At 41.2% G+C, this 57,671-nt stretch carries 51 protein-coding genes (2 of these 51 only partly in view); 36 read left to right on the plus strand and 15 right to left on the minus strand.

Going from position 1 to position 57,671, the window contains the following annotated elements; all coding sequences use genetic code 11:
- The 3 genes from fadI to sixA all read left to right on the plus strand — a co-directional run.
- Nucleotides 1-372, plus strand: the end of a protein-coding gene (gene fadI / locus P3L44_RS07835) for an acetyl-CoA C-acyltransferase FadI (RefSeq protein ID WP_272662599.1). It extends 948 nt beyond the left edge of the window; the window shows 372 of its 1,320 coding nt (coding positions 949-1,320); its start codon lies beyond the left edge, outside the window; the stop codon is at nucleotides 370-372.
- Nucleotides 372-2,594, plus strand: a complete 2,223-nt coding sequence (fadJ, locus tag P3L44_RS07840; protein ID WP_272662597.1) for a fatty acid oxidation complex subunit alpha FadJ — start codon at nucleotides 372-374, stop codon at nucleotides 2,592-2,594. Before fadI ends, fadJ begins: the two co-directional genes overlap by 1 nt.
- Before the next feature lie 344 nt (nucleotides 2,595-2,938).
- Complete coding sequence (sixA, locus tag P3L44_RS07845; RefSeq protein ID WP_004257190.1) at nucleotides 2,939-3,421, plus strand: phosphohistidine phosphatase SixA; 483 nt, start codon at nucleotides 2,939-2,941, stop codon at nucleotides 3,419-3,421.
- 19 nt (nucleotides 3,422-3,440) lie between these two features.
- Here the strand turns inward: sixA and smrB are convergent, their stop codons facing one another.
- Nucleotides 3,441-3,983, minus strand: coding sequence for an endonuclease SmrB (gene smrB / locus P3L44_RS07850; RefSeq protein WP_004257192.1), 543 nt, complete (start codon nucleotides 3,981-3,983; stop codon nucleotides 3,441-3,443).
- A gap of 224 nt (nucleotides 3,984-4,207) precedes the next feature.
- On the opposite strand from smrB, the gene hutI reads away from it, so the two are divergent.
- The 11 genes from hutI (at nucleotide 4,208) to P3L44_RS07905 (ending at nucleotide 16,267) form a co-directional block, all read left to right on the plus strand.
- Nucleotides 4,208-5,446, plus strand: coding sequence for an imidazolonepropionase (gene hutI / locus P3L44_RS07855; RefSeq protein ID WP_272662596.1), 1,239 nt, complete (start codon nucleotides 4,208-4,210; stop codon nucleotides 5,444-5,446).
- 270 nt (nucleotides 5,447-5,716) lie between these two features.
- Nucleotides 5,717-6,454, plus strand: coding sequence for a histidine utilization repressor (gene hutC, locus P3L44_RS07860; RefSeq protein WP_036957971.1), 738 nt, complete (start codon nucleotides 5,717-5,719; stop codon nucleotides 6,452-6,454).
- Nucleotides 6,455-6,776: 322 nt separating this feature from the next.
- The gene (gene hutU, locus P3L44_RS07865; protein WP_272662595.1) at nucleotides 6,777-8,456 is read left to right on the plus strand and encodes a urocanate hydratase; all 1,680 of its coding nucleotides are present in this window, start codon (nucleotides 6,777-6,779) and stop codon (nucleotides 8,454-8,456) included.
- Between the two features lie 12 nt (nucleotides 8,457-8,468).
- Nucleotides 8,469-10,001 (plus strand): histidine ammonia-lyase, encoded by a 1,533-nt coding sequence (hutH, locus tag P3L44_RS07870; RefSeq protein WP_140172344.1) that lies wholly within the window; start codon nucleotides 8,469-8,471, stop codon nucleotides 9,999-10,001.
- A gap of 89 nt (nucleotides 10,002-10,090) precedes the next feature.
- Entirely contained in the window at nucleotides 10,091-11,482 is a 1,392-nt protein-coding gene (locus P3L44_RS07875) for an amino acid permease (RefSeq protein WP_036957973.1), read from the plus strand.
- A 212-nt stretch (nucleotides 11,483-11,694) separates the two neighbouring features.
- Complete coding sequence (gene prmB / locus P3L44_RS07880; RefSeq protein ID WP_004257202.1) at nucleotides 11,695-12,627, plus strand: 50S ribosomal protein L3 N(5)-glutamine methyltransferase; 933 nt, start codon at nucleotides 11,695-11,697, stop codon at nucleotides 12,625-12,627.
- A gap of 115 nt (nucleotides 12,628-12,742) precedes the next feature.
- Entirely contained in the window at nucleotides 12,743-13,831 is a 1,089-nt protein-coding gene (gene aroC / locus P3L44_RS07885) for a chorismate synthase (RefSeq protein ID WP_272662594.1), read from the plus strand.
- A gap of 177 nt (nucleotides 13,832-14,008) precedes the next feature.
- The gene (locus P3L44_RS07890) at nucleotides 14,009-14,812 is read left to right on the plus strand and encodes a TSUP family transporter (protein ID WP_004257209.1); all 804 of its coding nucleotides are present in this window, start codon (nucleotides 14,009-14,011) and stop codon (nucleotides 14,810-14,812) included.
- Nucleotides 14,813-14,829: 17 nt separating this feature from the next.
- Complete coding sequence (locus tag P3L44_RS07895; protein WP_004257212.1) at nucleotides 14,830-15,378, plus strand: elongation factor P hydroxylase; 549 nt, start codon at nucleotides 14,830-14,832, stop codon at nucleotides 15,376-15,378.
- Between the two features lie 28 nt (nucleotides 15,379-15,406).
- Nucleotides 15,407-15,679: a YfcL family protein gene (locus P3L44_RS07900; protein WP_004257217.1), complete on the plus strand. Its 273-nt coding sequence runs from the start codon at nucleotides 15,407-15,409 to the stop codon at nucleotides 15,677-15,679.
- A 69-nt stretch (nucleotides 15,680-15,748) separates the two neighbouring features.
- A complete protein-coding gene (locus P3L44_RS07905) occupies nucleotides 15,749-16,267 on the plus strand; it encodes a GNAT family N-acetyltransferase (RefSeq protein WP_272662593.1) in 519 nt (172 codons plus the stop codon).
- A gap of 4 nt (nucleotides 16,268-16,271) precedes the next feature.
- Here the strand turns inward: P3L44_RS07905 and mnmC are convergent, their stop codons facing one another.
- Nucleotides 16,272-18,311: a bifunctional tRNA (5-methylaminomethyl-2-thiouridine)(34)-methyltransferase MnmD/FAD-dependent 5-carboxymethylaminomethyl-2-thiouridine(34) oxidoreductase MnmC gene (mnmC, locus tag P3L44_RS07910; RefSeq protein ID WP_272662591.1), complete on the minus strand. Its 2,040-nt coding sequence runs from the start codon at nucleotides 18,309-18,311 to the stop codon at nucleotides 16,272-16,274.
- 201 nt (nucleotides 18,312-18,512) lie between these two features.
- On the opposite strand from mnmC, the gene fabB reads away from it, so the two are divergent.
- On the plus strand, nucleotides 18,513-19,727 hold the full coding sequence (gene fabB / locus P3L44_RS07915; RefSeq protein ID WP_140172347.1) for a beta-ketoacyl-ACP synthase I: 1,215 nt from the start codon (nucleotides 18,513-18,515) through the stop codon (nucleotides 19,725-19,727).
- 52 nt (nucleotides 19,728-19,779) lie between these two features.
- Here the strand turns inward: fabB and P3L44_RS07920 are convergent, their stop codons facing one another.
- Nucleotides 19,780-20,229, minus strand: coding sequence for a hypothetical protein (locus tag P3L44_RS07920; RefSeq protein WP_140172348.1), 450 nt, complete (start codon nucleotides 20,227-20,229; stop codon nucleotides 19,780-19,782).
- Nucleotides 20,230-20,412: 183 nt separating this feature from the next.
- Here P3L44_RS07920 and P3L44_RS07925 point away from each other — a divergent pair, with 183 nt between their 5' ends.
- Nucleotides 20,413-20,676 (plus strand): hypothetical protein, encoded by a 264-nt coding sequence (locus P3L44_RS07925; RefSeq protein ID WP_140172349.1) that lies wholly within the window; start codon nucleotides 20,413-20,415, stop codon nucleotides 20,674-20,676.
- Nucleotides 20,677-20,737: 61 nt separating this feature from the next.
- On the opposite strand, the gene P3L44_RS07930 is transcribed toward P3L44_RS07925, so the two are convergent.
- From P3L44_RS07930 to P3L44_RS07940, 3 genes are read right to left on the minus strand one after another with little or no spacing between them, the layout of a single operon-like run.
- Complete coding sequence (locus P3L44_RS07930; protein ID WP_272662590.1) at nucleotides 20,738-22,246, minus strand: tripartite tricarboxylate transporter permease; 1,509 nt, start codon at nucleotides 22,244-22,246, stop codon at nucleotides 20,738-20,740.
- Between the two features lie 11 nt (nucleotides 22,247-22,257).
- A complete protein-coding gene (locus tag P3L44_RS07935) occupies nucleotides 22,258-22,689 on the minus strand; it encodes a tripartite tricarboxylate transporter TctB family protein (protein ID WP_094962691.1) in 432 nt (143 codons plus the stop codon).
- An 11-nt stretch (nucleotides 22,690-22,700) separates the two neighbouring features.
- Complete coding sequence (locus P3L44_RS07940; RefSeq protein WP_004257243.1) at nucleotides 22,701-23,675, minus strand: Bug family tripartite tricarboxylate transporter substrate binding protein; 975 nt, start codon at nucleotides 23,673-23,675, stop codon at nucleotides 22,701-22,703.
- Nucleotides 23,676-23,984: 309 nt separating this feature from the next.
- Between P3L44_RS07940 and tctD the strand changes: the two genes are divergently transcribed.
- Complete coding sequence (tctD, locus tag P3L44_RS07945; protein WP_004257247.1) at nucleotides 23,985-24,653, plus strand: transcriptional regulator TctD; 669 nt, start codon at nucleotides 23,985-23,987, stop codon at nucleotides 24,651-24,653.
- Nucleotides 24,650-26,077: a sensor histidine kinase gene (locus P3L44_RS07950; protein ID WP_272662589.1), complete on the plus strand. Its 1,428-nt coding sequence runs from the start codon at nucleotides 24,650-24,652 to the stop codon at nucleotides 26,075-26,077. The genes tctD and P3L44_RS07950 overlap by 4 nt, the downstream gene beginning before the upstream one ends.
- A 72-nt stretch (nucleotides 26,078-26,149) precedes the next feature.
- On the opposite strand, the gene P3L44_RS07955 is transcribed toward P3L44_RS07950, so the two are convergent.
- The 5 genes from P3L44_RS07955 to P3L44_RS07975 form a co-directional block, all read right to left on the minus strand.
- Entirely contained in the window at nucleotides 26,150-26,776 is a 627-nt protein-coding gene (locus P3L44_RS07955) for a hypothetical protein (RefSeq protein WP_272662588.1), read from the minus strand.
- 303 nt (nucleotides 26,777-27,079) lie between these two features.
- The gene (locus tag P3L44_RS07960; protein ID WP_272662587.1) at nucleotides 27,080-28,099 is read right to left on the minus strand and encodes a hypothetical protein; all 1,020 of its coding nucleotides are present in this window, start codon (nucleotides 28,097-28,099) and stop codon (nucleotides 27,080-27,082) included.
- 20 nt (nucleotides 28,100-28,119) lie between these two features.
- Nucleotides 28,120-29,115, minus strand: a complete 996-nt coding sequence (locus P3L44_RS07965) for a hypothetical protein (RefSeq protein WP_272662585.1) — start codon at nucleotides 29,113-29,115, stop codon at nucleotides 28,120-28,122.
- A gap of 250 nt (nucleotides 29,116-29,365) precedes the next feature.
- A complete protein-coding gene (locus tag P3L44_RS07970; protein ID WP_272662584.1) occupies nucleotides 29,366-34,030 on the minus strand; it encodes a tetratricopeptide repeat protein in 4,665 nt (1,554 codons plus the stop codon).
- A gap of 356 nt (nucleotides 34,031-34,386) precedes the next feature.
- A complete protein-coding gene (locus tag P3L44_RS07975; RefSeq protein WP_036957974.1) occupies nucleotides 34,387-35,307 on the minus strand; it encodes a DMT family transporter in 921 nt (306 codons plus the stop codon).
- A 101-nt stretch (nucleotides 35,308-35,408) separates the two neighbouring features.
- On the opposite strand from P3L44_RS07975, the gene P3L44_RS07980 reads away from it, so the two are divergent.
- The 12 genes from P3L44_RS07980 to P3L44_RS08035 all read left to right on the plus strand — a co-directional run bounded on the left by P3L44_RS07980 (nucleotide 35,409) and on the right by P3L44_RS08035 (nucleotide 47,115).
- Complete coding sequence (locus tag P3L44_RS07980) at nucleotides 35,409-36,221, plus strand: helix-turn-helix transcriptional regulator (RefSeq protein ID WP_004257268.1); 813 nt, start codon at nucleotides 35,409-35,411, stop codon at nucleotides 36,219-36,221.
- 86 nt (nucleotides 36,222-36,307) lie between these two features.
- Entirely contained in the window at nucleotides 36,308-37,441 is a 1,134-nt protein-coding gene (gene pdxB / locus P3L44_RS07985) for a 4-phosphoerythronate dehydrogenase PdxB (RefSeq protein ID WP_272662583.1), read from the plus strand.
- Nucleotides 37,442-37,526: 85 nt separating this feature from the next.
- Nucleotides 37,527-38,537: an aspartate-semialdehyde dehydrogenase gene (locus P3L44_RS07990; protein ID WP_272662581.1), complete on the plus strand. Its 1,011-nt coding sequence runs from the start codon at nucleotides 37,527-37,529 to the stop codon at nucleotides 38,535-38,537.
- A complete protein-coding gene (gene truA / locus P3L44_RS07995) occupies nucleotides 38,537-39,352 on the plus strand; it encodes a tRNA pseudouridine(38-40) synthase TruA (protein ID WP_272662580.1) in 816 nt (271 codons plus the stop codon). The genes P3L44_RS07990 and truA overlap by 1 nt, the downstream gene beginning before the upstream one ends.
- A 65-nt stretch (nucleotides 39,353-39,417) precedes the next feature.
- Complete coding sequence (locus P3L44_RS08000; RefSeq protein ID WP_140172358.1) at nucleotides 39,418-40,104, plus strand: DedA family protein; 687 nt, start codon at nucleotides 39,418-39,420, stop codon at nucleotides 40,102-40,104.
- Nucleotides 40,105-40,208: 104 nt separating this feature from the next.
- Entirely contained in the window at nucleotides 40,209-41,180 is a 972-nt protein-coding gene (gene accD / locus P3L44_RS08005) for an acetyl-CoA carboxylase, carboxyltransferase subunit beta (RefSeq protein WP_004257287.1), read from the plus strand.
- Entirely contained in the window at nucleotides 41,170-42,459 is a 1,290-nt protein-coding gene (gene folC / locus P3L44_RS08010; RefSeq protein WP_110591922.1) for a bifunctional tetrahydrofolate synthase/dihydrofolate synthase, read from the plus strand. The genes accD and folC overlap by 11 nt, the downstream gene beginning before the upstream one ends.
- Before the next feature lie 5 nt (nucleotides 42,460-42,464).
- Nucleotides 42,465-43,106, plus strand: coding sequence for a cell division protein DedD (gene dedD, locus P3L44_RS08015; protein WP_272662579.1), 642 nt, complete (start codon nucleotides 42,465-42,467; stop codon nucleotides 43,104-43,106).
- A 179-nt stretch (nucleotides 43,107-43,285) separates the two neighbouring features.
- Nucleotides 43,286-43,789, plus strand: a complete 504-nt coding sequence (cvpA, locus tag P3L44_RS08020) for a colicin V production protein (protein ID WP_004257304.1) — start codon at nucleotides 43,286-43,288, stop codon at nucleotides 43,787-43,789.
- Between the two features lie 14 nt (nucleotides 43,790-43,803).
- Nucleotides 43,804-45,321 (plus strand): amidophosphoribosyltransferase, encoded by a 1,518-nt coding sequence (gene purF, locus P3L44_RS08025; RefSeq protein ID WP_004257307.1) that lies wholly within the window; start codon nucleotides 43,804-43,806, stop codon nucleotides 45,319-45,321.
- Nucleotides 45,322-45,613: 292 nt separating this feature from the next.
- On the plus strand, nucleotides 45,614-46,438 hold the full coding sequence (locus P3L44_RS08030; protein WP_272662578.1) for a YwqG family protein: 825 nt from the start codon (nucleotides 45,614-45,616) through the stop codon (nucleotides 46,436-46,438).
- 104 nt (nucleotides 46,439-46,542) lie between these two features.
- Nucleotides 46,543-47,115, plus strand: a complete 573-nt coding sequence (locus tag P3L44_RS08035; RefSeq protein ID WP_272662577.1) for a UbiX family flavin prenyltransferase — start codon at nucleotides 46,543-46,545, stop codon at nucleotides 47,113-47,115.
- Between the two features lie 3 nt (nucleotides 47,116-47,118).
- Here the strand turns inward: P3L44_RS08035 and P3L44_RS08040 are convergent, their stop codons facing one another.
- Nucleotides 47,119-48,030 (minus strand): TIGR01777 family oxidoreductase, encoded by a 912-nt coding sequence (locus P3L44_RS08040; RefSeq protein ID WP_094962708.1) that lies wholly within the window; start codon nucleotides 48,028-48,030, stop codon nucleotides 47,119-47,121.
- 398 nt (nucleotides 48,031-48,428) lie between these two features.
- Here P3L44_RS08040 and yfcD point away from each other — a divergent pair, with 398 nt between their 5' ends.
- The 4 genes from yfcD to P3L44_RS08060 all read left to right on the plus strand — a co-directional run bounded on the left by yfcD (nucleotide 48,429) and on the right by P3L44_RS08060 (nucleotide 52,101).
- Nucleotides 48,429-48,971: an NUDIX hydrolase YfcD gene (gene yfcD / locus P3L44_RS08045; RefSeq protein ID WP_004257328.1), complete on the plus strand. Its 543-nt coding sequence runs from the start codon at nucleotides 48,429-48,431 to the stop codon at nucleotides 48,969-48,971.
- A 238-nt stretch (nucleotides 48,972-49,209) separates the two neighbouring features.
- Nucleotides 49,210-50,454, plus strand: a complete 1,245-nt coding sequence (locus P3L44_RS08050; protein ID WP_117162388.1) for a M24 family metallopeptidase — start codon at nucleotides 49,210-49,212, stop codon at nucleotides 50,452-50,454.
- A gap of 10 nt (nucleotides 50,455-50,464) precedes the next feature.
- Entirely contained in the window at nucleotides 50,465-50,662 is a 198-nt protein-coding gene (locus P3L44_RS08055; protein WP_004912288.1) for a DUF3311 domain-containing protein, read from the plus strand.
- Nucleotides 50,659-52,101, plus strand: a complete 1,443-nt coding sequence (locus tag P3L44_RS08060) for a sodium:solute symporter (protein ID WP_272662575.1) — start codon at nucleotides 50,659-50,661, stop codon at nucleotides 52,099-52,101. Before P3L44_RS08055 ends, P3L44_RS08060 begins: the two co-directional genes overlap by 4 nt.
- A gap of 62 nt (nucleotides 52,102-52,163) precedes the next feature.
- On the opposite strand, the gene pta is transcribed toward P3L44_RS08060, so the two are convergent.
- Together pta and ackA are read right to left on the minus strand one after the other, a co-directional pair.
- Nucleotides 52,164-54,293, minus strand: a complete 2,130-nt coding sequence (gene pta, locus P3L44_RS08065; protein ID WP_153673987.1) for a phosphate acetyltransferase — start codon at nucleotides 54,291-54,293, stop codon at nucleotides 52,164-52,166.
- Nucleotides 54,294-54,380: 87 nt separating this feature from the next.
- A complete protein-coding gene (gene ackA, locus P3L44_RS08070) occupies nucleotides 54,381-55,583 on the minus strand; it encodes an acetate kinase (RefSeq protein ID WP_004257349.1) in 1,203 nt (400 codons plus the stop codon).
- 592 nt (nucleotides 55,584-56,175) lie between these two features.
- On the opposite strand from ackA, the gene yfbV reads away from it, so the two are divergent.
- The gene (gene yfbV, locus P3L44_RS08075; protein WP_004257353.1) at nucleotides 56,176-56,631 is read left to right on the plus strand and encodes a terminus macrodomain insulation protein YfbV; all 456 of its coding nucleotides are present in this window, start codon (nucleotides 56,176-56,178) and stop codon (nucleotides 56,629-56,631) included.
- 139 nt (nucleotides 56,632-56,770) lie between these two features.
- Entirely contained in the window at nucleotides 56,771-57,265 is a 495-nt protein-coding gene (locus P3L44_RS08080; RefSeq protein WP_004257356.1) for a YfbU family protein, read from the plus strand.
- A gap of 198 nt (nucleotides 57,266-57,463) precedes the next feature.
- On the opposite strand, the gene P3L44_RS08085 is transcribed toward P3L44_RS08080, so the two are convergent.
- On the minus strand, nucleotides 57,464-57,671 hold the final stretch of the coding sequence (locus tag P3L44_RS08085; RefSeq protein ID WP_036957978.1) for a hypothetical protein. Its footprint extends 275 nt past the window's final position; the window shows 208 of its 483 coding nt (coding positions 276-483); the start codon falls outside the window, past its right edge — the gene reads right to left on this strand; the stop codon is at nucleotides 57,464-57,466.

Consider the following 57,671-nt stretch of genomic DNA (forward strand, 5'->3'; position numbering starts at 1 on the left):
GATATGCTATTAGGGCCTTCTTATGCCACACCACTCGCATTAAAACGTGCAGGGTTATCGTTGCAAGATTTATCCTTGATTGATATGCATGAGGCCTTTGCTGCGCAAACGCTCGCTAATTTACACATGTTTGGTAGCCGTAAATTCGCTCAGGAGAAACTGGGAATGGATAACGCAATTGGCGAAGTGGATATGGCTAAATTTAACGTCTTAGGTGGTTCTATCGCGTATGGGCACCCATTTGCAGCCACAGGCGCACGAATGGTGACTCAAACCCTAAATGAATTGCGCAGACGGGGTGGTGGTTTTGGTTTAACAACAGCTTGTGCTGCGGGTGGTTTAGGTGCAGCAATGATTTTAGAGGTGGAATAATGGCTCAAAATTCTGCTACAGAAGTTGCGAGAGAAACAATACAACAAGCTTTTAGCTTAGATATTTATGGCGAAAACGTGGGGGTGATCTTCATTGATGTTCCCAATGAAAAAGTCAATACATTAAAAGCTGAGTTTGCGGAGCAATTCCTTGCGATTTTACAACAAGCGCAGTCTACCTCTGGCCTGAAAGGGTTAGTTATTACCTCAGGAAAAAAAGATAATTTTATTGCTGGTGCGGACATTAGCATGATAGCAGGCTGTGAAAATAAGTCCCAAGCCAGTGAATTGTCAAAAGCAGGTCATGTACTGTTTGATAAAATCGATAACTACCCATTGCCTATTATTGCTGCGATACATGGTGCGTGTTTAGGGGGTGGGCTAGAGCTTGCTTTGGCATGTCATGCGCGGGTTTGCTCCAATGATGATAAAACGAAATTAGGCTTGCCTGAAGTACAATTGGGGCTATTACCTGGCTCCGGGGGAACTCAGCGTTTACCTCGGTTGATTGGTATTCCGCATGCATTGGATTTAATGCTGACAGGCCGCCAGCTAAAAGCTAAACAGGCGCTGAAATTAGGGTTGGTTGATGATGTGGTTCCTGAGTCTATTTTACTCGACGTTGCAGTTAAAATGGTGAAAAAAGGGGGCGTTCAGCGTCCTGCTATTCATTGGCAACAGCGCTTATTAAGCAGCAAATTACTTCGCAATAAAGTGTTCGATAGCGCCAAACAAAAAGCACTCAGCAAAACCAAAGGCCATTACCCAGCCCCTGAAAAAATTATTCATGTTGTGAAAACAGGAATGAATAAAGGGTTGCAAGCCGGTTATGCAGAAGAAGCGAAAGCCTTTGGTGAGCTTGTGATGACACCAGAGTCTGCTGCATTACGTAATTTATTTTTTGCGGTTACTGCGTTAAAAAATGAAACGGGGGCACAAGCAACACCCTTGAAGATTAATCAAGTTGGTGTGCTTGGTGGCGGGTTGATGGGGGGCGGAATTGCTTATGTCACCGCTTTTCAAGGTAAATTGCCGGTTCGTATTAAAGATATTTCAGATAAAGGTGTCACCCAAGCTTTGCGTTATAGCTGGGATCTACTGACTCAGCGAGTTATCAAGCGGCGGTTATTAGCCCGAGAACGTGCCGCTATTATGGCTAAGGTATCAGGCATATTGAGTTATCAAGGGCTTGAAAACGCAGATATTGTTATTGAAGCCGTGTTTGAAGATTTGGCTCTAAAACAAAAAATGGTTGCTGAAGTTGAACAGATGTCGAAACAACAAGCCATTTTTGCTTCTAATACATCATCTTTACCTATTCACCAAATTGCACAGAAAGCGATTCATCCCGAAAAAGTGATTGGCTTACACTATTTTAGTCCCGTCGATAAAATGCCGTTGGTTGAAGTCATCCCTCACCAACAAACAGACGAAACAACGATTGCAACCGTTGTTGCTTTAGCAAAACGTCAAGGTAAAACAGCCATTGTCGTAGGGGATGATGCCGGTTTTTATGTAAATCGCATTTTAGCGCCTTTCTTGTGTGAAGCTGCTCAATGCCTTGTTGAAGGTGAATCAATAGAACACATTGATCGCGCTTTAATTGAATTTGGCTTCCCTGTTGGGCCATTTAATTTGTTGGATGAAGTGGGCATTGATGTAGGAACAAAAATTTTACCGATTTTAGTTGAACGTTTTGGTGAGCGTTTCAAAGCCCCTGATATCCTCGACAAAGTCGTTAAAGATGGCCGTAAAGGTAAGAAAAACGGCAAAGGTTTTTATAAATATGGTCATCACACCAATAAGTTGTGGTTTTGGAAAAAAGCCAGTAAACGTCAAGTCGATAAAACCATTTATTCACTGATTGGCGTAGTTCCCAACAATACATTGACTAAAGCGGATATTGCACAGCGCTGTGTCATGATGATGCTTAACGAAGCTGCCCGCTGCCTTGATGAAAACATCATTAAAAGTGCGCGTGATGGGGATGTGGGAGCGGTATTTGGTATCGGTTTCCCGCCCTTCTTTGGTGGTCCGTTTAGGTATATGGATAGCCTAGGGATTGCAAAAACGGTGGAAACTCTGAATAACCTCGCCGTGAAATATGGTGATAAATTCCAGCCTTGTGAATTGCTATGTAACATGGCAGAGAATAATCGAACCTTTTTTTCTACCAATGTAGAAGGTGGGGTTGATGTAATAAAACCAAGTAATGAACAATAATGGCGCGGTAAGCTAGCCTATTAGCTGTTTGTTGCTTTTTTAATAAAACCAATCAATGCCTGATACCAAACATATTTTTGGTTATCAGGCTTTTTTAAGTAAAGTTCGCATGATTAGAATAAATAATTATATTATCTTTAACTGATTGATAATAAATAGCAAATTTTAGCCCACAACATAGCCAGCTAAAGAAACATACATAAAAATCTACCCAAATCATTTTCTTTGTTGGTCATTTCATGCAGAATCACATTTCACCCCAACTGATGGTTACTTTTACAACAATTATCTTAACAACAAAAGAATAACCACCTTAATAAGGTAGGTTACTCAGATGGTGGATTATGCAAGTTTACATTATGCGTCACGGTGATGCAGCGATACAAGCGCCTAGCGATGCTGAGCGCCCATTGACTCAAAAGGGAAAAGACGACTCAGTATTAATGGCTCAATGGTTACAGAACCAAGGTATTAAGATTGATTCGGTGTTAGTAAGCCCTTATTTAAGAGCCGAACAAACTAGGCAGGTTGTGAGTCAATACCTTGATTTGCCAGCAAAGTCGGAAATTTTAGGGCAATTAACACCTGGAGGGAATGCTGAATTTGTGGCTGATCATATTCGAGACCTTGCTGTGCTAGGTGCAAATGCGATATTAGTTGTATCTCATTTACCGCTGGTTGGTTATTTAGTATCGGAGCTGTGCCCACATAAAGAACCACCTATGTTCACCACATCAACAGTTGCATGCGTAGATATTGATGTGGCTCATCAGAAAAGTCATTTCGAATGGATGTTGAGCCCATCACAATTGCTGTTTGCTAAATAATACAGAACAGTATGAGCGCTTAACGGCGAGCGCTCTCTGCAGTTTCAATAAGTAGTAATAAGGCAGCATTACCACCCCATTCTTTAGGTGCTTGGTGAAAAGCAATAATATCAGGATGTTGGGCAAGCCATAGTGGTGTTTGCTGCTTTAAAACATGCTTGCCATGGCCGTGCATAATGCAGGCACAATAGACATTTTCACGCTTACAGGCCGCAATAAGCGCGCCAATTTCTTGTTTTGCTTCCATTTGTGTTAAGCCATGTAAATCTAAAAATAGCTCGGGAACGTAGTCACCCCGACGAAGTTTCTTTAATTCATAAGGGTTGGCTTCTGGCCTTAAATAACGTGTAGGCCCTTCATTTTCAAGTTGAGGCTGGAATTCATCTGAAAAATAAAAAGAGGCGTCAACCTGTTCTTGCATGACTTTTTTATTTGATGCTTGTGTCACTTTGGCACGTACAGGTGCGTGCAGGACTTGGTCCTGACGGATTTTTTTTGCTCCATTAATGGCTTCTTTGAAAAGACGAATGTCTTCATCTTCTAGACCAAATTTTTTCTTCATAATTTTAGTAATGTATTTTTGTGATTAATTTTTCTGGTTGCTAGTGTAACTCATTTTTAATGAATGGTGATAATCGTAGATTGTTCGCGTGAAGTAACATATTTATAACCTTTTTACAGGTAAGCATTGACAAAAGGGGACTTGCTAGTCTAATTGTATATACATATCTATACGATTTATTAATGCAATGAATAAAACTGAATTCAACAACAATAGGAAAAGCGATGGTATTCAAAACACACTCTCGGGATGTCGTTTGGCGTAATGGCCGTATTGCCACTATGGATCCAGTACTATCAGCCCCTTATGGACTGATTAATCACCATGATTTAGTTGTTCGTGATAATAAAATAGTTGCAATTGTTCCTACTCAAGACATTGAATTGAATGACTGCGAAGTTATTGATGTCGAAGGTAAATTAATAACTCCTGGATTAATCGATTGCCATACACATTTAGTTTTTGGCGGCGACCGAGCTTCTGAATGGGAACAGCGAATGAATGGGGTTTCTTATGAAACTATTAGTGCGCAAGGTGGCGGAATTAATTCGACTGTGCGTGAAACCCGCAAAATGAGCGAGAACGAATTATTTGATCGGGCAAAGCCAAGGCTCGAAGCATTAATTCAAGAAGGTGTCACAAGTATTGAAATGAAATCAGGCTATGGGCTCGACTATGAAAATGAAGAAAAACAATTATTAGTCGCAAAGCAGTTATCTGCACAATATCCTATTTCAGTCAGTTCAACTTTACTTTCTGCTCACACTGTCCCCGCTGAATATAAAGATAAACCTGATGAATATATTGATTTGATTTGCCAAAAAATCATGCCTGAATTATGGGAAAAAGGCCTGTTTGAGGCAGTAGATGTTTTTTGTGAAAGTGTGGGATTTTCCCTTGCTCAAAGTGAAAAGTTATTTTCAGCGGCTCAGAAGTTAGGGATCCCAGTAAAAGGGCATGTGGAGCAGTTATCAAACTTAGGTGGCAGCGAGTTGGTTGCCCGCTACAAAGGTTTGTCGGTTGACCATATTGAATATTTGGACCTAGAAGGGATTAAAGCACTTAAAGCGAGCGGAACCGTAGCCGTCTTATTGCCGGGGGCATTTTATTTTTTACGGGAAACCAAACTACCACCAATTGAGCTGTTACGGGAACATGACGTTCCTATGGCGGTCTCAACAGATTTTAACCCAGGTACCAGCCCTTTTGCCTCATTGCGTATTATTATGAATATGGCGGCCGTATTATTTAAGCTGACACCTGAAGAGATATGGGCAGGGGTGACACGTAACGCTGCGAAGGCGTTAGGCCGCGAAAATAGCCATGGGCAATTAAAAGTGGGTTTTGTTGCGGATTTTGTTGTGTGGAATGCGCAAGAGCCTGTTGAAATGATTTATGAACAAGGGAGTAATCCATTGTTCATCAGAGTGCATGGAGGCAAAATTACCCATCGAAACGGGTGATATATGTGACCCGCAGTTCTAGCTACGAAAATAACAATAATTAATAGCGGTAAATGATGTTGTTTGCCGCAATTTACCCTAAATATTTTCTGTTTTTTGTTTGTTTTTATTAAAATTACATCGTTTAATTATGTGAATGCTTAATAATTAAGCATGATGTTTTTATTCGCGACTGTCAGGATAAAAAATGTCCGATAGCACTAAGGTCGTGTTGTATGCTATGCAATGAATAGCATATTAATACTTAAGATTTTAATCATTAAATTGGAAATGACTGTGACAGCCGATAAAAAGGATAAACAGGGGGCACCGCTCCCACTCTATTTGCAAGTAAAACAATCGATAATTGAAAAGATCCATACGGCAGAGTGGAAGGCAAATGACCGTATTCCATCTGAGTCTGAGCTCGTGACACAGTTTCAATGTAGCCGGATGACCGCTAACCGAGCACTACGTGAATTAACGGCTGAAGGGTTATTGGTTCGCTTGCAAGGTGTGGGAACGTTTGTGGCTGAGCCAAAGGGGCAATCCGCACTATTTGAAATACACAGTATTGAAGCCGAAATACTGGCAAGAAACCATAAATACAGTTGCAGGATCATTAAGCTCGAAGAAATACAAGCGTCTCCAGCGCTCGCAAATGAATTAAATATCAGCCCAGATAGCGCCGTGTTTCATTCTATTATTGTTCATTTAGAAAATGATGTCCCTGTACAAATTGAAGACAGATATGTCAATGCCTTAGCAGCACCTGACTATTTAAAGCAAAATTTTTCATCGATTACACCGCATGATTATTTGTCTCAAGTCGCTCCTTTAACACAAGGGGAGCATATTGTTGAGGCCGTAGAGGCAGATGAGCGCTCAGCGAGGTTATTGCAAATTACCACAGGCGCATCTTGTTTGTTAATTACAAGGCGTACTTGGTCCCAGTCTTTCACGGTGACAAGTACCAAACTATTGTTTCCTGGTCACCGCTATAAGCTTAAAGGTAGTTTCACGTCATAAGTTATTTCTCCACGTAAAAGTATGGGCGGAATGATATACAACATATTTTCCGCTTATCGTATCGAGTGCATGCCTTCTTTACCTATTTTGTGTGAATTTATTGTAAATCAAATGTGATCTAGTATGCAGATTTAGAATAAAGAAAATACAGCAAAATATCAGGTGATTTATTTATTCCATTGTTTTATTTGACTAAAAATATTTTTATATCATATTTTTTTAATCTTTATGTTAAAAGATTAATTGATCGTACATGTATATACAACTATATCTATAAGAACAGTAAAAGGTCGTTAATGGACAGATAAAAGAGGGTATACAAGTGACAGGACTGAATAATAAATATCGAAATATCGAAATTAGGGCGCCGCGGGGGAGCACATTAAGTGCCAAAAGTTGGCTCACTGAAGCCCCATTACGTATGTTAATGAATAACCTTGACCCGGATGTTGCAGAAAACCCTCATGAATTAGTGGTCTATGGTGGCATTGGGCGTGCGGCACGGAATTGGCAATGTTATGACCAAATTGTTGAGTCCCTGAAACAGCTCGAGAGCGATGAAACACTGTTGGTACAGTCAGGTAAGCCCGTCGGTGTTTTCAAAACCCATGCAAATGCTCCACGTGTTTTAATTGCTAACTCAAATATAGTGCCACATTGGGCAAACTGGGAGCATTTCAATGAGTTGGATGCGAAAGGCCTCGCCATGTACGGGCAAATGACGGCAGGTAGCTGGATTTATATCGGTAGCCAAGGCATTGTTCAAGGAACGTATGAAACCTTTGTGGAAGCCGCTCGTCAGCACTTTAATGGTGATTTAACCGGGCGTTGGGTATTGACTGCAGGTTTGGGTGGAATGGGGGGAGCGCAACCTCTTGCTGCAACATTGGCTGGTGCATGCTCATTGAATATTGAGTGCCAGCAAAGCCGTATTGATTTCCGTTTAAGAACTCACTATGTGGATGAACAAGCGGCCGACCTTGATGATGCATTAGCGCGTCTTAAAAAATACACATCGGAAGGAAAAGCCATTTCTATTGCACTGTGTGCCAATGCCGCTGAAATTCTTCCTGAGCTTGTCAAACGTGGTGTAAAACCGGATATGGTGACCGATCAGACAAGTGCTCATGACCCGCTAAATGGTTATTTGCCAATTGGGATGAGCTGGGAAGAGTACCGTGAACGCAGTGTTCAAGAGCCCCAAGCCACCGCGTTGGCAGCGAAAAAATCTATGGCTGAGCATGTTAAAGCCATGTTAGCGTTCAAACAACAAGGCATTCCTACGTTTGATTATGGGAACAATATTCGCCAAATGGCGTTGGAAATGGGCGTAGAGAATGCGTTTGATTTCCCTGGTTTTGTGCCTGCTTATATTCGCCCACTATTTTGCCGCGGTGTTGGTCCATTCCGCTGGGTTGCGTTATCAGGGGATCCTGAAGATATCTATAAAACCGATGCGAAAGTGAAAGAACTTTTACCGGATGATAAGCACTTGCACCGCTGGTTGGATATGGCGCGTGAACGTATCAGCTTTCAAGGTTTGCCAGCGCGTATCTGTTGGGTCGGGCTTGGGGATCGCGTTAAATTAGGTTTAGCATTCAATGAGATGGTCAGAAGCGGCGAGGTTTCGGCTCCAATTGTTATCGGCCGTGACCACCTAGACTCAGGTTCAGTAGCAAGCCCAAATCGAGAAACAGAATCCATGAAAGATGGCTCTGATGCTGTTTCAGACTGGCCGTTACTCAATGCGTTATTAAATACAGCCAGTGGTGCGACGTGGGTGTCTTTACATCACGGTGGTGGCGTAGGCATGGGCTTCTCTCAGCACTCAGGGGTAGTGATTGTGTGTGATGGAACGGATGAAGCTGCAGAGCGTATTGCTCGAGTATTGCACAATGACCCGGCAACTGGTGTCATGCGCCATGCTGATGCTGGCTATGATATTGCTATTGCTTGTGCGCAAGAAAAAAATCTTAATTTACCAATGATTAAAACACGTTAAGGAGTGCCATTAATGACTAAGTTAACTATTCACCCAGGAAAAATGACACTCGAAGACCTCCGCATTGTTTTCCAACAAGCAGTAACAGTGGTATTGGATAAACGCGCTCACACGGCTATTGAGAAAAGTGTGGCGACGGTCAATAAAATTATTGAAGAAGATAGAACCGCTTACGGTATCAATACGGGGTTTGGTTTGCTTGCCAATACTCGCATTGCGACTAAAGATCTGCAATCATTACAACGCTCTATCGTGATGTCTCACGCTGCGGGTGTTGGCGAGCCGTTAGATGACGACCTCGTGCGTTTAATCATGGTGCTCAAAATTAATAGTTTAGCTCGTGGTTTCTCGGGTATTCGTCTTGAAGTCATTAATGCCTTGATTGCATTAGTGAATGCACAAGTTTATCCATTTATTCCTGCGAAGGGCTCTGTGGGGGCTTCTGGCGACTTAGCGCCATTAGCACATATGAGTCTAATTCTGTTAGGGGAAGGGAAAGCACGCTATGAAGGCAAATGGATTTCAGCGAAAAAAGCGTTAGAAAAAGCAGGGTTAGCGCCACTAAAATTGGAAGCTAAAGAAGGTTTAGCCCTATTAAACGGCACGCAAACCTCCACGGCTTTTGCGTTGAAAGGGTTATTTGAAGCAGAAAAATTGCTGTTATCTGGCATTGTTTGTGGTGCGCTTAGTGTTGAAGCTACACTGGGCTCTCGTAAACCGTTCGATGCACGCGTGCAAGAGGTTCGAGGGCAAAAAGGGCAAATTGATGTTGCGGCGATGTTCCGTGATGTTTTATCACCGACCAGTGAGTTGGCGAAGTCCCATGAGAACTGCGTGAAAGTGCAAGACCCTTATTCACTACGTTGTCAGCCACAAGTGATGGGGGCTTGTTTAACCCAAATTCGCCAAGCCGCTGAAGTGATTTTAATTGAATCAAATGCCGTGTCGGATAACCCGCTAGTCTTTACCGATAATGGCGATATTATTTCAGGTGGTAACTTCCATGCAGAGCCTGTTGCTATGGCAGCCGATAATATTGCGCTTGCGTTAGCGGAAATCGGTGCGTTATCTGAACGCCGTATTGCATTATTGATGGATACCCACATGTCACAGTTGCCTCCTTTCTTAGTGAATAATGGGGGGGTTAACTCAGGTTTTATGATAGCTCAAGTCACCGCGGCTGCATTAGCCAGTGAAAACAAAGCATTAGCCCATCCTTCGAGTGTTGATAGCCTGCCGACATCAGCCAACCAAGAAGACCATGTCTCGATGGCGCCTGCCGCGGGTCGTCGTTTATGGGAAATGGCAAAGAATGTCACGGGTATTTTAGCCATTGAATGGCTTTCAGCGTGTCAGGGAATGGATTTCCGCGAAGGTTTGAAATCGAGTGAAACCTTGGAGAAAGCACGTAAAACATTACGTGACCAAGTGGCTTACTATGATAAAGACCGTTATTTTGCCCCTGATATTGAAGCGGCAATTAATTTAATTAACCAATATAAACTGTCCGCGCTTTTTAAGGACGGCACTGTTTTCCCTAACTAGTCTATCAAGCAAATAAAAGGTGGCCGGCAATGTACTGGCCGCCTGAAGTATTTATCTGCACGACAATAAAATAATACGAAGGATAAATCATGCAAAGCACATCACAACTTGCGCGAGGGCTTTCTGCGCGCCACATTCGATTTATGGCTTTAGGTTCTGCGATTGGTACAGGTTTGTTTTATGGTTCAGCGAAAGCAATAGAAACCGCTGGTCCCGCGGTATTACTCGCCTATATTATCGGCGGTGCCGCAGTGTTTATGGTTATGAGAGCGTTGGGTGAAATGGCGGTCCATCGGCCACTTGCTGGGTCGTTCTCACAGTATGCTAGTCATTATTTAGGGCCGAGAGCCGGTTTTTTTGCGGGTTGGACCTATGTTTTTGAAATGCTTATTGTTTGCTTGGCGGACGTGACAGCATTTGGTGTTTATATGAAACTGTGGTTTCCGGAGGTTGCGCAGTGGATCTGGGTGTTGAGCATTATTTTCTTTATTGGTGCAATAAACCTATGCCACGTGAAAACTTTCGGCGAAATGGAGTTTTGGCTTTCAATCATTAAAGTTATTGCGATTATTGCAATGATTGTTGGTGGTGCAGCCATTATGATGTTTGGCTTTGGCCAAGCGGCAGACCATGCGGTTGGGGTATCAAACTTATTTATTCACGATGGGTTTATGCCAAATGGTATTGGTGGGGTGATTGCTTCCTTTGCCGTGGTGATGTTTGCGTTTGGGGGAATTGAAGTTATTGGTATTACCGCGAGTGAAGCGAAAAACCCGGAAACCACTATCCCAAGAGCGATTAATGCCGTGCCAATTCGCATCTTACTGTTTTATGTCCTGACCTTATTTGTCTTAATGTGCATTTACCCGTGGAACCAAATTGGGCAGCAAGGTAGCCCGTTTGTGCAAATTTTCGATAGTTTAGGTATTCAATCTGCAGCGAATATCTTAAATATTGTGGTGATCACTGCGGCAATTTCGGCAATTAACAGCGATATCTTTGGTGCTGGGCGTATGATGTATGGCATGGCACATGAAGGACAAGCGCCAAAAGCCTTTACCAAGCTGACAAAAAATGGTGTGCCTTGGATGACGGTATTAGTCATGGTTGCGGTGCTGTTAGTCGGAGTGGTATTGAATTATGTCATTCCTGATGATGTGTTTGTAGTGATTGCGTCAATTGCAACATTTGCCACCATTTGGGTATGGTTGATGATTTTATTGTCACAGTTTGCAATGCGTAAAAAAATGTCGCCAGAAGAAATTAGCCAATTAAAATTTCCTGTACCTATGTGGCCTGTTGCTCCTATTTTAGCCATCGCATTTATGGTATTTGTTTTTGGTGTACTGGGGTATTTTGAATCAACACGAATTGCACTCTATGTCGGAATTGTTTGGTTAGTATTACTGGCTATCGCCTATGCACTTTGGGTCAAAAAACCTACGAAAGAGGCGGAAGTCGTGCTGCAAAACGAAAGCTAATATTGTTACTTTCTTACTGAGCTTGTTATTTTTCTCACGCCCTTTAGCTAAAATAAAGGGCGTTTTTACATCACCGCATTCATTAATAAGCGCGATAACCAGACTTTTTGGGCAAATTTTATTATATTAATCTGCTGATTTGTCTTTCACTTCGTGGCAAACTTTAGTTATTCATATATTCCCTTTCAAAATACAGGCTGGAGAACCCCTTCTTGGAAAAGATTTTCGTTGATGAAGCCGTTGCAGAACTTCATACCATTCAAGATATTTTGCGTTGGACGATGAGCCGCTTTAATGCGGCTAATGTGTACTATGGCCACGGTACAGATAACCCATGGGATGAGGCGCTACAATTGGTGTTACCAACACTTTACTTGCCTCTAGACCTGCCCGATGAACTATTAACATCCCGCTTAACGCCAACAGAGCGTCACCGTATTATTGAGCGTGTTTTACGCCGTATCAATGAGCGTATTCCAGTTGCATACCTGACAAATCGTTCATGGTTCTGTGGTCATGAATTTTATGTTGATGAACGTGTGCTTATCCCTCGCTCGCCAATTGGTGAGTTAATCAATAACCACTTTGTTGGCTTAGTGGCTGATGAACCGCAAACCATTCTTGATTTATGTACCGGAAGTGGTTGTATTGCGATTGCTTGTGCTTATGAGTTCCCTGATGCAGAAGTCGATGCGGTTGATATTTCAAGTGATGTGCTGGCGGTGGCTGAACAAAATATTGCCAATCATGGTTTAGAACACCGTGTGATACCGATTCGTTCTGACTTATTCCGTGATATGCCAGAGGTTAAATATGACCTGATCGTGACGAATCCACCGTATGTTGATGCGGAAGATATGGACGATTTACCAGAAGAGTTTCGTGTCGAGCCTGAATTAGCACTGGCTGCTGGAAGTGATGGTTTGAAACTGGTACGCCGTATTTTAGCGAATGCCCCGCGTTTTCTGACGGAAGAAGGGGTGTTAGTGTGCGAAGTGGGTAACAGTATGGTTCATTTAATTGAACAATACCCTGAAATTCCATTTATTTGGCTGGACTTCGAATACGGCGGTGATGGTGTGTTTATGTTAACACGTGAGCAACTTGTTGAGCACCACGCACATTTTGAGCTTTATATCGATTAATCAACAGTTGCGTGATGTTCCAAGATCATGTAATCAATAATAACGACACAACGATATAATAACTAACAACCAAAATTCTTGGTAAAACAAGAATGGCTTAGAATAGGAAACTCCGATGGCAGGAAATTCAATTGGGCAGCTGTTTCGTGTGACCACATTTGGGGAATCACACGGGGTTGCATTAGGTTGCATCGTCGATGGGGTTCCCCCAGGCTTAGCACTAACAGAAGCAGATTTACAAAAAGATTTAGACCGTCGCCGTCCAGGAACATCACGTTATACGACTGCGCGTCGTGAACCTGACCAAGTAAAGATTTTATCGGGTGTATTTAATGGGGTAACAACCGGAACCAGCATCGGTTTATTGATTGAAAATACTGACCAGCGTTCGCAAGATTATGGTGCAATCAAAAACGTGTTTAGGCCGGGCCATGCGGATTACACTTACGAACAAAAATACGGCCAGCGTGATTACCGTGGTGGTGGCCGCTCATCAGCACGTGAAACGGCAATGCGTGTTGCGGCAGGCGCGATTGCGAAAAAATATTTACAAGAAAAGCTCGGTGTGCAAATTCATGGCTGCTTAACGCAAATGGGCTCCGTCGCTTGTGAAATTAAAGACTGGTCAATTGTCGAAGAAAACCCATTTTTCTGTCCAGATCCAAGCAAATTAGAGGCTCTTGACGAATTATTGCGCGGTTTAAAGAAAGAGGGTGATTCGATTGGCGCTAAAATTACTGTCATTGCAGAGCATGTGCCTGCAGGCTTAGGTGAGCCCGTATTTGACCGATTAGATGCCGATCTCGCTCATGCATTAATGAGTATTAATGCAGTGAAAGGGGTGGAAATTGGTGATGGCTTCGGTGTTATTGCGCTTAAAGGCAGCGAAAACCGTGATGAAATTACACGAAATGGTTTCACATCAAACCATGCAGGCGGTATTTTAGGCGGTATTAGCAGTAGTCAGCCTATCATTGCACATATTGCGTTAAAGCCGACATCCAGTATTACCGTTTCAGGTAAAACATTAAACCGTGATGGCGAGGAAGTGGAAATGATCACCAAAGGGCGTCATGACCCTTGTGTAGGCATTCGCGCGGTACCGATTGCGGAAGCAATGATGGCGATTGTTCTAATGGACCACTATTTACGTCATCGTGGCCAGTGTGCGGATGTAACGCCAGCAATGGAACCTTTTGAGTAATCGGTTTTACTGTGTTTTATGTAGTGACAACAGAGCGGCCTATAAGGTCGCTTTGTTGATGATGAAGGTTCGGATGAAGCCTCCTAAAAATACCTCATCTAGGTTGTGATATCACCAAACCTGACTGGCGATATATTCACATCAACATCATGATATTTCTTCTCTTTGGATAGTAAAATGGATTGGCTAACTGCCGTTGCACCTGAAGTTTATGCTTTACTCTTCTTTGTTGCGCTGTTTGCAGGGTTTATTGACTCCATCGCGGGTGGTGGTGGGTTATTAACGATCCCAGCCCTGTTATCAGTGGGGATAACACCTGTTGAAGCTTTAGCAACCAATAAGTTGCAAGCGGTTGGCGGTTCGTTTTCTTCAACGCTCTATTTTGTTAGGCGCAAAGCCATAGATTTACGAGCACAACTGTTTCCGTTCATTATGACCATGATTGGTGCCATGCTGGGTGCGATTGTCATTCAAATGATTGATACCGCGTTCTTAAAACAGCTATTACCCATCTTGGTGATTTGTGTCGGCTTATACTTTTTATTGACGCCATCAATTGGTGTACAAGACCGCCAACAGCGTATCAGTATGCCTTTCTTCGGGGTGGCAATTGGGATGACGCTGGGTTTTTATGATGGTGCCTTTGGTCCCGGAACCGGTTCATTTTTGGCATTGGGTTATGTTCTGTTGCTTGGTTATAATCTTGCCAAAGCCACCGCGCATGCGAAGTTACTTAATTTTGCCTCTAATTTTGGCTCTTTAGTGTTCTTTATTATCGGGGGTCATGTTCTTTGGGCCTTAGGTTTTGTTATGCTAATCGGCCAAATGGTTGGCGCTCGTTTAGGTGCGCGTTTGGTCTTAACCAAAGGACAAAAACTGATCAGGCCGATGATCGTGGTGATTTCGTTACTGATGAGTATTAAATTACTCCATGATAGCCATGGTGACGTGATTAAAGCTTGGTTTCTCTCATTATTTTAAGATGATTTAAATTATTCATGAGTACACATAATTATCAGGATCTAATCAATATCTTTGATGAATGTTTTGGTGTGACATATAACACCAAGCTGGTAAAAGGGGATGATGAACCCATTTATTTACCCGCAGATGAGGCTGTGCCTTATCACCGTATCGTCTTTGCACACGGCTTTTTCACCAGTGCGCTGCATGAAATCTCACATTGGTGTATTGCTGGGGAGGCAAGACGTCAGCAAGTCGATTACGGTTATTGGTATTGCCCAGATGGGCGAGATGAAAAAACACAGTGTGAGTTTGAAGTGGTGGAAATCAAGCCCCAAGCGTTGGACTGGCTGTTTTGTGTTGCCGTTGGCATTCCATTTAATGTCAGTTGTGACAACTTAGAGGGGGATTTTGAGCCTGATCGTATTGCGTTTATGCGCAAAGTTCATGCACAAGTCATGCTTTATTTAGAAAATGGCATCCCTGAACGGCCATTACGCTTTATTAATGCGTTACAATTGTTTTACAATACGCCACCTCTTTGTGCAGAAGCTTTTCCTTATCCGGAAGATATTTTTGCCTAATGAACACACATTTAAGTAAGGATTAAGCATGCTTGCGGATTTAGAAACACGCATACTAACGAAAATTGATGATATGGTTGAACACGCGAGCGATGATGAACTCTTCGCTGGCGGCTATTTGCGTGGTCACTTAACCCTTGCTGTGGCTGAACTGGAAGAAGAAAACGAAACCAGTTCTGAAGCATTATATCAACGTGTCGAAGTCAGTATTCAAAATGCCATCAAAGCTGGCGAATTGACACCACCAGACCAAGTACTGGTTTTAGATATGTGGAAAAACTTATTAAATAACGCCATTTAATTTGTTGAGTTCTGTATGAAAAGCGGGGAAACCCGCTTTTTTGTTAGCTAAATTTTGTTGCGAGTAAAAATGATGGCGAATATTCGTTTAGCAACCCCCCTTGATGCCAAATATCTTCCTCCGGTGGAAGCCTCCGCAGGACAGGCATTTATGAGTATTGAAAAATATAAATGGCTTGCTGAAGGTGATGGGCAAACGGAGCAAGACCACCTCGATTTTATTTCTGAGCAATTAGAGTGGGTAGCAGTGAATGATTGTGATGAACCAATTGGTTTTATCAATGCTGAAGATCATCATACTAGCCTGCATATTTGTGAGGTTTCTGTTTGCCAGCAATGGCAAGGACGCGGGCTGGGTAAAAAGCTGATTAAGCAGGTACTTGGTGCTGCTTTGGCACGGAATATCACGGTAGTGACATTGACCACTTGCCGCGATGTGCCTTGGAATGCACCTTATTACCAACGCTTGGGCTTTAAAATTCTTGAAGATAATGAGCTAACCACCGAACTACAGGCTATTTTACAGTCTGAGGTCGATGCAGGGTTTGCTGCTGAAGACCGTTGTGCAATGGCTATCTCATTAACTTAATGCATTAATAAGGGAGTTTAATAGGGCGACCTAATAATAATTTCCTTACCCAAAAACGGTTTGGGTTGAGTTCTGCAAGAGTTTCATCGTCTAGGGGGAGTACTTCCCCAAAAATTTGCGCCGCAAGCAATTCTGCGCAAAGTGGTGCGGTTGATAACCCTCTTGACCCTAATGCACCAAAAATAAATAAATTTGGGTGCACTGGAGCGAGTGCAATAGGCTGTTCTTTGGCAATTTGAGTGGGCAAATTGTGATAGAGTGCCACATGTTGTTCGAAATCAGGCACATTGCCTAATAACGGAAAATGGTCGCGAATAACACAACGAATACCTTGGCGTGAACGTTGCTGAGAAATATCGATATCCTTAGGCCAAGTTACATCGGGTAGGTTATCAACCAGCTTTTGGCGGTTCCCTTGCTGTTCCTCTTCACTATAATCGAAATCAAGTCGTTCACGTTGGTAGCTAGCACCTAAGCAATGTTGTGTACCCGTGGCATCGGCAGGGGTTAAATAGCCTTCAAAGCACAGAACATTTTTCAGTTGTTGTAGGGTGTGATTGGTTGGAATATGGCTGACTTGCCCACGCACAGGCGAAATAGGTAAATTAACGGTTTGAGCAAATTGGCGCAGCTTGTGCCCATTAGCAATAATGACAGTTGAGTGAACACGTGTTAGCTGTTTGTGTTGTGCGGTTTCAATTAATAACTGCCAATCTTGTTCTGTTTGTTTTAATTCAACGACATTATGTTCAAAACAGAAGGTAATACCCAGCTGTTGTAAATATTGTTGTAAACTCTCACAAAGCTGGGCAGGGCACAGCCATCCTCCAGACGCATAATGAATGCCATCATGGTTGACATCAACGCCGCAAATACCACTCAGTTGCTGACGACTTTTACCAATAGCAAAATCAGCTGGCCATTCGGTTCCTAGCATTCCTGCTATCTTGCGAGCCACTTTGTCGTTATAGGCTAATTGGCTCACGCCACACCATTGCCCTTCAAACGAGAGTCCTTGCTTCGCTAATTGATGGTAAAAACGAGAAGCAAAAGGGAAAGCGCTGACAAAAAAACGTTCGAGTGGGTCGTTATTGCCGGTGAGTAAGGGGTAAATAGCCCCTTGGCGATTGCCAGAAGCATTCTGTGCAACTTGTGTATCTTGGCAGTATAAGGTGACTTTAGCACCGCGGTTATGAAGGGCGTAGGCCGCTGTTAAACTGGCAAGCCCACCACCAATGATAGCGACATCAGTTGGGTTGTCTGCGCTTTTTCTGGCAAACCAAGGGGTTGGGATATCAATTTCTTTTTCAGCTAAGACCCCAGTTAACATTTCTCGTTTGTTACCAAAGCCTTTGACTTTTTTAAGGGTAAAGCTAGCTTGTTGAAGGCCTCGTTTAACGGAACCTGCCACGGTAAATGTTGCAAAAGTTCCATTGAGGCGGGCGAATTTTGCCATATTAGTGAACAGTTGTTCACTCCACATTTCGGGATTTTTTGAGGGAGCGAAACCATCTAAAAACCAAGCATCTATCTTATTGTTTAAATTGTTTTTTAGTAAAGATATTTGCTCATTTACATCACCAAACCATAAATCTAATATCACACTGCCATTTTCTAACATGATCCGCTGGTTACCCGGTAAGGCTTGTGGCCAATTTTCACAAAGGGATTGTGAGAAGCTGCTCAGTTCAGGCCAACATTGGTGGGCTGTCATTAAGTCAGATTGTGTTAATGGGTATTTTTCAAAACTAATAAAATGTAATTGTTGCAATTTTGCGTTTGGATTTTCGGCTTTAAATTGTTTAAAAGATTGCCATAATGCTAAAAAATTCAATCCAGTACCAAACCCGGTTTCGGCAATTACACAGGTTGTGAAAGGGTGCGTCGCGAAGCGCTCAGGAAAATGATTTCCTTGCAAAAACACATGGCGAGCTTCTTCTAAGCCATCTTGGTTAGAAAAATAGATATCTGCAAACTGTTCAGACATGGGGGTGCCTTCGTCATTCCAGCTCAGGCGTGCGGTTTGTACAGCGTTCTTTTTCACGATAAGCCTACATTCTTTATTTAATTCCTAAATTTTACCGCTGATATGGGTGTAAGGCTACCGTCATAAAAAAGTCTTATTGGCGTCATAAAGAAAAAAATACAAATATTTACCCTGATCGGACTTGTTCAGCGTACAAGTGTAAGCTAAAGTGACAACCTGTAATCCCGCAATCATATAATTATAGACATGAGGTAACGAATGAAGCGTGCAGTCATCACTGGTCTAGGTATTGTTTCCAGCCTTGGTAATAACCAGGAAGAAGTACTGGCTTCTCTGAAGGAAGGTCGTTCCGGGATCACTTTCTCAGAAGAATTCAAAGAGGCAGGGCTGCGTAGCCATGTCTGGGGTAATGTTAAAAATTTAGACCCAAAAGATTTAATCGACCGTAAAATTTTCCGTTTTATGAGTGATTGCTCCGCCTATGCTTATTTATCGATGGAACAAGCGATTGCGGATTCAGGTTTAACAGAAGAACAAGTTTCAAATTTACGTACAGGTATCGTTGTTGGCTCTGGTGGTGGTTCTCCACGTAACCAAGTTGCTGGTTCTGACGGTATGCGTGCTAAAGGTTTGCGTGGTGTGGGCCCATACATGGTGACTCGTGCAATGGCATCAGGTATTTCTGCTTGTTTAGCAACGCCATTTAAAATCAAAGGTGTGAACTACTCCATCAGTTCTGCTTGTTCAACATCAGCGCACTGTATTGGCCATGCGGTTGAGTTAATTCAATTAGGCAAACAGGATGTGGTTTTTGCTGGTGGCGGTGAAGAACTGAGCTGGGAAATGACCTGTGAGTTTGACGCGATGGGCGCATTGTCGACTAAATACAATGAGACGCCAGACAAAGCATCAAGAACTTACGATAAAGACCGTGATGGTTTCGTTATCGCAGGTGGTGGTGGTATCGTTGTTGTCGAGGAATTAGAACATGCGTTAGCGCGTGGTGCACATATCTACGCTGAAATTGTCGGCTATGGTGCGACCTCTGACGGTGCAGACATGGTTGCTCCATCAGGAGAAGGTGCGGTGCGCTGTATGCAAATGGCGATGCAAGGTATTGATAAAATTGATTACATCAATACACATGGTACCTCAACGCCAGTGGGTGACACGAAAGAGTTAGAAGCGATTCAAGAAGTGTTTGGTAGCAACTCTCCAGCAATTTCAGCAACGAAAGCAATGAGTGGCCACTCATTAGGTGCTGCGGGTGTTCACGAAGCAATTTATAGCTTACTGATGTTAGAACACGGCTTTATTGCGCCAAGTATTAACGTCGAAAACCTAGATGAGAAAGCTGCGGGCTTGAATATCGTGACTAAGCCAACCGAACAAGCGCTGGAAACAGTCATGTCTAACAGTTTCGGTTTCGGTGGAACTAACGCCACATTAGTGATGAGCAAATACAAAGCATAATTTGTATTAGGCTAACGTATTAAATAAGCGAGAACTTCGGTTCTCGTTTTTTTTAATCACTACTTCCGCCGTCCCCGCCTCCTGAATCGGACGATGAGCAATCTGAACTAGAACAATAATGGTTGCTTGAGCGGTGATTATTATCACTGGATGAGCTGTCATAATAAGGGGGCGTGTAGCTTGAACTCGAATTATTTGAATTCACTCGATATGCAGTTTCTTTCACATTTTTACGCACTTCAAATATTTGGCTTTTATCTTTCGACCAGCCAATAGTCACCAGTGTGGTATTTTTCTTTACGCTGATAAGCAACATTTCCCCACAAAAAATATGCATTTTACCCAATGCTTTTATTTGGATATAACCACTGTCTTTTTCCGTGATAGTGACAGGTTTCTGACTATGGATTGTGTAACAGTCACTATGGACATCAATAGTGCGAGTATATGCTAACGGTTTTGGCTGGATATTAAAAAGGACAAAAAGTAATCTGTCGAACATTGTGTTTTATGTTTTAATAAATGAGATGGCTAAGATAATTGATTGAGGTTATTCAATACATCGTCATTATCTGAATCCGTGGTTTATTAATGATTGAATGAGTATTCGTCATTTTATTAAATTTTTCTGCCTAAAATAGTGACATGATATTGACTCAATGTTTAGTTGATTAGAGGAAATCATATGAGTGTAACAAGGTTTCATACGGCTATTTGGAAACAGGACTTTAAAATTTTAGGTGCGGCATTATCTCGTTATATCCGCAGTAAATTTAGTAGATTGATTAGCAAAATACATAATATTGAAAATCCATTTCCACTACATAGAAATGCACCAAAACGGCCAAGTACTACCATTAGTTCACCATCAAAGAATGTCTATTATGGTGAAGGAGCTCATGATAACAATGTGGTTTTACTTCGTTATATAAAACTTTCTACTGATTAATAAAAAAATGCCCCAAAATCACACTGGGGCAAAGTTTTACAGAGATTATATGAACACTTAATTACGATAAGACAGTGGGTTGTTTACGTTTACGAATACGCTTTATAATTGGTGGCAAAATTAGCACTAATACCGCTAGTATTAATAAACTTTGGGAAATCGTACTACTCCAAAGAATATCGAAATTACCATTACTGATGGATAATGAACGGCGTAAGTTTTGTTCTAACATTTCACCCAGTACAAACCCTAAAATTAATGGTGAAAGTGGGAAGTTCATTTTACGTAATATAAACCCAAATACGCCAAGCCCCATCATGAGTAATAAATCAAATGTCGTACTATGAACGGCATATACCCCGACAGCAGAAATGCAAGCAATAGCAGGGACTAAAAACCATAACGGAACCGTTAACATGCGAGTGAATAAGCCAATTAATGGAATATTCATGATGAGCAAAACCACGTTAGCAATCAACAGAGCGGCAATTAACCCCCAAACAATATCCGGTTGCTCTGTAAACATACCAGGGCCTGGGGTGATATTATAGAGCGTTAGGGCACCCATCATTACTGCTGTTGTTCCCGAGCCCGGAACGCCAAGAGTTAACATAGGAATAAATGACCCACACGCAGAGGCATTATTGGCGGCTTCAGGCGCGGCTACCCCTCGGACATCACCATTACCGAAATCGCCTTTTTCACCACTGATTTTCTTTTCCGTCATATAAGTGATGGCGCTGGCAATGGTAGCTCCCGCTCCCGGCAAAACGCCAACAAAGAAACCGATGAATGAAGAGCGTAAAGCAGGGCCAGCACATGCTTTGGCTTCTTTGCGATTGAATAGCATTCTGCCTGTTTTACGGATCAGACCTTGGCCTGTTGCAGTGCCTTCGAGCATCAATAAAATTTCACTAACAGAAAATAAACCAATAACCACGACGATAAACTGCACGCCATCCGATAAATGTACGCTATCAAACGTAAAACGATATTCCCCAGAGTTGGCATCCACTCCCACAGTGGCGAGTGATAAACCAATTAATGCAGCCAATAGTGATTTGATTGGGTTTTGGCTCATCATGCTACCTAAGCAGGCAATGGCAAAAACCATTAAGGCAAAATATTCGGCAGGCCCAAAGGCGAGTGACCATTGGGCAAGCAAAGGCGCGAATAAAATTATCCCTATAATTGCAATCGTTGAACCAATAAATGAACTGACTGCGGAAATTGAGAGAGCAACCCCGCCTTTCCCTTGTTTTGCCATAGGGTAACCATCTAGGGTGGTCATGATGGCAGCGGCATCACCAGGGACATTGAGTAAGATTGATGATATGCGTCCGCCATATTCACAACCTAAATAAACCGTGGCGAGTAAAATTAATGCGGACTCGGCGGGTAATTTCAGGGCAAAGGCCAATGGTAGCAAAATAGCGACACCATTAATTGGGCCAAGGCCGGGAAGCATACCCACGATTGTACCGATAAAACAGCCAATTAAGGCGATCAAGATATTTTGAGGAACTAGTGCGACCTCGAAACCTTGCGATAGATACATCCAAGTTTCCATGATTTCGCTCCTTAACTTAGCAGGCTGCCAATAGGCAAGGTTACATCTAGCCATTTATCAAAGGCATAGAACAAAAAGATACCTAAGACCGGGCCCGAAATAATCGCGGCGATAGGTGTCGCACCAAATAGCAGGGCGATACTGATGGTGAGTAAGCTGGTTGCAATCGGGAACCCTAACCATTCAAAAGCCCATGCATAAATAACAAGTGCAACAACTAATAAAACTAAACGACGTAATACATAGGGTTTTGGCCACTCAACGGCTTCTTGCTTGCCAAATAATAAGGCAAGGGCACAAAGCGCCATTAAGGAGAGTATGACAACCGGAAAAGGGCGGGGGCCCAGTGGTTCATAACTAAATTCACTTTGGATCCCCCAACCAATATAAATTCCGATAGCACACAGTATTAGCCAAACTATGGCAAATATGCGTTGGCTCATCGTTCACTCCGTTATTTAGCTAAACCGAAGGCACGGGCTTGTTCACGATATTGCTCGATTTCTTTTTTGACATAGCTATCGAGTTCTTGCCCGGTTAAGTTGTATTCAAATAAACCACGCAGTTCACGTTGTTTTTTGAATTCGTCGGTTTGTTGCAGTTTTTGGAAGGCTTCGACCCATTGGTTATAGTCAGCATCGGAGACTTTCGGCCCCATATAGAAACCACGAATGATTGGCCATACAATGTCATACCCTTGTTCTTTTGCTGTTGGAATATCTGATAAACCATCACCAAGGCGCTTGTCTGAGTAAACAGCAAGGATACGAATTTTACCTTCATTGATATATGGCGTCATTTCACTGATATCCCCTGAAAGGACTTGAATATGGTTGCCCAGTAATGCAGTTAAGGTTTCACCGCCGCCTTCAAAGGCCACATAACGCATTTTTCGTGGGTCGATATCAATGGCTTTGGCTAATAAGGCCGTTTTCATCCAATCTTGGCTGCCAATAGACCCTCCCGCACCAAATACGATGCTGTTAGGATCTTTTTTGAAGGTATCCATTAAATCTTTCAGGGTTTTATAAGGTGAGTCGGCACGTACGGCTATCATACCGTAGTCGCTTCCCACACTGGCGAGCCAGCGAACATCGTTTTCGTTATAACGACCAAATTTTCCCTGTGCGAGATTGAGTAAGGAACCTCCTGAGAAAGCAACAATGGTGCCGGGTTCTGCAGGACGTTGTGCGACAATGGCGTTATAAGCAACGGCACCAATACCGCCTGGCATGTAGGTCACTCGCATTGGTTTTTCAATTTCTTTGGTTTCCAGAAGAGACACTTGTACTAATTTACAGGTTAAATCAAAACCGCCTCCAGGTTTGGCGGGGGCAATACATTCTGTACGTTCGGGTAGGGCGTTTGCTTGATTGATGCCAACTAAAAATATTGCTGTTGCTAAGGCCGTCTGGGTGAATTTTTTCATTATTTTTCCTTACTAAGACAATAATTAGAGGTATATATTATTACTGCTTGTTGTGCTGGTATGGCATCATCGCCCGATGAAGCTTTCATTTACCTTTCATTAACAAATATTATTATTTTTATGTGATATATATCAGATTGTTTTGTATTTTTACTTTTTTGTTGTGTTAATTTAATGTTAAATTAATCACGTTAATAGTGTTTGTTAGCAATAGTTGTGATGGACACAGTAAAAATGTGCACATTTGCTTTCCATTCATTCAATGGAATGCCAACGTATACTGATAAATAATTATAATGAGTATGCGGAATGAGAATTTTATTGGTTGAAGATCATGACGAGTTGTCATTATGGTTACAGAAGGCCTTATCGTCATCTGGGTTTGCGGTTGACCTTGCTAGTGATGGTGCGATAGCAGACCAGCTATTACAAACTGAACGCTATGAATTAGTCGTGTTAGATGTATCACTTCCGAGAATGAGTGGGCTTGAGGTATTGGCGCAAATGCGCAAACGGCATCAAGAAACCCCCGTCTTGTTACTAACGGCGAATTCCGACGTAGCCGACCGTGTACAAGGGTTAAATGCAGGGGCTGATGACTACCTGACGAAACCTTTTGATATTGCGGAATTAGAAGCGCGTCTTCGTGCTTTATTACGGCGTAGCCAAGGGCAAGTTAATGAGTCACAACAGTTTGGTTTACTTAGTTACCATGAGGACGGTTATTTTTTATTAGGCGAAGAGCCGTTAGGCTTAACACCAAGGGAATATGCGGTGTTAAACACCCTATTTCATCGACGAGGTCGGCCTGTTTCTAAAATGCAATTATTTGAACAGGTATTTTCGCTGTCAGATGAAGCCAATTTACAAAGTATTGAGTTATATGTTCACCGTGTAAGAAAAAAACTTGCCGGTTCGGATGTTAACATCAATACCTTACGCGGATTGGGATACCGATTAGAGCAGTGTAGTGTATGAAATTAGTCGCTCATCCACGCTCTCTCTTTCATCAGTTACTGCTCTTTTTCGGTATCCCCCTCATTTTGTTGGGGAGTTTTTCGGTTTATACCCACTATTACAGTGCAAAAAATGCTGCAAATTTAGCCTATGATCGAACGTTACTAGCTTCAGCTCGAACAGTTGCAGAACGCTTACAAGTGGTAGATGGGCATCTCTCGGTGAATGTGCCTTATGTGGTGCTCGATAGTTTCGAACTAAATAATAATGACCGAATTTTTTATCAAGTTATCTCTCCTGACGGTGAAACTATCTCTGGTTATGACGACTTACCGCCAATTCCCCCTTATTGGATGCGTTCACAGCACTATACTGCGCTAGTTTATTTTTATGATGCACAGTATAAAGGTTTACCTATTCGTATTGCTGCGTTTTATCAACCGATTAATGAAGGTGGCATCACTGGGATGGTTGAAATTCGTGTTGCAGAAACGGTCTATTCGCGGCAAGATCTCGCTAATCAATTATTAATTTCTGCCTTGATGAGCCAAGGTACCGTGGTACTTTTAACCATGGTGCTTGCCTATATTCTACTTAGTAAGCTGCTGGCACCGTTGAAAAGATTATCTCACTTAATGTTAGGCCGTTCTGCCAATGATTTAACACCCTTGCCAGATTTACTGCCGTGGTCGGATTTATCGCCATTAATTGATGCATTAAACCGTTATATTTCTCGCCTAAAGCGGATGGTTAGACGACAAGAACGCTTTAGTGCAGATGCATCTCACCAATTAAAAACACCTTTAACCGTACTAAAAACTCAAGTTTCGGTTGCCATTAATAGTGCAGACGAAAGTCAACGGCAACAAAGTTTACAAGCTATTGATAAAACCCTCGATAATACGATCATTTTGACGGATAGGCTTTTGCAGTTATCTCGCTTAAAAGCACATGAAAAAGAAGCCATCACGCAATATCGTGCAGTTAATTTAGTGGAAATTGTTCATCAAACGTGTTTTACCCGCTTAGCGCAGGCAGAAAGCCAAAATATTGATTTAGGCTATGAAGGGTTAGACGTAGCATGGATAAAGGGAGAGCCTATTTTATTGGCTGAGATGTGTGCAAATTTAATTGATAATGCGATTAAATACACGCCTGCAAATGGAGTGGTCACCGTTCGAGTGGTCAGCAGTGATGACCATCTTCATTGGGTCTTAGAGGTTGAAGACTCTGGTCCTGGGATCCCAGATGCGAAAATTAACCGTTCTATGGAAGCCTTTACTCGTTTAAATAATGCGTTAGGTAAGGAAGGCGCTGGCCTTGGGCTGGCGCTTGTGAAAGATATTGCTAGCTATCATGGTTCTGAACCTCAATTATTAAAAAGTAAATTACTTAATGGATTATTGGTTAGAATCGCATTTAAAGCCAGCCAAGCGCCGAGGTAAGAAAAACGCCCTTACTAAGGCGTTTCTCTGGTGACAAAGTCTAAACGCAGTAAAAGCTAGATACGTTTAGTTTCACATTGATATTAATATCTGCGATAGCGTGTTATTTGAAGGTTCGTGTTTGAAATCACAGGTTATTGTGTTTTGTTCGAGGCTTGCTATTGAGGATGATAATAATGATTCTGAATCTAACTTATTGTCTTCATTAAGAAATATATTAGCTATAGCTAGCGCTGTGTCATTTTTTACTTCATTAATAAATGTCTCGATTGATTCTATTTTTAAATCTGTGTTGTATATTTCATCAAGCAAAGCCGATATGTCTTGGGAAATCAAATTTGAATCTTTATTTTCTGAGTGCTCTTGAATGTATGTCACTAGATCATTTTTTGCACTAGCAAGTTTTTCTTCTTGTAAATATGTAGTATCAACAGATTCTGATTTCAATTTTTGTATTTTGTTTAATTGTAAGCGTTGATTAGTGATATCTAGCAATGCATCTTTAATCGTTTGACAATAGGTTTCCTCGCTGACATTAGATGTGACAGATTTTAATGGGACATAATTATATACGTTAGAAATAAAGTCATCTCTTACTGCGGTTAGATATTCTTTCTCACGTAAAACCTCAGATATATTGATATTGTTTTCACTTTGTTGTAACTCTTGGTTCGTATTTAGGGTTAAATTTGAAATCATAGTAAACACTCCATGTTAATAATTTTTAAATATTTCATTACTGTGGTCGTAGTTAATTAATATAACCTACTTAAAATTAGGTGACTAATTTTTATTTGGTATGGAAGTATTGTTGATATCATTTGAAATATTGCTAACTATCATGGTTCTGAACCTCAATTATTAAAAAGTAAATTACTTAATGGATTATTGGTTAGAGTCGCATTTAAAGCCAGCCAAGCGCCATGATAACAGAAACCACCTAATTCAGTAGGTGGTTTAAATAATAGTAAAATACAAATCTAGTGAAAATAAAAATACGTGTTAATCCCGTAATGGGATAAATACAGGCATTGATTTGTTATGCAATGGTTGGTCGTATACATCGCTAATTATTGTGTCTTGTGGAAATTCAGCCATGATAGATGATAATAAGGATTCAAAGTCTTTATTATTTCCATTACCATCAGTGAAATTGAATTCATCAGCTCTCTCGTTAATGCTAGTTTTAATTGACATTATTTTTGATTTTTTATTCATAATTTCAATAATTAATGGTGTTATTTCTGAGGAAATTGATTTTTTGTCTTTATTTTCTGAATGAGTATAAATATATTGAGAAATCTCTTTTTCTGTCTGAACAATTTGTTTTTCTAACGAATGAATATCATTGATATATTCTAGTATCTCTGAGTGTTCTTTTGAACTGTACATTTTAGTTAAACTCCCTAACTGTTCAGTTAAGTCTAATAATGTATACATTTTTCCTTTAACTGTTTGATAATATGCATCTTCACCAACAGCAGACGAAGTTGATTTTAAAGGGATCTTTATATGAATGTTAGAAATTAAATTATTTAATTCATTTTTTAATAGTTTTTTTTCTACTGCTAGCATATATATGTTATCTTTTTTATCACCAACGTTATTGGCATAAGAGCCTATTTTACTTGGTTTAGAAGATGGATATAAGTGACTGTTTAATTCTAAACTAACAAACTTTTGGAGTGTTTTTGTTCTAAGGAATTCATCATGAAACTGAGTTGTTAATTCTTCAATGCTATCATGAGTTTTTTTCTCTTGAGCTAATGTCCTATTTTCAATAATATAATTGGCTAAATCTTCTTTTACACTCAATATGTCTTTTTCTAACTGGGAACGATTAATTAAATATGTAGACTGGTCGTAATATAAACCCGCTTCTTTTTTTATTTCTACATTGATACGCGCTTCAAGTTTATTGAATAATGTTTCTAATTTATTATCAATGTCTTTTTGGTATTTCTGTTGTCTATCAGGAGTAAGTTCTAATAATTTATCAATCGGGAGTATGTGATTATCCAATGTTTTTTGAGTATTAATTTTTATTTTTTTAAGTTACTAATTGACTGGTTTAATTCAGTTAATAATTTAAATTCTTTATTGTTTTGGTAGTCGCTCTCCTGATAGTTAAGGTAAAAGTCTTTATCTTGTTCAAAGTGGTTATGAATATCATCTAAGTATTCAAAGTTTTTGATTTTATCAAAACTATCATGTGAATATTGAATTTCTGTATATTGGGTGTTTAATTTTGTTGTGCATTTTATTAACTTATCGACTGTATGATTACTTGTTGAATGCATTATGCTATTGCTGTTAAGTTCTTTTAGCAGCTGTTCTATGTTGCTTTTACTTTTCTTGGCATCGGTATATAAATCATTCATATGACCTTCTGCATAGAATGTTTTTTCCATGAGTAAAAACCTATTTTGCACATTTTCAGTCATTTTCTGTGTGTATTGCTGAGACAATTGATAGCTATCGTTTAGATTAGAATTAAACTGATCAAGTTCTGTGCCTATAGCATTTTGAATAATCGGGTTCTTGTGATAAGAAATGTTATCAGGTAAGATAAATTTCTCTCTCATATTACTCAGTAGATTTAATAAGTCTGCTTTATATTGCTCAATTAAGTCGAAGGTATTAAGTTTAATAGATGACGAGGTTATAGGTAATGTATAATAATTTTCCATTTTTGTGTGTTTACTATGTAACTTTTGTAATACTTCAAAATTTTTTGTCTGCTTGTCAGCTTGTTCGATAAGTTTAAGTTCTAACTCTTGTAATTTGTACCATTCATCAGATTTACCCATCTTAAATATATCTTTTAAATTATCAATTTTAGCTAACAAATTATTAAATATTTTTTTGTTGTGTTCTGAGTTTTTGCTTATGTGCTCATATACCCCTTCTAGGTAAACGACATTTATTGATGGTTTCTTTCTAATTGACAAGGTTGCTGAATAGTCTATTTCTTTAAATATGTTTTGGTTTTTTATACTTCCTAATGATGCCCGATTTTTATTAAATGTAGAGCTCATAGTAAACACTCCGTGTTAATGGTTATTGAAATTTGCATATATATAGATGCCAATAAAATATAATCTAACAATAAGAAGTAGACTAATTTTTATTTTATATAAAAATGCGATTAGTATAATTTAAATTATTAGCAATGAAATTTTTAGCAATCTCATAAGTGGAGGGAATGATATTGTTTTATTTAGATATAAAAATGATAATTGTAGATAGGTTAAGGCGCTAAAGGAAGTTAGCGCCTTTATAATTCAATTATTGGTTAATTAGACTAAAATCCCACTCTTTTAGTGCGTTGATTGAGTCTTTGTCTTGGTATTTTGCGCCAAGTTCAAGGTAATCATGGGCTTTTTGGATATCGTCTTTACTTTTGGTACCGACCCAGCCGTTATAATACATATAAGCAAGTTTGTATTTTGCCATCGCATGGTGAGTACCTTGTTCGAGGTCTGTCATATCGTAATATTTTGCTGCACGGACATAATCTTTTGGCACACCTTGGCCAAAATAGAGCATATCCCCGGCTAAATGAGCGGTGTTACTGTCATTTTGTTGTGCGCCTAAATCAAAATAATAAAGCGCTTTCGGGAAGTCTTTTTCTATACCGCGCTCATTATCTTTACGATAAAGATTACCTAAAATATTATAAGCGCGAGGATAGCCATTTTTCCCTGCTAATTCATAATAATAGATCATCTTTTGGGTATCTTCAGGCACTCGTTCACCACGTGCATAAGCGATACCTAATGAGAAGGCTGACATTTTGTCGCCTGCCTCAGCTTCGATGCGCTGCTTTTCAATTTGCTCGGCGAAACGACCATATTTCTCATAGGCTTTTTCATCGGCAACTTGTTTTTCAATTGCTTGTTTATCTTGGGCTGAAAGTGTATCCATTAGCTCAATAGAACTTGGTTTTTTATCAAGTTGTAATGCATAGTAATAGGCTTGCTTGGCATCGCCTTTTTCTACATAAGCCTGATAAATTGCATCAAGTGCGTGAGTTGGGTGGTAATTTAACGAAATTTGATACCATTCGATGGCTTTGTTAATATTTTTATCAATATCACAATCGCCTTTTAAATAGAGGGTTCCCATCTCTTTGGAAAGACTTTCTGGATAATGAATATAGTGTTTGTCGGTATTTTTCTGGAAATTGCTTTTTTCAATCCATTCCTTCAAATACCGGCTTGCTTTATCCATATCCACATTATCGCTGTTTCCACAATATTGGCCAGGATAGTAGATTTGATAGAGTTTCTCCGTTGCGGCTAAATCACCTTTATCGTAAGCTTGTTGTAAATAAGTTAAGGCTTTAGCGTTATCACTATTTACGTAATAGTAATACAGATTAATTAAAGCTTTGGTACGAGTGTTTTCTTCACTTAGCAGCAGCGCTAAATATTTTTGTTCGTCTTTAGGGCGATTAAGCTCTCTTTTTTTATCTTTAATTCCATCTCGATACAAATCCACCAATGCATCGAAGGCATTATTAGAAACCTTATCATCAGCTGATTTCATACCCTCTTGTAGATATTGAATGGCTAAATCATATTCAGGAGAGCCAGAGAGAATTTTGTTATCATATAAATACGTTCTGGCTAGTTGAACTTTAGAGAACAAATCACCTTTTGCTGCACCTTCAACGTAATTCTGGCGTTTTTCTTGGTTATCCTTAGTAACCGAATCAAGCGGTTGATAAGCGGCTAAATTGCCAGCCTTGATACTTTTCTTATACCAATCTTGCGCCGCGAGATCTCTACCGCGCGAACTATACCAATCCCCGAGTTTAATATAAGCAGAGGTATCGCCTTTTTTGGCAGGAACAACGAGAGTTTCATAGACTTCAATATAATCATCAACCCGTTTTGGATTCGAATGTTTACGTAAATAAACGATGGCCTCATCCCAGTCAGGTTCCATTACCCAAGCGTTTTTTTCTTCATTTAGCACGCCCATATATCGCATCTCACTATAGAGAGCGATTGCGTGGTCATTACCTTCATCACTAGCTTGTTTCAGGTATTTAGCCGCTTCAAGGCGATCTTCTTTGACACCTTGGCCATAGAAATAAGCTCGACCCACTTTGTATTTTGCTGAAGGACTTTCATTGAGCATTTTCATGCCAATGTCATAATCATCCATATATTTGATGAATTCATTGCCCCAGCTTCCTGCTTTAAGGTAATACTCACGTGCTTTTTGCCGATTAGGCTCAACAAGCTGGCTGCCATTTAAATACTGATGTGCCAGTTTACGGGTATAGTCTTTACTGCCAATCGCTGCTAATTGGTCGTAATAACCTAGGATTTTTGCTTTATTTGCATTGAGATATTGATCCTGTTGGTAATAATCAATGAGTTCTTCAAGTGCACTTTCTTGATTGAATTTTGCACTTTTCTCTAAATATTCAAGCCACTTTTTCTGGTCGACTTTTTGCCCATAATTACCATATTTGTAAGCATTGGCGAGCGTACGTAACGCATCAGGGTCATTCTGTTTCGCTTTTAGTTGAATATTGGCAAATGAAGCTTTGGCTTTTTCAATTTCTCTTTTACGTGATTTTAAAAAGCTAAAATCAGGGTCAGAAATTTGGTTGTAATAGAAAAGGGCGGTATCATAATTGGCATCTTCGCCGTAGTTACCTTCTTGATATATTTCCCCTAATTCATATAAGCAGCGGTTATTTTTGAGTGGCGCACATTTTTTATATTGAGGAACTAAATCTTTTGCGGTAAGCCCAGTAATTTGCTGGAAGCGAGATTTGTAATACGCCTTATCATTGTGATAAGTAACGCCATCAAGGTTTTGCGCGATATATAAATAAGCAGATGCACTACCCAATTCTGCAGCTTTTAAAATATAATCGTACAATGGTTTTATTTCAGCATCACTTAAGGTATCAACATTAGTTAATTGAGTGAGTTTGTTTATCCCATATAAATAGGTGATATCAGCATCATTATTAATCAGCGGTTCAATTAATTTTTGAGCTTCAGCATGGTTATCATATAAAGCCATTTTGACTAATAACGCTTTTGTGTCAGCGCGATTTAAACCTGCTTTTAATAAAATATCTTTAGCGATTTGTAACTGACTTGGAAGTAATTCGGCTTGTGCTTGAGATGAATGGAGCACATTGACTATTAGGTTAGCTATTTTATTGGTTTCTGTTGGCCGGTATTTTAATAATGCTGCAGCATAATAAACCTGGCTATTATAATTTTGTTTGATTGATTTTTCATATAAATCAAAGGCCTGATCACTATTTTTCTCTGCATCTTCTTTTAGTAAATAGTCAGCATACAAATAAGCTAAGGCGTAATTTTCGCGTTTAATGACATCGTTTTTGAGGATATCGACAATCGTTTTTTCATCGATAAGTGCTTTAATATCATAGCGATAATATACTTGAACTAATAAGCGATCGGCTGTTGATGGGTAATCGTTTTCATTAAGGTTGTCGATGAGTAATTTAGCGGCTTTCTGCACATCCTGCTTAGTACCAAAAGCATTAATATAATAACGCGCTAATTGCATCTGAGCATCATAAGTGGGGTCTATGCGATTTGCTTTTTCTAAAGCAGCGAAGGCTTTTTCTGGCGAAAATAATGGGCTACCTTTAGCACTATAAACTTCACTTGCTACCACTAAAGCATCTGCGGAGTTCGGGTATTTTTCCATTAAAATAGGAGTGTATTTGGCGACAATACCACTCAGTTTTTTGTTTGGAAAATCGTAACTGGAGATTGCTCTCTCGTTGATGGTAACAAGTGCGTTTAAGTCGCCAAGATCTGCGGCAGCGGTGAGATATTTTTCAGCTAAAGCGTCATTTCGCTTAACATCGCTAAATGTACGGCCAGAATACACGTTATAGGCTTGATACATCGCGGGAGGGTATTGGCCATCAGCGGCATCAGTTAAATCCTGAATGCGGTCGGTGTCAGCTTTGTAATTTAAATATAAGGCTTTAGGGTGTTTAGCTTCCACAAGCGGTCGCAGATAAACTATCGCACGGTTTTTATTTCTCCGCACGCCATCGCCGGTCATATATTTTTGGTACAAAGCATAGATGGCGTTCTCATCACCACGGCTCGCCCGTTCTTCTAAATTAGTGATGACTTTTTGTTTTTCTTCTTCTGTTTGTGAACCATACAATGATAAAGCCCCTGGCTCTAATTCACTTGCGTCAGAAATGTATTCTAATGCAGAGGAAAAAGAGAGGCGTTCATATTTTTTGGCTAACAGCGGATTTGGTGGTACGCCGTTACCACCTTCTTCATATATCGACGCGAGTAACATCGCGGGTAAGGGAAAGTCGTTGCTGACAAGCGGTGTTAATATTTCAACGGCTTTCTTACTGTCATTTTCAAAGTCATGAGCGATATAGCCCAAAGCAAATTTTGCCAGTTTTGAACCTTGGTTAGAAGCCAACGTAAAATATTGGCGAGAAAGTTCGATATTTTGTGGAACTTGTTCGTATTTATCAGCTAAATAAATACCCCCAATCATTTCTTGTGCTTCTTTGACACCGAGATCAGCCGCTTTAGTTAAAGAAATTAAACCGTTTTCATCAGTAGAAGTGTCTTCTATTAGGTGTTTATAACGAAAAAAGCCAAGGTTATATAATGCATTTTTATTGTTATCTTCCGCCGCTTTAATTAGCCAGTTTTGGGCTGCCACATCATCAGTTTTTGTGCCAATACCCTCTTTATACATCATGGCTAAGGCAAAAGCGGATTGTGAGTCTTTATCTGCGTTTTTTTGGAATTGTTCAAATGCAGCTTGAGATTCACCTTGTTGATATAAGTCGTAGCCTAATTGTGAGGGAGAGGATGAGTTGGTGGTATTGATGAAATAAATGCCAATGGCTACAGCAATTATTATCAATATGAACAACCCAACTTTGAACGGCTTAGTCATTGTCATTCCTTATTATGGTGGTTACTTGCCACGATCCATTTAGGTTTATCGCATTATCACGGCTTATTGAGTGGAGTTAATACTCCTAAAGGGGTATTTAATTTTGCTTAAGTCTAATTGGAATTCCAGAAGATTCAATCGGATTATCCTCTATCTGAAAAACGGTAATTCGATAAATCATATCAATGGTGGGCGAATTAAAGGTGATTTGAGAGGGATTTAAAATGTCACAAAGTATTAATGGTAAGGAATATGAAGGGGAAATAAACAAAGGAATGGCGAGGATTTCAAACATAGCCCCACAAAGTGGGGCATATGAGTGACGACATTGCATTTATTGCTTTTGTAATTCTATTCTACTGGCAAGAATCTTCTTGAACCACCTTTTTTTCACGGCGGAATAATTCTGTCAGTGGTGTACGTAATTGTTGCGCTAACATTACCCCGAGTAATACCACACCACCACCGATTAAATGGTAGCTTTTAAGTTCTTCACCCAAGGCGAAAATAGCGATAATGGCAGTGAAAACGGGAGCTAGGTTCATAAAAATAGAGGTTGTATTCGCACCAAGGCGCATAACACCTTGGATCCACAATGCCGGAGCAACAATGGAGGCGGCAATCCCTGCAAATACCACTAAACCGATATTTTGGCTGTTCAGAGAGACATCTTCAGCTAGCAAGAAATTAGGGAGTAGCATGATAACGCCAAAGAAAACCTGAACGTACAGCGAGTCCCAACTAGATAATTGGATTGACCAACGCTTAGTCAGTACACCGTACAGGGCGTATGCAGCTGACGCAACCAACATCATGGCTTCCCCTTGACCTAAGCCTTGAGAAAATAACGCACTTGGGCTTCCTTGGCTCACTAACCATACTAATCCACATAATGAAAGAATTGAGCCTAATATAATCCCCACAGTAGGAATAACGCGTAGCACAAAGATACTAATAATTACTGTTAGTAATGGGATCATTGAATTCATAATTCCCATAAAGGTCGCACTTACGCTGTGAGCCGCATAATAAGCTAAACTTTGGTATAGCATCATCCCTAGCGCGCCTAAAATGGCGAGTTGCCACCAATGTTTCATAACCGTTTTAAAGTTTCGGAGCACCGAACGTAATACGAAAGGAGTCATGACAAGAAATGCCAATGCCCAACGGTAAAATGAGATTGCCGCAGGGTCAATGGCAGTGGATGCCGCTTTGTTAACAATGGCATTAATTGACCATAATAAAACCGCAATCAGCGGAAAAAGAAGATTCTTCATTAAAACATTCTCCCATATTGAATGGGCGCTAGTATACATCTGTCCGATTTTTTATATATACTGATAACCAGACAACCGATAACGCTTTTCAGACAGGAACCATGGAAAACTTAAAATCAGACATTTGGCAAATCAGTGAATGTAATATCGCAGAGCCTGAATTGGTGGCTTTTCGGCACGAGCAAACCGCGGCCCTCACTGAGTATAAATCCCATTCACACCCTTTTGGGCAAATGCTGTATGTGGTCTGTGGCATTATGGAAATGGAGGTGGCTGGTCAACATTATCTAGCGCCGCCAGAGTTTTGCATTTGGATCCCAGCGAACATTCCCCATGCTAGCTTTAATAAAGAAAGTGTCAAATTTCGGATCATCGATTTTTCTCATGAATATAACCAAGTGCTTGCCCAGCGGCCTTGTGTGATTAAGCTTAGCCCTATATTTCAGTCAATTATGACGGATATGTACCAACGCGGTATTGTTCAGCCTGAAACAGAGCAAGACTTACGTTTGGCTCATGTGCTGATTGACCAATTTCCATTGTCCCCTTGCCAAGATACTTATTTGCCTATTTCAAAAGACAAATTTCTTGCCCCAATCTTACTAGAGTTACAAAGCGACCCAGCCGATAACACGACGTTAGCACAATGGGCAAAACGCTATTATACATCGGAACGCACGTTATCAAGACGCTGCCAGCAAGAATTAGGTATGTCGTTTAGTGAATGGCGTCAACGCTTGCGATACTTACATGCCGTTGCCGGGTTAGAAAAGGGGAAAAGTGTCCATGAAGTCGCATTGGATGTTGGGTATAGCTCGGCATCCGCCTTTATTGCGATGTTCCAGCAGATATCAGGTGTCACACCAGACCGTTTTCGAGCGAAAGAATTTGACGTAGAAGGCAACCTCTCATAGGCATCTGTCTTAAACCGTGGCAAAATATTGTTCCACTTATCTATATAACGACACAATACAAAAAAGTTATTGATTGGGACAACAGCGTGAAAATTTTAGTCGATGAGAATATGCCATATGCTCAAACTTTATTTAGCGAGCTTGGTGAAGTGAAAGCAGTACCGGGACGTCCTATACCAGAACAAGAATTAATTGATGCAGATGCATTAATGGTGCGTTCTATCACTAAGGTTAATGAATCACTGCTTGGTAATACGCCAGTTAAATTCGTTGGAACCGCGACAGCCGGTTTTGACCATATTGATACCGAGTGGTTATCGGCGGCAAATATTGGTTTTTCATCAGCGCCGGGTTGTAATGCGATAGCCGTTGTTGAATATGTTATTTCTTCACTATTATTACTAGCGGAACGTGATAACTTTGATTTGCGTGATAAAACAGTAGGGATCATAGGTGTCGGTAATGTCGGAGGGCGTTTAGCTGCAAGGTTATCGGCTTGGGGCGTCAAAACATTACTCTGCGATCCGCCACGTGCAGCCAAGGGGGATGACGAGTCATTCGTTTCTTTTGATGATATCCTTGAGCACGCTGATGTCATTACCTTTCATACTCCGCTGAATATGTCAGGCGAATATAAAACTTTCCATTTAATGGATGAAACGCATTTAGAAAAATTGCGCGATGGTACCATTTTAATTAACGCAAGTCGGGGTGAGGTGGTTGATAATAAAGCCCTATTATCTGTACTTAACCGGGGAAAAAAACTGAGCGTTATCTTAGATGTGTGGGAGCCAGAGCCTGATTTAGATACGGCACTTTTAGCATTAGTGGATATTGGCACGCCGCATATTGCAGGCTATACGCTAGAAGGTAAAGCCCGAGGAACGACGCAAGTTTATGAAGCTTACTGCCAGTTTCTCGGCAAATCGTCACAAGTTTCTCTTTCATCATTACTGCCTAAGCCAGATATCAATCAATTGACTTTCAATGGTAAATTAACGCAAAACCAGCTCAAAAGGTTAGTGCATCTCGTGTATGATGTGCGCCGAGATGACGCTGCGTTAAGAGCGGTTGCAGGGGGCAAAGGCGAATTTGATAAACTGCGCAAAAATTACCAAGAACGCCGTGAATGGTCATCCCTTGAAATTATTTGTGATCATGAACAAACGGTATCGCAGCTGAATGCGCTGGGTTTTAAGACTCGTTTAACCCACGCATAATAAATGTAGTTAAAATGAACATCTAATTAAATAGCCCCTAATAATTGGGGGTTGTTTGATTTTTTTATTTTTTAGAGGAATAGCCATGACTGAAGGTTGGAATATTGCAGTATTGGGCGCAACCGGTGCTGTAGGTGAAGCGATTATTTCACTGTTACAAGAAAGAGAATTCCCAGTCGGCGAATTGTATTTACTTGCCAGCGAGCGTAGTGCAGGGGAGAGCGTACGCTTTAATGGTAAAAGTATTCAAGTTGAAAATGTGGCCGATTTTGATTGGTCACAGGCACAAATAGCCTTTTTTGCTGCCAATGAAGGTGTGAGCCTAGAATATGCCGATTTGGCAGCGCAAGAAGGGTGCATTGTTATCGATACTAGCGGTGTTTTTGCCCAAGAACCGGATGTGCCGTTGGTCGTGCCAAATGTGAATCCGCACGTGCTAGCTGATTATCGCAACCGTAATATTATTTCATTGGCAGATAGCTCGGTAAGCCAACTATTAACAGCAATTAAACCGCTGGTGGATGCCGCAGGGTTAGGGCGTATTACCTTAACAAATATGCTGTCGGTTTCCAGTTATGGTAAAGCTGCCGTCGACGAACTGGCCGGGCAAAGTGCGCGTTTATTAAATGGTATCCCTGCAGAAGAAGGTCGTTTTAGTAAGCAACTCGCGTTCAATATGTTGCCATTACTGGCTGACATGGAAGGCAGTGTGGTTCACGAACGTCGTTTGGTTGAGCAAGTGCGTAAGGTACTGCAAGACGATGGTTTGCCAGTGGCGGTGAGCTTTATCCAATCCCCTGTTTTTTATGGTAATGCACAAGTTGTTCATTTAGAAACATTGCGCCCAATGAGTGCAGAAGAAGTTAACGATGAACTTGAACGTTTTGAAGATATTCAGGTCTCAGAAGAGGGTGATTATCCTACACAGGTGACTGAAGCGTCAGGTAATGACCAATTAAGCATTGGTTGTGTACGTAATGACTATGGCATACCTGAAATTTTACAATTTTGGTCAGTGGCTGATAACGTGCGTTTCGGTGGGGCATTGATGGCGGTAGAAACAGCAGAAAAACTGGCTCAGGAGCTGTTTTACTAATGTCTAAGCCTACACAGTTGTATCGAATCGCATTAGGTATTGAATACAACGGCAGTCGTTATTTTGGTTGGCAGCGTCAGCAAGAAGTGAAAAGTATTCAAGGTTGTTTAGAAGAAGCCTTGTCAAAAATTGCAGCGGAGCCAATTAGCGTGTTTTGCGCAGGGCGCACAGATGCAGGCGTTCATGCTACAGGGCAAGTGGTGCATTTCGAAACCTCTGCCATCCGCAAAGAAGCGGCTTGGACTATGGGGGCGAATACGCATTTGCCCTCTGATATTGCTGTCCGCTGGTGTAAACCGGTGGCCGAGGAGTTTCATGCACGCTTTAGTGCAACAGCGCGTCGATATCGCTACGTGATTTTTAATCACCGTTATCGGCCAGCAATTTTATCGAGTGGCGTAACGCACTTTCATTATCCACTCGATGAAAAAAGAATGCATGGAGCGGCACAGGCGCTATTGGGTGAGCGTGATTTTACCTCATTCAGAGCAGTCCAGTGTCAGTCGAAGTCGCCATGGCGTAATGTGATGCATGTGAATGTCAGTCGCCACGGTCATTATGTGGTGGTAGATATCAAAGCCAATGCGTTTGTTCACCATATGGTGAGAAATATTGTCGGAAGTCTGTTGGAGATTGGTTGTGGCAATCAAAACATTGATTGGATGGCGCATCTTCTTGAGTTAAAAGACCGTACCAAGGCAGCTGCAACCGCAAAAGCGGAAGGGCTGTATTTAGTGAGTGTCGATTACCCAGAGAAATTTGAGTTACCTCAGAATGTGATGGGGCCGCTTTTTCTGGCAGATGAACTGATGTAAAGCGAATTTTTATTTATCTCATAATTTTTGTAAATAGCATGGATGCTATTATCAATGAGGATTTTATGGAATTTATCACTTTTATTATCGACTTTATTTTACACATCGATGTCCATCTTGCTGAACTGGTCAGAGATTATGGTACATGGGTCTATGGTATCCTATTTCTGATCCTATTTTGTGAAACAGGGTTAGTGGTCACACCATTTTTACCTGGAGATTCGTTATTATTTGTTGCTGGCGCGATTGCGTCATTAGACAGCAATGACCTGAATGTCCATTTAATGGTCGCTTTAATGATTACGGCAGCGATTATTGGTGATGCTGTAAACTACGCAATTGGGCGTATTTTTGGTGAGAAATTATTCAGAAATCCAGACTCGAAGATTTTTCGTCGTGTTTATTTAGATAAAACTCATGCTTTTTATGAAAAACATGGCGGTAAAGCGATTATACTGGCACGCTTTGTGCCGATAGTCAGAACTTTTGCACCATTCGTTGCAGGAATGGGGAAAATGTCTTATCGTCACTTTGCTTTTTATAATGTGACGGGCGCGTTTATTTGGGTATTATTATTCACTTATGCGGGTTATTTCTTTGGTGAATTACCGTTCGTGCAAAACAATTTGAAATTACTGATAGTCGCGATTATCTTTGTTTCAATTCTGCCGGGTGTGGTTGAAATTATTCGTCATCGTCGAATAGCGGCGAAAGAAAAGCGTGCGGCAGCGCAAAAAATCGATAACCGCTAAGCGGTTTAACAAGTTTTTATCTACAGTGAGATATCATTGTGGTTTAATGGCAAAAAATTACATACTGGTGATAACCAGAGTGAATCAGACAAAAAGGTCCATTAATGAGCTGGATTGAAAAAATTTTAAAGAAAGGTAACTTGACCCAATCACACAAAGCCAATATCCCTGAAGGGGTTTGGACCAAATGCGATAGCTGCGGGCAAGTATTATATGGTGCTGAATTAGAGCGTAATTTATCCGTGTGTCCAAAATGTGACCACCATATGCGAATTCACGCACGTCAGCGCTTAGAAACCTTCCTTGATGAAAACTCAACAACGGAATTGGGCAGTGAACTTGAGCCAAAAGATATTCTTAAGTTCAAAGATTCAAAAAAATATAAAGACCGTATTGCTGCTGCGCAAAAAGAAACAGGTGAAAAAGACGCGATCATCGTGATGAAAGGCACGTTGAAAGGTATGCCTGTGGTGGCTGCGGCGTTTGAGTTCGCTTTTATGGGCGGTTCAATGGCCTCTGTTGTTGGCGCGCGTTTCGTGCGTGCAGTGGAGCAAGCTCTGGAAGATAACTGCCCGTTGGTTTGTTTCTCTTCAAGTGGCGGTGCGCGTATGCAAGAAGCGCTGTTATCATTGATGCAGATGGCAAAAACCAGTGCAGCTTTGGCAAAATTGCAAGAACGTGGTTTACCTTACATCTCTGTATTGACCGACCCAACCATGGGTGGGGTGTCTGCAAGTTTAGCGATGTTAGGGGATATTAATGTGGCAGAGCCGAAAGCATTAATTGGTTTCGCAGGGCCACGTGTTATCGAACAAACGGTTCGTGAAAAGTTACCGCAAGGTTTCCAACGCAGTGAATTCTTACTTGAGAAAGGTGCGATTGATATGATAGTTCGCCGCCCTGAGATGCGTGATCGCTTAGCTGAAGTGTTAGCGATGTTAACCAATAAACCAAGCTTTAATGACACGCCTATCATCGTAGCGGAAACGGTTGAAATCGACATTAACGCCGTTGATGAACTTGATGCCCAAGAGCCAAAAAAGGATTCTGAAAAGCATAAAAAAGATGATGAGTAATCTAATCATTCCTAATGCCAAGTCTCCATTGGAGGCTTGGCTTTCTTATCTCACCGACTTACATAGTCAAAATATTGATATGGGGTTGGAGCGAGTCGGTCAAGTTGCTAGGAAAATGAACCTAACGCAACCTGCACCTAAAGTTATCACTGTCACTGGGACCAACGGAAAAGGGACAACTTGCCATACGCTAGAGTCTATTTTTATGGCATCTGGGTTAAAAGTTGGGGTTTACAGTTCACCGCACCTTATTCGTTATACCGAACGCGTTCGTATTCAAGGCCAAGAGCTCCCTGAGTCTGATTTCTGTGAAGCATTTGCCACAATTGAAGCACAACGTGCAGATATTTCTCTCACCTATTTTGAATACGGCACCTTGGCGGCGTTACAATTATTTAAGCAAGCTAAACTCGATATTGTGATTTTAGAAGTCGGTTTAGGCGGTCGGTTAGATGCGACCAATGTCGTTGATGCGGATATTGCGGCGATCACCAGTATTGCCTTAGACCATACAGATTGGTTAGGTGCAGACCGTGAACATATTGGTTATGAAAAAGCCGGTATTTTCCGCAAAAATCACTATGGAGTGGTCGGTGAACCGGACATGCCTGCTTCAATTGCCCAAGTGGCTGAGCAGCTAGGTACACAGCTATTTCGCCGTGGTACGGATTGGCAATACAGTGAGCAAGCAAATAGCTGGTCATGGAAAAGTTCACAGCGTGAATGGCATGATTTACCGTTACCCAATGTACCTTTAGCGAACGCAGCAACAGCGCTGGGTGTGGTGAGTTGCTTATTGGAAATTGATGCTGATATTGCCCAAAAAGTGACTGAGTCCGCTATTCATCAAGGTTTGAAATCTGCTCAATTACCGGGGCGCTTCCAAATTATTGGTGAAAAACCGTTAATGATATTGGATGTAGCGCATAACCCCCATGCCGCAGGGTACTTAGTCAGTAAATTAGCGGCCTTACCGGAAACTAAAAACCGTCGCATTCTCGCGGTGGTAGGGATGCTAGGCGATAAAGATATCAAAGGGACGCTTGAGTGCTTATCACAACAAGTCACCGACTGGTACCTTGCGCCATTAACTGAGTTTAGGGGAGCAGATGTGGCCCAACTTAGTCAATATTTACCCACAGCTAACCAGTTTGAAAGCGTAGAAAAAGCGTGGCAGCAAGCTTGCGTCGATGCTAATGAGCAAGATGTGATTGTGGTGTGCGGGTCATTTCATACCGTCGCTCACGTTATGATGTTATTGGAAAATCAAGAAGGATAGTGCCGGTGGCTAGTAAATTTCAGAATCGACTTGCTGGCGCCATTGTGCTTGTTGCAGTGGGGGTCATTGTGCTTCCTGCTCTGCTTGATGGCGATAAGAAATACAATGAAAATGAATTTGCGGCCATTCCTATTATCCCTAAACCAGGTGATGAAGAAGACATTGAGGCAATAGCGCCTATTGTAAGTACGACAACAACAGCTTCTTCAGAAGGGGCTTCTGAAGCCATGTTATCAGAAGCGATTACGCAGCAGCAAAACGAACAGGTTGAAACACGGCCATCGACGACAACTCCCGCACCAAGCGTAGTTGAACCCACAAAGCCAGAACCGAAGCCTGAGCCTAAAGTTGAGCCGAAGCCACAACCGAAACCTGAACCTAAGCCCGAGCAGAAATCTCAGCCACAAGGCAAAGCATTTGTGGTGCAAGTCATCGCATTGAACAATGCGAGTAAAGTTGAGGAGATAGTCGCACAGCTCAGGTTGTCTGGTTACCAAGTTTATACTGTTCCTGCAAAACCAGTGAATAATAAACTCACGCGGATTTACGTAGGGCCTGAGGCCTCAAGGCAAAGGCTAGAAGCGGCTTTACCAGAACTGAATAGGATTACGGGAACAAAAGGGATAATTCAAAGCTATAAACCTTAAAATAGAATTTAAATAATCCCTAAAAGGTAAGGGGATTTAGTAACTTACTGCGGCGATTATGATTTTTTCTTTTCGCCGCTATTTTTTTTAATTTGATAGAAAAATGGTTACGCAAACGTTTTCGTTTTCTGTTAGAATGCACTTCGCTGATGTCGCGAGTGCGAATTTTGGAATGGAATATGGTCTGGATAGATTACACAATTATCGCCATTATTGGCTTCTCGGCATTAGTTAGCTTGATCCGTGGGTTTGTACGAGAGGCGCTCTCACTGGTTACATGGGGCTGTGCTTTTTTTGTTGCAAGTACGTTTTATCCTTATTTAGCTGACTATTTTACTCGCTTTGAGGATGTGCTGGTTAGAAATGGCATTGCTATCGCCGCACTGTTTATTGCCACTTTGATTGTTGGCGCAGTCGTAAACTATGTGATTAGCTCATTAGTACAAAAAACGGGGTTGTCAGGCACAGATCGTGTTCTGGGGATCTGCTTCGGTGCGTTGCGTGGTGTATTGATTGTTTCGGCATTGCTGTTTTTTCTCGATACCTTTACACCATTACCTCAAAGTGAGGACTGGCAGCGTTCGGAACTTATTCCGCAGTTCAGTCATATAATCAGGTGGTTTTTTGACTACCTGCAAAATGCGTCAAGTTTCCTACCGGAGAACATTTCTCCGTCTGGCTGATGAGGAAAGACTAAATGTGCGGTATTGTCGGTATCGCCGGTGTTACACCGGTAAACCAATCAATTTATGATGCTCTCACGGTGCTTCAACATCGTGGGCAAGATGCAGCAGGTATTGCCACTATTGATGGCAAAAACAACATTCGTTTACGCAAAGCAAATGGCCTTGTTAAAGATGTGTTTGAAACACGTCATATGCTGAGATTACAGGGCTGCATGGGGTTAGGGCACGTCCGTTACCCAACGGCAGGTAGCTCAAGTGCTTCCGAGGCGCAACCTTTCTACGTAAACTCACCTTTTGGTATTACACTTGCGCATAATGGTAATCTGACAAACGCTCATGAACTCACTCGGAGTTTATTTGAAACAGCGCGCCGCCATGTTAACACCACTTCTGATTCTGAAATATTACTGAACGTATTAGCCCATGAGCTGGATAGGTTTGATCATTTCCCTCTCGAGCCAGACAATGTTTTCAGTGCTGTGTCCGCGATGCACAAAAAATTACGCGGTGCGTATGCTTGTGTGGCATTAATTATTGGCCATGGCATGTTAGCCTTCCGTGATCCTCACGGTATTCGTCCGTTAGTATTAGGGCGCCGCATTACTGAAAGTGGTGAACATGAATATATGGTCGCTTCTGAAAGTGTTGCGCTTGATACTTTAGGTTTCGAGTTTTTACGCGATGTGGCGCCTGGCGAAGCGGTATATGTGACAGAAAAAGGCCAATTATTTACACGCCAATGTTCTGATAACCCGCAATTAACCCCATGTATTTTTGAGTATGTCTATTTTGCTCGCCAAGACTCTTTTATTGATAAAGTGTCTGTGTATAACGCAAGGTTACGTATGGGGCAAAAACTGGGCGCTAAAATTGCTCGCGAATGGGAAGACTTAAACATCGATGTGGTAATTCCTATTCCAGAAACATCGTGTGATATCGCCTTAGAAATCGCGCATATTCTTGATAAACCGTACCGCCAAGGTTTCGTGAAAAACCGCTATGTAGGCCGTACATTTATCATGCCGGGTCAGCAAGAGCGTCGCAAATCAGTCCGTCGTAAGCTCAATGCGAACCGTGCAGAGTTTCGTGATAAAAACGTCTTACTCATTGATGACTCCATTGTTCGCGGCACAACATCTGAGCAAATCGTTGAACTCGCGCGTGAAGCCGGAGCAAAAAATGTTTACTTTGCCTCAGCGGCACCCGAAGTGCGTTTCCCAAACGTATATGGCATTGATATGCCAAATGCAAATGAATTGATTGCACACGGGCGCGAAGTGGATGAAATTCGCAAACTTATCGGCGCAGATGGGCTAATTTTCCAAGATTTAACGGATTTAGTCGACGCGGTGCGTGAAGAAAACCCTGAAATTACAGAATTTGAGTGTTCCGTGTTTGATGGCATTTATGTGACCAAAGATATCGACCAAAGTTATTTAGACTACCTAGAAAACTTACGAAAAGACGATGAGTTAAAGTTGAAGGATCAGAGTGAGGTTGAAGACCTAGAGATTTATAACGAAGGCTAAATTTTCGTCAATTTTCGTCATAGTTTGGGCTACAGCGTTGTTGGCTTCACAAATTCGCCCTAGTCACGTAGTTTTCTACGCTCCTAGGGTCTCTTTGCTAGCCGCCTAGCTGTAACCCTAACTATATAGAAAATCCACAGTGATTCTGATTTTTCCCATCTTTAATCTGTAGCCTAAAATATCAAGAAAACTATGACGTCAAATGAAGGCCTAAGTTACAGTTATATCTGATTTAAAATACGTAAAAATCGAGTAAGCTAGAGGGACATTAACTGCCTATTTGGAGCGATATATGGCTGATTTCAACTCCCTTCCTGATGTGATTAAACCTTTTGTAGATAAAATCAAATCCACTAAAAAATCCCTTGTTGAAATGACGTTAACCCCAGTTGAAGACTATATTTTATGGGATAGTCGTGTTGGGGGAATGCCGTATTTGCCACTAAATGAAAAATATCCGACGAATATCGAAGGGATGCCACTCAAGTTGCTTGCCCAAATTAACTTTGCACAAATGCCTATATTAGAAAATTACCCTGAAAAGGGGATTTTACAGTTTTTTATTGGTGGTGATGACTTATATGGAGCCGACTTTGAACACAGGCAAAAACAGGAAGATTTCCGCATTATTTATTGGGAAGATATTATTGAAGATGCCAGCCAATTAACTCAAGATTTTTCTGCCGTGATTGCGGCTCATTCCGATGATTACTATACCCCTATAGATCACCAATACAGTATTGAATATACGCCTGCGGAACAGTTCATCAGCATCGATGATTTCCAATTTGGTCAGAAAATATTAGGGGTTGATAACCTCTATGATTATGAAGAGCAATTTGAAGGGGAAGATTTTTACGATGAATGGGTTGAGCCCTACAGTGATACGTTTGAATCAGGGGCACACTGCATCGGCGGCTATCCGTTTTTCACTCAAACCGACCCAAGAGAATACGAAGAAGATATTCAACAATATGAATTGCTTCTACAAATAAATACCGATTATGAAATAGGGATCATGTGGGGAGATATGGGAGTCGGTAATTTCTTTATTCACCCAGATGACCTGAAAAAAAGAGATTTTAGTCGAGTCGTGTATAATTGGGATTGTGGCTGATGGCTTAAATTTTCGTTATAGGTAGGATTGCAGCATTGTTGGTATCTGCAATTTTAGTGAATATTGTATATAATGCGCTGAGTTATCGTGAATAGGGCAGCGAAATGAAAAAACTGATCATTGGGTTAACTGGCGCGAGTGGGGCTATTTATGGCGTCCGTTTGCTTGAAGTGTTGAAGCCTGTCAAAGAGGTAGAAACCCATTTAGTGATGAGTGCGGCCGCCCGTCAAACATTAGCACTTGAAACAACTTACACGGTGAAAGACGTTCAACAGTTAGCCGACCATAACTATGACAGTCGTGATATTGCTGCAGCGATTTCTTCCGGTTCGTTCCGTACTGCTGGGATGGTGATCATGCCCTGCACCATGAAAACGTTATCAGGTATTGTTCACAGTTATACTGATACGTTGGTCACTAGGGCGGCGGACGTAGTGCTTAAAGAAGGTAAAAAATTGGTGTTAGGTGTACGCGAAACGCCATTGCACGTCGGCCATTTACGTTTGATGGTGCAAGCGGCGGAGATGGGAGCCGTGATTATGCCTCCCATGCCTGCGTTTTATCACCAGCCTGAAACTATTCAAGATATTATTGACCAAACAGTTAATCGTATCCTTGATCAGTTTGATATCGAACTGGAACAAGACCTATTTCATCGTTGGCAGGGGGCGAAATAACCCTTACTCATCAGTATGTGGAATAAGTAAGTCAGTTAGTGCTTCTTTTAACTCGATATGTTCAAATTGAAAGCCTGCCTCTTCTAACCGTTTGGGGATCGCCTGTTGGCCACCCAATACCAGCGCTGCGGATTCCCCCATGATGGCTTTAATCACAAAAGCGGGCGTTCGTACAAATGAAGGGCGATTAATAACTTCACCTAATGTGGCGGAAAATAGGTCATTATGGACTGGATAAGGTGAGGTCATATTAAAGGGGCCAGAAAGCGTTGGGTTATCTAATAGAAAACAAATTGCACGAACCATATCGTTGATATGTATCCACGGCATGTATTGTTTCCCGTCACCAATTGGCCCACCTGCACCCATTTTAAAAATAGGGAGAATTTTGGCAAGTAAACCGCCATTCGCTGATAACACAAGGCCAGTGCGTAATAAACAAACGCGAGTTTTTTCTGACTGAGCATTAGCGGCTAAAGCTTCCCAATGCTGTGTGAGTTGGTGAGTAAATTCATCATGGGGCTGTTCGTCTTCGGTAACGACCGATTGGCCCTGATTGCCATAATAGCCGACAGCAGAGCCCGATAAAAATACCCGGGGAGGGGTTTCACTGGCTGTGATTAACTCACTAAGCTGCTGAGTTAACTTCCAACGGCTATCACACAGTAACTTTTTTTGTTCCTCTGTCCAGCGCTTATCAGCAATAGGTTCGCCTGCTAGGTTAATGACAGCATCGAAGTCATTTAAGTGGGTTTTACCATTGAGAGACGTCCAGCACTCAACAGCCTTGCAAAACTGGCTATAAACTTTTTGTGGAGAGCGGCTTAATACAGTAACCTGATGCTCAAGAGAAATCAGTTTTTGGATTAGTGGTGTTCCGATTAGCCCGGTGCCGCCTGTTATGAGTATCTTCATCGCCATCCCCGTCATATTTCAAACTGCAGCGTTGTTGCTTACGTTTTGTCACCTTAGTCACATACTTGTGTATGCTCCTAAGGCTGCCATCTCTTGGCGCCTAGCTGCAATTTGAACTATTTAGGGGATATCCCTGAGATCAGTAACAAACTACAGCGTTATGATTTAACTATAGCATTTGTGAACACAATTTGTATGATTTGCTTAGCCTGCCTTTAAAAAATTCGGTTTCATTATCACTGTAATAAGAAGTGCTTTTTATGATGGCAACCAATCACAAATTCAGCTAGGATCATTTTCATAGGTGCGGATCAATGCAGATTGGTATTGTCAGGCATACAATAATAATCAGTCTAATGATATAAGCAGTTTTAGCTTAAAAATAAAAGGTTTACAGGATGGAACAACAAACCGAAGTTGTTGAATGGGTCGATATTGTTGATGAAGACAATACTGTGATTGCTCAGGCAACACGTAGCCAAATGCGAGCAGAAAACCTACGTCATCGTGCAACTTACATTGTTGTTCATGACGGAATGGGCAAAATATTGGTTCAACGACGCACAGACATTAAAGATTTTCACCCCGGTTTCCTCGATGCAACAGCTGGAGGAGTGGTTACGCAAGGTGAAAACATTCTTGATTCTGCAAAGCGTGAAGCTGAAGAAGAGCTAGGTATTGCTGGCGTTCCTTTTGCTGAACATGGCCATTTTTACTTTGAAGATGCGCATTGTCGTGTATGGGGTGGGTTGTTTAGCTGTGTGAGTCATGGTCCATTTGCTTTACAAGAATCTGAAGTTGTTGAAGTCAGTTGGTTGACCCCTAAAGAGATCAGCGCGCGCTGTGATGAATTTACGCCAGATTCACTCAAAGCACTTTCCTTATGGTTAACTCGCAATAATGAGTTAGAAAAAACCATCACTTGTGCTGAAAATTCATAACCGATCAGATTTAAATTATTAAAGGGCTGTTTTATTTAGCCCTTTAATTTTTTTCTCCCAAAATCAAATCTCTAGCAAAGTTAATTTCTGGCTAATATATAACGATTAGTTATAACCAACTTGCATGCTAAACGATGTATTCATTTCCACACTAGATATAATGTGACAGAACTTAACATTTATCGTTTGCGATATGATGCACTGCTTGATGTATATATAACGCTTCGAGAGAATAAAAATGACAATTGATAAACAGAATACTTTTTTGAAACAACAACACCTTGAGAACGTAACCAATAAAGCTCGTGAGATTATGGAGCGTGAAGGAATTGAAGCATTAATCGCAACCGTGGGTGATAACTTCTATCACCTAACCGGTTTTGCGAGCTTCTTTATGTATACTTTCAGGCAAACAGGCTCTGCGATTGCGGTTATTTTTCGCGATCCTTCCATAGAATCATTGGTTATTATGAATGAATTTGAAGCAGCAAACTTGTCACTTCAAATGCCTAATGCAAAGATTAAAACATTTCCAATTTGGGTGGATGTAGACGACCCTTACAACCCGGAAAATGGCAAAGTGGTAAAACCAAGGCCAATTAATAGCCCAATAGAAACAATTTTCAATTTACTCAAAGAAGCGTTGTCTGAAGCGGGGGTTTATGGAAAACCGGTTGCGATTGAATTAAACCAAATTACACATACCGGTAAGGTATGGTTGGATAAGGTTATTCCTGGTTTAAATTTGGTTGATTCTTCGCCGTTATTTAATGAATTACGCATGATTAAAAGTGAGTGGGAAATTGCTCATCTCAGAAAATCCGCACAAATTACAGAAGCCGGTATCGCTGCTGCGAGTAAATTAATCAGGATTGGCTGTACTTCAGCGGAATTAACCGCTGCTTTTAAAGCTAAAGTGATGGAATTCCCTGAAACGAACTATAGTCGCTTCAATTTAATTTCAGTGGGCAGTGATTTTTCACCCAAAATGATCCCAGATGATCAACCAGCAAAAGAAGGTGACTTAATTAAATTTGACTGTGGTGTAGATGTGGCTGGTTACGGTGCTGATATTGCAAGGACATTTGTGGTTGGTCAACCGAATGAAAAAGTCGCTGATATTTATCAAACTATCTTAAAAGGTCATCAATATATGTTAAGCCGAGTTGCACCTGGCGTTGCATTAAGTGATGTTTTTAATGAAACAATGGCTCTCATTCGTTCTTCAGGTTTGCCTCATTATAATCGTGGGCACCTAGGTCATGGTGATGGGGTGTTCGTTGGGTTAGAGGAAGCCCCTTTTGTGAGCGCTGCGACGACAGAAATATTTAGAGCTGGGATGGTGATGAGTTTAGAAACGCCGTATTACGGGATTGGTGTTGGTGGCATTATGATTGAAGATATGCTGCTTATTACTGAAGACGGAGTAGAAATGTTAAGTCATTTGCCTCGTGAATTAATTTCTTTCGGGCCAGTGGAATAAGGGGTGGTATATGAAGTGGTATCATTATTTAGTTATTTTTCCAATCCTCGCATTAACCGTAGGTATCTATTATGCCAATCAAGTAGAGCCTTTTGTTATGGGCTTGCCATTTTTAATGTTCTGGATTGTCTCATGGGTGATTGTTACAGCCTTAGTTATGTTATTAATCAATGTATTAGATAATAAAAATACGAAGGAAACATCATGAGTTCCGCATTAATTATTATTACAATTTTTTTCCTATTTAGCATTTATCTTGCTATCCGTGCTAAAAAGGGCAAAACGATGGATCACGAAGGGTGGTCTGTCGGTGGGCGCAGCTATGGTGCATTGCTAGTTTTCCTTCTAAGTGCAGGGGAAATATATACCACGTTTACTTTTCTTGGTGGAAGCGGCTGGGCTTACGGTAAAGGACCTGCAATTTTATATACCTTAGCGGTCAATGCTTTTATGGGGATCTTTTTATACTGGGTACATCCAAGAGTATGGCGCTTTGCAAAAGATAATGATGTCAGAACGATTTCTGAGTTATTTACCAAGAAATACCAAAGCCCGGGGTTAGGGTTATTAATTAGCTTGATTTCTATTGCTGCGATGGTGCCTTTATTTGTTTTGCAGCTTAAAGGATTAGGCATTATTGTTTCACAAGCGTCTTATGGCGCAATTCCTGCAGATATTGCCATATGGATTGGAATTATTGCAGTGACGTTGTTTGTGATGATCTCCGGTATTCATGGGTCAGCTTGGACATCAGCACTGAAAGATTTAATGATTTTAATTGTGGTCGTATTTATTGGTATTTATATCCCACTTCATTATTACGGTAGCTTTGGGGAGATGTTTAAAGCGATAGATACGGCGATGCCAAGCTTTTTAACATTCTCCGAAACGGGTCTAAATATCCCTTGGTATATTTCCACAATATTCTTATCTGTGGTTGCCTATTTCTGTTGGCCACATTATATGGCTGCGGTATTTACGGCTAAAGATGAAAAATCCTTAAAACGCAATAGTATTTTAATTCCTGCCTATAGCTTAATTATGTTATTTGCATTTTTTGTGGGTTATGCGTCTATATTACAAATTCCGCATCTTGAAGGTTCAGCTGTGGATTTATCGTTGTTTGAGATATCTAAAAGCACCTTCTCACCTATTGTGGTCGGTTTTATTGGTGCTGCTGGAATGTTAACGGCACTCGTCCCTGGTTCAATGTTGCTACTAACCACCTCTAATATGTTAGCGGGAGTTGTACAAAAAGCGATGGGGGTGAGTGAAGAAAAACGCCAGTCTGGTGTTTATGCACGCTTTATGGTGCCTGTCGTTGCGTTAGTCAGCTTGTATTTTATTTTCCACAGTAACGATACCTTGGTGGCTATTATGTTACTCGGGGTCAATATTGTTGCGCAGTTTTTCCCAGCTTTGTTGATGAGTTTTAAACAGAAAAATCCAATGACCCCTGCGGGTGCTATTTGTGGCATTTCTGCGGGGGTTTTATTCCTTGCGGTAACCTATATAGAGAAAATTTCTTTAGCACAATTGTTCCCTTGGTTAGGAGAAAGTTTGAGCTTTATGAATATCGGTATTGCTGCATTTATTCTGAATATTATTGTTGCGGTAGTGGTTTCATTATTTACGCGTAAAAGATAGTTAAAAATAATCAGGCAATAAAAAAGCGCTCAGTTGAGCGCTTTTTAGCATAAAGAGATGAATTAAGCGTTTTCGTTTTGTACTGCTTGGATAGCAGTTAACGCAACGGTATACACGATGTCATCAACTAATGCACCGCGTGACAAGTCATTGACTGGTTTACGCATACCTTGCAGCATTGGACCAATAGAGACTAAGTCAGCAGAACGTTGTACGGCTTTATACGTGGTATTACCGGTATTCAAGTCTGGGAAGATAAATACGGTCGCTTTACCTGCAACTGGTGAATTAGGTGCTTTTGACTTAGCGACATCTGCCATAACAGCCGCGTCATATTGTAATGGACCATCGATAATTAAATCAGGGCGTTTTTCTTGTGCTAAACGCGTTGCTTCACGCACTTTCTCAACATCACTACCCGCACCTGAATCGCCTGTAGAGTAAGAAATCATCGCAACACGTGGGTCGATACCGAACGCTTTGGCAGAATCCGCAGATTGGATAGCGATTTCAGATAATTGCTCTGCAGTTGGGTCTGGGTTGATAGCGCAGTCACCGTAAACAAATACTTGTTCTGGTAATAACATAAAGAACACAGAAGAAACTAATGAGCTACCCGGTGCTGTTTTAATTAATTGCAACGGTGGACGGATAGTATTTGCCGTCGTATGAACAGCACCAGAAACTAGGCCATCCACTTCGCCTTTCTCTAGCATTAATGTGCCTAATACAACGTTATCTTCTAATTGCTCACGAGCAACAACCTCAGTCATTCCTTTGCTCTTACGTAATTCAACGAGGCGAGCAACGTATTCTTCACGTACTTTAACTGGGTCAACAATTTCAATGCCAGTACCGAGTTCAATACCTTGTGCAGCAGCAACACGACGAATATCTTCTGGGTTACCTAACAGTACGCAAGTTGCAATGCCGCGCTCTGCACAGATAGATGCAGCTTTAACTGTGCGTGGTTCATCGCCTTCAGGAAGAACAATACGCTTGCCCGCTTTACGAGCTAACTCTGTTAACTGATAACGGAATGCAGGAGGTGATAAGCGGTTAGGGCGCTCAGAGTCTGCAACCAATGATTCAATCCAGTCGCTACTAATATGACGAGCCACATAGTTTTGAATTTTTTCAATACGTTCATGGTCATCAGCTGGGACTTCTAAGCTAAAGCTTTGTAGATTCAGGGATGTTTGCCATGTATTGCTTTTCACCATGAAAACAGGCAAGCCAGTTTCGAAGGCTTGTTCACAAAGTTGGCGAATAGGCGCATCGATGTTATAGCCACCAGTTAGTAGAACTGCACCGATTTCAACTCCGTTCATTGCCGCCAGTGATGCAGAAACTAATACATCAGGACGATCCGCTGAGGTCACTAATAATGAGCCTGGACGGAAGTGTTCAAGCATGTGCGGGATGCTACGTGCGCAGAAAGTCACAGATTTAACGCGACGAGTTTTGATTTCGCCTTCGTTAACAATCTCTGCACCCAAGTGTTTTGCCATGTCAATTGCACGGGTGGCAATTAAATCAAAGTTCCATGGAATGGATGCCAGCACAGGCAGATTCAGCGCAGAAAGTTGCTTAGTATCGAGGTTAGCCACAGTCGCTTTGGTTGAATCATCAAAGATTTCAGATAGGTCAGGGCGAGTACGACCTTGTTCATCAACAGGTGCATTCACCTTATTGATAATAACGCCGATGATATTTTTATTACGTTGGCCGCCAAATTCGTTACGTACTAACTCTAAACGCTCTTGCATTTGTGTGATTGAACTGTTGCCTGGTGCAGTGACGAAAACAATCTCTGCGCCTAATGTTTTGGCAATTTCATAGTTTAATGATTGAGCAAATGAATGTTTACGCGTTGGCACTAAACCTTCAATTAAAATCACTTCCGCATTTTTTGTGTGGTCATGATAGCGAGCGACGATTTCTTCCATTAACACATCTTTTTTGGAAGAGGTCAGTAGCGATTCTACGTATTCCATTGTTAGTGGTTCAACAATGGTGGTAATACTTGAATGAGAGCGCAGGACTTCAGTGGTTTGGTCTTTATTGCCAGAGACGCGTGGCTGTGCGATAGGTTTGAAAACGCTTAATTGAACACCTTTTTGTTCCATTGAGCGAACGACACCTAGGCTAACGCTAGTTAAGCCAACGCTGGTGCCAGTAGGTATTAACATAATTGTACGGGACACGGGAACCTCTTTATTTCGGTTACTCTAATGACAAAACGATACCGCCAGCAGGTTGCTGGCGGTAGAAGTTGCTTATGCGGTTAAACGCGCAGTATCTTGGGCGATAACCAACTCTTCATTGGTTGCGATAACCAGTGCTGGGCGGCTGTTATCGGTAGTGATTAAACCTTCTTTACCGAAGCGCGCCGCTAAGTTACGTTCGTGGTCATATTCGAAACCAAGGATAGCCAGTTTCTTCAAGGTAATTTCACGAACTTGCGCTGAGTTTTCACCAATACCACCCGTGAAGATGATAGCATCAAGGCGGCCTTCCATCAGAGCACTATATGCACCAACGTATTTCGCCAAACGATGGCAGAAAACATCCATTGCGCGAGTTGCGTCTTCTTTAGTGCCGTAGTTATCTTCAACATAGCGGCAGTCACTTGTTACGCCAGTTAAACCTAATAAACCAGACTCTTTGGTCAGCATCTTGTTGATTTGCTCAACACTCATACCTAAAGAATCATGTAAATGGAAAATAATTGCAGGGTCGATATCACCACTACGTGTTCCCATTACCAGACCTTCTAATGGCGTTAAACCCATTGAAGTATCAACGCATTTACCGTTAACAATAGCAGTAACAGAACCACCATTGCCTAGGTGGCAAGTGATAACATTTAGCTCATCAACAGGTTTGTTGAGTTTTTTCGCAGCTTCACGGGAAACATAGTAATGGCTTGTACCGTGCGCACCATAACGGCGAATACTATGCTCTGAATATAATTCGTATGGCAATGCATACAGATAAGCTTCCTGCGGCATGGTCTGATGGAATGCGGTATCAAAGACAGCGACATTTTTGTTGACCAGATGCGGGAAGGATTTTCTTGCTTCTTCAATACCGATGAGATGAGCAGGGTTATGCAATGGCGCGAATGGAATAGCCGCTTCGATGCCTTCAATCACTTCATCTGTGATTAATACAGAAGAGGTAAATTTCTCACCACCATGAACAATACGGTGACCGATGGAGGTGATTTGCTCTGATAGCTCAGGTTTTTCAGCAAGAATAGTGTTAACAATGAAATCCAATGCTTCGCTATGCGCTGCACCAGCACCTAAAGGCGCTTCTTTCTTAGCACCATCCATTTTCCACTTAATACGGGCTTCCGGGAGGTTAAAGCACTCAGCTAATCCAGATAAAAATTCATCGCCATTAGTTGGGTCGATGATGGCGAATTTCAGTGAGGAGCTACCGCAGTTTAGAACCAGTACCAGCTTACTTGACATGGAAATACCTATCGTTAATTGTTGTTGTGAAGCCTTTTAAACAACATGAAAAGACTCAGATTAAAAATATACTGCTAGAGCCTAGCGTATTTATGACCTGAAACATCATGATTGATATCATGTTAAAGGCGAAAAAGTTAAAGATCGTGAGACCTCTAGGGGTTTGATAAAACAGGCGCTATCTTTTTTGCCAAGGTATATAAAAGTAAACCTTCGCACCTAGTGTTGAAATAACGACCAAAAACCCCAATATATAACTGTTGTCTATCTTCAGTATCGAAGATGGATAAAGCTACAAAGTAACAAATGCAACAGCAATTCTAAATGTGGCAGATTCTACTAAAAATATTTTATATTTTATACGTTTTTTTTAAAAATAGGGACTTTGATTGATTAAAATCATAAGTGACGTATAAAGTGGTGTTATAGCACAGGGTTACATTGCTATTAGAATAGCTGATATTTAGTAAAGTGACTTAACTTAAGGTAAATGTAATGAAATAATTTCGTTACCTTAAATGTGCTATCATTTTACCATGCGTAATTTATAAATTATTGCCTCAGTTTTTAAGAAGTCGATAGGAAACGTTTCATGAGTACATTGCAAAGTACACCGCCCGGTTTTTTTAAGCGCTTTAGATTAGGTAACCGCTATCTGAAGGCTTTTCCTATGGAGAAAAAACTGTCGCCGATATTCCCCGAAATTCGTATTAACAAGGCGGTACGCTTTGGTATTCGCTTTATGCCGCCCATTGCAATTTTTACATTAGCATGGCAAATCGCGTTAGGTGGGCAATTGGGACCTGCCATTGCCACGGCACTTTTTGCCTGTAGTTTGCCAATGCAAGGTTTATGGTGGTTAGGAAAACGTGCGGCGACACCTTTGCCATCCAGCTTGCTAAGCTGGTTTTATGAGATCCGTGATAAATTTACCGAAGCGGGAATTGCGATGGCACCAGTTGAACACCAACCCGATTATATGGCGTTGGCTGACTTGCTAAAACGTGCATTTAACCAGCTAGATCGTTCCTTTATGGAAGATATCTAAGGGATAATTTTTATTAAAAGGTAGATTTAACAATAAGTAATGCAAAAATAGTGTTTAGATCAATAAAAGCGATGTTTTCACTGTCTATGATTGATGTTGAATGCGAAGATAAGCCATACTTTTTAGTGGGAGAACCCTGATGGAAATGACTAACGCACAACGCTTGATCTTATCTAATCAATATAAAATGATGACCATGCTTGACCCCGATAATGCAGAACGTTATCGCCGACAACAAACCATTATTGAACGTGGTTTCGGTTTACAAATGCGTGAGTTAGACAGAGACTTTGGTCATTTAAGTGAAGATACCTGCCGTACTGTTATTGATATCATGGAAATGTACCATGCGCTGCAAGTCTCTTATAGCAACATGGCTAATAAGGAAGACATTGATGGCCGCCGTGTGCAATTTTTGGGCTTTGATGCGGCAACAGAAGCACGTTATCTGAGCTATGTCCGTTTTATGGTCAACACAGAAGGGCGTTATACCCACTTTGACAGCGGGACGCATGGGTTTAACTCACAAACACCAATGTGGGAAAAATATAATCGTATGTTAGCGATTTGGCATGCATGTCCAAGGCAGTATCATTTATCAGCAGTGGAGATCTCCCAAATTTTAAATGCCTAATGCTCGTCATTCTTCGCGCTGTAGCTTTGTTGACTGCGTTCGGCGACTCGGGTCACATACATTTGTATGTTCCCCGAGATATATTCTCTAGTCGCCTAGCTACAGCGTGAATATTTAGAGCATATTTGCTTGTCATTAGTAAAGCAGTAACACGTGACACTGATATGCGAGCTATATGAGCAAGTTTTTCTGAAAAAGTTAGCAAATACTAAAAATGTCAAAAAAGTGACCTATAAACCAAATGACAAGTAAAACAGCAACAATGCTAGCTACGCCAGCAGCAGCATACAATAGAAGAGAAATAGCGAGAACACTCCCATTTAGCGCTAACGCTATCCTGCCCGATTTTTTGTTTTCATGGCGGATAAATGAAATAGCAGTCAAAATAATGCCAAACACACTGAGC

Source organism: Providencia sp. PROV175, assembly GCF_032707045.1.
Classification (GTDB): domain Bacteria; phylum Pseudomonadota; class Gammaproteobacteria; order Enterobacterales; family Enterobacteriaceae; genus Providencia; species Providencia hangzhouensis.

What these genes read in the sequence shown, in the direction of transcription:
- fadJ (WP_272662597.1), top strand. Translation starts at nt 372, where the DNA reads ATGGCTCAAAATTCTGCTACAGAAGTTGCGAGAGAAACAATACAACAA.
- sixA (WP_004257190.1), top strand. Translation starts at nt 2,939, where the DNA reads ATGCAAGTTTACATTATGCGTCACGGTGATGCAGCGATACAAGCGCCT.
- smrB (WP_004257192.1), bottom strand. Translation starts at nt 3,983, where the DNA reads ATGAAGAAAAAATTTGGTCTAGAAGATGAAGACATTCGTCTTTTCAAA.
- hutI (WP_272662596.1), top strand. Translation starts at nt 4,208, where the DNA reads ATGGTATTCAAAACACACTCTCGGGATGTCGTTTGGCGTAATGGCCGT.
- hutC (WP_036957971.1), top strand. Translation starts at nt 5,717, where the DNA reads ATGACTGTGACAGCCGATAAAAAGGATAAACAGGGGGCACCGCTCCCA.
- hutH (WP_140172344.1), top strand. Translation starts at nt 8,469, where the DNA reads ATGACTAAGTTAACTATTCACCCAGGAAAAATGACACTCGAAGACCTC.
- P3L44_RS07875 (WP_036957973.1), top strand. Translation starts at nt 10,091, where the DNA reads ATGCAAAGCACATCACAACTTGCGCGAGGGCTTTCTGCGCGCCACATT.
- aroC (WP_272662594.1), top strand. Translation starts at nt 12,743, where the DNA reads ATGGCAGGAAATTCAATTGGGCAGCTGTTTCGTGTGACCACATTTGGG.
- P3L44_RS07890 (WP_004257209.1), top strand. Translation starts at nt 14,009, where the DNA reads ATGGATTGGCTAACTGCCGTTGCACCTGAAGTTTATGCTTTACTCTTC.
- P3L44_RS07895 (WP_004257212.1), top strand. Translation starts at nt 14,830, where the DNA reads ATGAGTACACATAATTATCAGGATCTAATCAATATCTTTGATGAATGT.
- P3L44_RS07900 (WP_004257217.1), top strand. Translation starts at nt 15,407, where the DNA reads ATGCTTGCGGATTTAGAAACACGCATACTAACGAAAATTGATGATATG.
- P3L44_RS07905 (WP_272662593.1), top strand. Translation starts at nt 15,749, where the DNA reads ATGATGGCGAATATTCGTTTAGCAACCCCCCTTGATGCCAAATATCTT.
- fabB (WP_140172347.1), top strand. Translation starts at nt 18,513, where the DNA reads ATGAAGCGTGCAGTCATCACTGGTCTAGGTATTGTTTCCAGCCTTGGT.
- P3L44_RS07920 (WP_140172348.1), bottom strand. Translation starts at nt 20,229, where the DNA reads ATGTTCGACAGATTACTTTTTGTCCTTTTTAATATCCAGCCAAAACCG.
- P3L44_RS07925 (WP_140172349.1), top strand. Translation starts at nt 20,413, where the DNA reads ATGAGTGTAACAAGGTTTCATACGGCTATTTGGAAACAGGACTTTAAA.
- P3L44_RS07930 (WP_272662590.1), bottom strand. Translation starts at nt 22,246, where the DNA reads ATGGAAACTTGGATGTATCTATCGCAAGGTTTCGAGGTCGCACTAGTT.
- P3L44_RS07935 (WP_094962691.1), bottom strand. Translation starts at nt 22,689, where the DNA reads ATGAGCCAACGCATATTTGCCATAGTTTGGCTAATACTGTGTGCTATC.
- P3L44_RS07940 (WP_004257243.1), bottom strand. Translation starts at nt 23,675, where the DNA reads ATGAAAAAATTCACCCAGACGGCCTTAGCAACAGCAATATTTTTAGTT.
- tctD (WP_004257247.1), top strand. Translation starts at nt 23,985, where the DNA reads ATGAGAATTTTATTGGTTGAAGATCATGACGAGTTGTCATTATGGTTA.
- P3L44_RS07950 (WP_272662589.1), top strand. Translation starts at nt 24,650, where the DNA reads ATGAAATTAGTCGCTCATCCACGCTCTCTCTTTCATCAGTTACTGCTC.
- P3L44_RS07955 (WP_272662588.1), bottom strand. Translation starts at nt 26,776, where the DNA reads ATGATTTCAAATTTAACCCTAAATACGAACCAAGAGTTACAACAAAGT.
- P3L44_RS07965 (WP_272662585.1), bottom strand. Translation starts at nt 29,115, where the DNA reads ATGAGCTCTACATTTAATAAAAATCGGGCATCATTAGGAAGTATAAAA.
- P3L44_RS07970 (WP_272662584.1), bottom strand. Translation starts at nt 34,030, where the DNA reads ATGACTAAGCCGTTCAAAGTTGGGTTGTTCATATTGATAATAATTGCT.
- P3L44_RS07975 (WP_036957974.1), bottom strand. Translation starts at nt 35,307, where the DNA reads ATGAAGAATCTTCTTTTTCCGCTGATTGCGGTTTTATTATGGTCAATT.
- P3L44_RS07980 (WP_004257268.1), top strand. Translation starts at nt 35,409, where the DNA reads ATGGAAAACTTAAAATCAGACATTTGGCAAATCAGTGAATGTAATATC.
- P3L44_RS07990 (WP_272662581.1), top strand. Translation starts at nt 37,527, where the DNA reads ATGACTGAAGGTTGGAATATTGCAGTATTGGGCGCAACCGGTGCTGTA.
- truA (WP_272662580.1), top strand. Translation starts at nt 38,537, where the DNA reads ATGTCTAAGCCTACACAGTTGTATCGAATCGCATTAGGTATTGAATAC.
- P3L44_RS08000 (WP_140172358.1), top strand. Translation starts at nt 39,418, where the DNA reads ATGGAATTTATCACTTTTATTATCGACTTTATTTTACACATCGATGTC.
- accD (WP_004257287.1), top strand. Translation starts at nt 40,209, where the DNA reads ATGAGCTGGATTGAAAAAATTTTAAAGAAAGGTAACTTGACCCAATCA.
- folC (WP_110591922.1), top strand. Translation starts at nt 41,170, where the DNA reads ATGATGAGTAATCTAATCATTCCTAATGCCAAGTCTCCATTGGAGGCT.
- cvpA (WP_004257304.1), top strand. Translation starts at nt 43,286, where the DNA reads ATGGTCTGGATAGATTACACAATTATCGCCATTATTGGCTTCTCGGCA.
- purF (WP_004257307.1), top strand. Translation starts at nt 43,804, where the DNA reads ATGTGCGGTATTGTCGGTATCGCCGGTGTTACACCGGTAAACCAATCA.
- P3L44_RS08030 (WP_272662578.1), top strand. Translation starts at nt 45,614, where the DNA reads ATGGCTGATTTCAACTCCCTTCCTGATGTGATTAAACCTTTTGTAGAT.
- P3L44_RS08035 (WP_272662577.1), top strand. Translation starts at nt 46,543, where the DNA reads ATGAAAAAACTGATCATTGGGTTAACTGGCGCGAGTGGGGCTATTTAT.
- P3L44_RS08040 (WP_094962708.1), bottom strand. Translation starts at nt 48,030, where the DNA reads ATGAAGATACTCATAACAGGCGGCACCGGGCTAATCGGAACACCACTA.
- yfcD (WP_004257328.1), top strand. Translation starts at nt 48,429, where the DNA reads ATGGAACAACAAACCGAAGTTGTTGAATGGGTCGATATTGTTGATGAA.
- P3L44_RS08050 (WP_117162388.1), top strand. Translation starts at nt 49,210, where the DNA reads ATGACAATTGATAAACAGAATACTTTTTTGAAACAACAACACCTTGAG.
- P3L44_RS08055 (WP_004912288.1), top strand. Translation starts at nt 50,465, where the DNA reads ATGAAGTGGTATCATTATTTAGTTATTTTTCCAATCCTCGCATTAACC.
- P3L44_RS08060 (WP_272662575.1), top strand. Translation starts at nt 50,659, where the DNA reads ATGAGTTCCGCATTAATTATTATTACAATTTTTTTCCTATTTAGCATT.
- pta (WP_153673987.1), bottom strand. Translation starts at nt 54,293, where the DNA reads ATGTTAATACCTACTGGCACCAGCGTTGGCTTAACTAGCGTTAGCCTA.
- ackA (WP_004257349.1), bottom strand. Translation starts at nt 55,583, where the DNA reads ATGTCAAGTAAGCTGGTACTGGTTCTAAACTGCGGTAGCTCCTCACTG.
- yfbV (WP_004257353.1), top strand. Translation starts at nt 56,176, where the DNA reads ATGAGTACATTGCAAAGTACACCGCCCGGTTTTTTTAAGCGCTTTAGA.
- P3L44_RS08080 (WP_004257356.1), top strand. Translation starts at nt 56,771, where the DNA reads ATGGAAATGACTAACGCACAACGCTTGATCTTATCTAATCAATATAAA.